50 protein-coding genes and 1 tRNA gene (1 of these 51 running past the window's edge) are annotated in these 57,671 nt (G+C 62.4%); 37 read left to right on the top strand and 14 right to left on the bottom strand.

Annotated elements, in window-relative coordinates:
* Positions 1-34: 34 nt before the first annotated feature.
* The 8 genes from E4631_RS15910 to trmB all read left to right on the top strand — a co-directional run bounded on the left by E4631_RS15910 (position 35) and on the right by trmB (position 11,491).
* Complete coding sequence (locus E4631_RS15910) at positions 35-3,262, top strand: tetratricopeptide repeat protein (RefSeq protein WP_133656314.1); 3,228 nt, start codon at positions 35-37, stop codon at positions 3,260-3,262.
* A gap of 35 nt (positions 3,263-3,297) precedes the next feature.
* Positions 3,298-5,076 carry a hypothetical protein gene (locus E4631_RS15905; protein ID WP_133656315.1) on the top strand — a complete coding sequence of 593 codons (1,779 nt, stop codon included), beginning with the start codon at positions 3,298-3,300 and terminating at the stop codon, positions 5,074-5,076.
* 120 nt (positions 5,077-5,196) lie between these two features.
* On the top strand, positions 5,197-6,858 hold the full coding sequence (locus E4631_RS15900) for an SPOR domain-containing protein (RefSeq protein ID WP_133656316.1): 1,662 nt from the start codon (positions 5,197-5,199) through the stop codon (positions 6,856-6,858).
* Positions 6,859-6,925: 67 nt separating this feature from the next.
* Entirely contained in the window at positions 6,926-7,633 is a 708-nt protein-coding gene (locus tag E4631_RS15895) for a MotA/TolQ/ExbB proton channel family protein (protein ID WP_133656317.1), read from the top strand.
* A 75-nt stretch (positions 7,634-7,708) separates the two neighbouring features.
* Entirely contained in the window at positions 7,709-8,119 is a 411-nt protein-coding gene (locus E4631_RS15890; RefSeq protein ID WP_133656318.1) for a biopolymer transporter ExbD, read from the top strand.
* Positions 8,120-8,302: 183 nt separating this feature from the next.
* On the top strand, positions 8,303-9,214 hold the full coding sequence (locus E4631_RS15885) for a hypothetical protein (protein ID WP_133656319.1): 912 nt from the start codon (positions 8,303-8,305) through the stop codon (positions 9,212-9,214).
* 114 nt (positions 9,215-9,328) lie between these two features.
* A complete protein-coding gene (locus tag E4631_RS15880; RefSeq protein ID WP_133656320.1) occupies positions 9,329-10,669 on the top strand; it encodes a folylpolyglutamate synthase/dihydrofolate synthase family protein in 1,341 nt (446 codons plus the stop codon).
* Between the two features lie 159 nt (positions 10,670-10,828).
* Positions 10,829-11,491: a tRNA (guanosine(46)-N7)-methyltransferase TrmB gene (gene trmB, locus E4631_RS15875; RefSeq protein ID WP_133656321.1), complete on the top strand. Its 663-nt coding sequence runs from the start codon at positions 10,829-10,831 to the stop codon at positions 11,489-11,491.
* Between the two features lie 44 nt (positions 11,492-11,535).
* On the opposite strand, the gene E4631_RS15870 is transcribed toward trmB, so the two are convergent.
* Positions 11,536-12,396, bottom strand: a complete 861-nt coding sequence (locus tag E4631_RS15870; RefSeq protein ID WP_133656322.1) for a redoxin domain-containing protein — start codon at positions 12,394-12,396, stop codon at positions 11,536-11,538.
* Positions 12,397-12,723: 327 nt separating this feature from the next.
* The gene (locus E4631_RS25955; protein WP_166647987.1) at positions 12,724-13,350 is read right to left on the bottom strand and encodes a hypothetical protein; all 627 of its coding nucleotides are present in this window, start codon (positions 13,348-13,350) and stop codon (positions 12,724-12,726) included.
* A 153-nt stretch (positions 13,351-13,503) separates the two neighbouring features.
* Between E4631_RS25955 and mnmA the strand changes: the two genes are divergently transcribed.
* The 18 genes from mnmA to hisIE all read left to right on the top strand — a co-directional run bounded on the left by mnmA (position 13,504) and on the right by hisIE (position 32,830).
* Complete coding sequence (gene mnmA / locus E4631_RS15860; RefSeq protein ID WP_133656323.1) at positions 13,504-14,661, top strand: tRNA 2-thiouridine(34) synthase MnmA; 1,158 nt, start codon at positions 13,504-13,506, stop codon at positions 14,659-14,661.
* A 95-nt stretch (positions 14,662-14,756) separates the two neighbouring features.
* A complete protein-coding gene (locus E4631_RS15855; RefSeq protein WP_133656324.1) occupies positions 14,757-15,533 on the top strand; it encodes a hypothetical protein in 777 nt (258 codons plus the stop codon).
* Positions 15,534-15,660: 127 nt separating this feature from the next.
* Positions 15,661-17,355, top strand: coding sequence for a S8 family serine peptidase (locus tag E4631_RS15850; protein WP_133656325.1), 1,695 nt, complete (start codon positions 15,661-15,663; stop codon positions 17,353-17,355).
* Positions 17,356-17,458: 103 nt separating this feature from the next.
* A complete protein-coding gene (locus E4631_RS15845) occupies positions 17,459-17,773 on the top strand; it encodes a hypothetical protein (protein ID WP_133656326.1) in 315 nt (104 codons plus the stop codon).
* Positions 17,774-17,952: 179 nt separating this feature from the next.
* Positions 17,953-18,705: a ribulose-phosphate 3-epimerase gene (gene rpe, locus E4631_RS15840; RefSeq protein WP_240734965.1), complete on the top strand. Its 753-nt coding sequence runs from the start codon at positions 17,953-17,955 to the stop codon at positions 18,703-18,705.
* Between the two features lie 89 nt (positions 18,706-18,794).
* Positions 18,795-21,302, top strand: a complete 2,508-nt coding sequence (locus E4631_RS15835) for a carboxypeptidase regulatory-like domain-containing protein (RefSeq protein ID WP_240734963.1) — start codon at positions 18,795-18,797, stop codon at positions 21,300-21,302.
* Positions 21,303-21,834: 532 nt separating this feature from the next.
* Complete coding sequence (locus E4631_RS15830) at positions 21,835-22,563, top strand: alpha/beta fold hydrolase (RefSeq protein ID WP_133656328.1); 729 nt, start codon at positions 21,835-21,837, stop codon at positions 22,561-22,563.
* A 571-nt stretch (positions 22,564-23,134) separates the two neighbouring features.
* Complete coding sequence (gene hisG, locus E4631_RS15825; protein ID WP_133656329.1) at positions 23,135-23,986, top strand: ATP phosphoribosyltransferase; 852 nt, start codon at positions 23,135-23,137, stop codon at positions 23,984-23,986.
* Between the two features lie 134 nt (positions 23,987-24,120).
* Complete coding sequence (gene hisD / locus E4631_RS15820; RefSeq protein ID WP_133656330.1) at positions 24,121-25,428, top strand: histidinol dehydrogenase; 1,308 nt, start codon at positions 24,121-24,123, stop codon at positions 25,426-25,428.
* A 112-nt stretch (positions 25,429-25,540) separates the two neighbouring features.
* Positions 25,541-26,602, top strand: a complete 1,062-nt coding sequence (gene hisC, locus E4631_RS15815) for a histidinol-phosphate transaminase (protein WP_133656331.1) — start codon at positions 25,541-25,543, stop codon at positions 26,600-26,602.
* Positions 26,603-26,781: 179 nt separating this feature from the next.
* Complete coding sequence (gene hisB / locus E4631_RS15810; RefSeq protein ID WP_133656332.1) at positions 26,782-27,882, top strand: bifunctional histidinol-phosphatase/imidazoleglycerol-phosphate dehydratase HisB; 1,101 nt, start codon at positions 26,782-26,784, stop codon at positions 27,880-27,882.
* A gap of 60 nt (positions 27,883-27,942) precedes the next feature.
* A complete protein-coding gene (gene hisH, locus E4631_RS15805) occupies positions 27,943-28,593 on the top strand; it encodes an imidazole glycerol phosphate synthase subunit HisH (RefSeq protein ID WP_133656333.1) in 651 nt (216 codons plus the stop codon).
* 57 nt (positions 28,594-28,650) lie between these two features.
* Positions 28,651-29,379, top strand: coding sequence for a HisA/HisF-related TIM barrel protein (locus E4631_RS15800; RefSeq protein WP_133656334.1), 729 nt, complete (start codon positions 28,651-28,653; stop codon positions 29,377-29,379).
* Positions 29,380-29,390: 11 nt separating this feature from the next.
* A complete protein-coding gene (locus E4631_RS15795; protein WP_133656335.1) occupies positions 29,391-30,041 on the top strand; it encodes a hypothetical protein in 651 nt (216 codons plus the stop codon).
* A gap of 27 nt (positions 30,042-30,068) precedes the next feature.
* Entirely contained in the window at positions 30,069-30,791 is a 723-nt protein-coding gene (locus E4631_RS15790; protein ID WP_133656336.1) for an HAD family hydrolase, read from the top strand.
* Positions 30,792-30,840: 49 nt separating this feature from the next.
* Entirely contained in the window at positions 30,841-31,626 is a 786-nt protein-coding gene (gene hisF / locus E4631_RS15785; RefSeq protein ID WP_133656337.1) for an imidazole glycerol phosphate synthase subunit HisF, read from the top strand.
* Between the two features lie 34 nt (positions 31,627-31,660).
* Positions 31,661-32,068, top strand: a complete 408-nt coding sequence (locus E4631_RS15780; RefSeq protein ID WP_133656338.1) for a VOC family protein — start codon at positions 31,661-31,663, stop codon at positions 32,066-32,068.
* Between the two features lie 72 nt (positions 32,069-32,140).
* The gene (gene hisIE, locus E4631_RS15775; protein WP_133656339.1) at positions 32,141-32,830 is read left to right on the top strand and encodes a bifunctional phosphoribosyl-AMP cyclohydrolase/phosphoribosyl-ATP diphosphatase HisIE; all 690 of its coding nucleotides are present in this window, start codon (positions 32,141-32,143) and stop codon (positions 32,828-32,830) included.
* 162 nt (positions 32,831-32,992) lie between these two features.
* On the opposite strand, the gene E4631_RS15770 is transcribed toward hisIE, so the two are convergent.
* The 5 genes from E4631_RS15770 to E4631_RS15750 form a co-directional block, all read right to left on the bottom strand.
* Entirely contained in the window at positions 32,993-34,030 is a 1,038-nt protein-coding gene (locus E4631_RS15770; RefSeq protein WP_133656340.1) for a hypothetical protein, read from the bottom strand.
* A gap of 909 nt (positions 34,031-34,939) precedes the next feature.
* Entirely contained in the window at positions 34,940-36,136 is a 1,197-nt protein-coding gene (locus tag E4631_RS15765; RefSeq protein ID WP_133656341.1) for a lipopolysaccharide assembly protein LapB, read from the bottom strand.
* Positions 36,137-36,358: 222 nt separating this feature from the next.
* Positions 36,359-38,956: a DNA gyrase subunit A gene (gene gyrA / locus E4631_RS15760; RefSeq protein ID WP_133656342.1), complete on the bottom strand. Its 2,598-nt coding sequence runs from the start codon at positions 38,954-38,956 to the stop codon at positions 36,359-36,361.
* 264 nt (positions 38,957-39,220) lie between these two features.
* Positions 39,221-39,484, bottom strand: coding sequence for a hypothetical protein (locus E4631_RS15755; RefSeq protein ID WP_133656343.1), 264 nt, complete (start codon positions 39,482-39,484; stop codon positions 39,221-39,223).
* 83 nt (positions 39,485-39,567) lie between these two features.
* Positions 39,568-40,218: an HD domain-containing protein gene (locus tag E4631_RS15750; protein ID WP_133656344.1), complete on the bottom strand. Its 651-nt coding sequence runs from the start codon at positions 40,216-40,218 to the stop codon at positions 39,568-39,570.
* Positions 40,219-40,357: 139 nt separating this feature from the next.
* Between E4631_RS15750 and E4631_RS15745 the strand changes: the two genes are divergently transcribed.
* From E4631_RS15745 to E4631_RS15735, 3 genes are all read left to right on the top strand, one after another.
* Entirely contained in the window at positions 40,358-41,353 is a 996-nt protein-coding gene (locus tag E4631_RS15745; protein WP_133656345.1) for an NAD(P)H-dependent glycerol-3-phosphate dehydrogenase, read from the top strand.
* Positions 41,354-41,383: 30 nt separating this feature from the next.
* Positions 41,384-41,782 carry a DUF4259 domain-containing protein gene (locus tag E4631_RS15740; protein ID WP_133656346.1) on the top strand — a complete coding sequence of 133 codons (399 nt, stop codon included), beginning with the start codon at positions 41,384-41,386 and terminating at the stop codon, positions 41,780-41,782.
* 383 nt (positions 41,783-42,165) lie between these two features.
* On the top strand, positions 42,166-42,594 hold the full coding sequence (locus E4631_RS15735) for an EamA family transporter (protein WP_133656347.1): 429 nt from the start codon (positions 42,166-42,168) through the stop codon (positions 42,592-42,594).
* 25 nt (positions 42,595-42,619) lie between these two features.
* On the opposite strand, the gene E4631_RS15730 is transcribed toward E4631_RS15735, so the two are convergent.
* The 5 genes from E4631_RS15730 to E4631_RS15710 all read right to left on the bottom strand — a co-directional run bounded on the left by E4631_RS15730 (position 42,620) and on the right by E4631_RS15710 (position 49,173).
* On the bottom strand, positions 42,620-44,434 hold the full coding sequence (locus E4631_RS15730; protein ID WP_133656348.1) for a hypothetical protein: 1,815 nt from the start codon (positions 44,432-44,434) through the stop codon (positions 42,620-42,622).
* 5 nt (positions 44,435-44,439) lie between these two features.
* Positions 44,440-45,009, bottom strand: a complete 570-nt coding sequence (locus tag E4631_RS15725; protein ID WP_240734961.1) for a Maf family nucleotide pyrophosphatase — start codon at positions 45,007-45,009, stop codon at positions 44,440-44,442.
* A 44-nt stretch (positions 45,010-45,053) separates the two neighbouring features.
* Positions 45,054-46,385 carry a DUF1015 domain-containing protein gene (locus E4631_RS15720; RefSeq protein ID WP_133656350.1) on the bottom strand — a complete coding sequence of 444 codons (1,332 nt, stop codon included), beginning with the start codon at positions 46,383-46,385 and terminating at the stop codon, positions 45,054-45,056.
* Between the two features lie 101 nt (positions 46,386-46,486).
* On the bottom strand, positions 46,487-47,146 hold the full coding sequence (gene pdxH, locus E4631_RS15715) for a pyridoxamine 5'-phosphate oxidase (RefSeq protein WP_133656351.1): 660 nt from the start codon (positions 47,144-47,146) through the stop codon (positions 46,487-46,489).
* Positions 47,147-47,226: 80 nt separating this feature from the next.
* Positions 47,227-49,173: a hypothetical protein gene (locus E4631_RS15710; protein WP_133656352.1), complete on the bottom strand. Its 1,947-nt coding sequence runs from the start codon at positions 49,171-49,173 to the stop codon at positions 47,227-47,229.
* 134 nt (positions 49,174-49,307) lie between these two features.
* Here E4631_RS15710 and E4631_RS15705 point away from each other — a divergent pair, with 134 nt between their 5' ends.
* The 4 genes from E4631_RS15705 to E4631_RS15690 all read left to right on the top strand — a co-directional run bounded on the left by E4631_RS15705 (position 49,308) and on the right by E4631_RS15690 (position 53,999).
* On the top strand, positions 49,308-49,859 hold the full coding sequence (locus tag E4631_RS15705) for a YqgE/AlgH family protein (RefSeq protein WP_133656353.1): 552 nt from the start codon (positions 49,308-49,310) through the stop codon (positions 49,857-49,859).
* 90 nt (positions 49,860-49,949) lie between these two features.
* Positions 49,950-52,364, top strand: coding sequence for a DUF349 domain-containing protein (locus tag E4631_RS15700; protein ID WP_133656354.1), 2,415 nt, complete (start codon positions 49,950-49,952; stop codon positions 52,362-52,364).
* Between the two features lie 109 nt (positions 52,365-52,473).
* Positions 52,474-52,546, top strand: a tRNA-Thr gene (locus E4631_RS15695).
* Between the two features lie 151 nt (positions 52,547-52,697).
* Positions 52,698-53,999: a tyrosine-type recombinase/integrase gene (locus E4631_RS15690; protein ID WP_133656355.1), complete on the top strand. Its 1,302-nt coding sequence runs from the start codon at positions 52,698-52,700 to the stop codon at positions 53,997-53,999.
* A gap of 45 nt (positions 54,000-54,044) precedes the next feature.
* On the opposite strand, the gene E4631_RS15685 is transcribed toward E4631_RS15690, so the two are convergent.
* The gene (locus E4631_RS15685; protein ID WP_133656356.1) at positions 54,045-54,239 is read right to left on the bottom strand and encodes a hypothetical protein; all 195 of its coding nucleotides are present in this window, start codon (positions 54,237-54,239) and stop codon (positions 54,045-54,047) included.
* Positions 54,240-54,314: 75 nt separating this feature from the next.
* Here E4631_RS15685 and E4631_RS15680 point away from each other — a divergent pair, with 75 nt between their 5' ends.
* The 3 genes from E4631_RS15680 (at position 54,315) to E4631_RS15670 (ending at position 56,624) form a co-directional block, all read left to right on the top strand.
* Positions 54,315-55,013, top strand: a complete 699-nt coding sequence (locus tag E4631_RS15680; protein ID WP_240734959.1) for a thermonuclease family protein — start codon at positions 54,315-54,317, stop codon at positions 55,011-55,013.
* Positions 55,014-55,070: 57 nt separating this feature from the next.
* Positions 55,071-55,970 (top strand): DUF6266 family protein, encoded by a 900-nt coding sequence (locus E4631_RS15675; protein ID WP_133656357.1) that lies wholly within the window; start codon positions 55,071-55,073, stop codon positions 55,968-55,970.
* Between the two features lie 84 nt (positions 55,971-56,054).
* Positions 56,055-56,624, top strand: coding sequence for a hypothetical protein (locus E4631_RS15670; protein ID WP_133656358.1), 570 nt, complete (start codon positions 56,055-56,057; stop codon positions 56,622-56,624).
* 179 nt (positions 56,625-56,803) lie between these two features.
* Here E4631_RS15670 and E4631_RS15665 read toward each other — a convergent pair whose 3' ends face one another.
* Entirely contained in the window at positions 56,804-57,058 is a 255-nt protein-coding gene (locus E4631_RS15665) for a hypothetical protein (protein ID WP_133656359.1), read from the bottom strand.
* Between the two features lie 61 nt (positions 57,059-57,119).
* Between E4631_RS15665 and E4631_RS15660 the strand changes: the two genes are divergently transcribed.
* A protein-coding gene (locus tag E4631_RS15660; RefSeq protein WP_133656360.1) for a DNA/RNA non-specific endonuclease crosses the window boundary here: on the top strand, positions 57,120-57,671 show its 5' portion. The gene runs 300 nt beyond the window's last position; 552 of the gene's 852 nt are visible here — the first part of the coding sequence; its start codon is at positions 57,120-57,122; its stop codon lies off the right edge, out of view.

Here is a 57,671-nt window from a genome sequence, read left to right as displayed (position 1 = left end):
ACTGGCCCGCCCGCCCACCGAACCGCTGCCCTCCATGAAGCTACCCCCCCGGCTCACGCTGGCCGCCGCCCTGCTGGGCCCGGCCGCCGCCGCGCCCCAGCTTGCCCACGCCCAGCTCACCCAAACCAACACCGCCGCCGACCGCTACTACCAGGAAGGCCTCGACCTGTTTGACAAAAAGCAGTACGGTGCGGCCCAGCAGGCCCTGCAGCGCTACATGCAGACTGCCCCGCCCCGCGTGGGCGAGCAGAGCGGGCCGGCCGCCATCACGGGCCGGCAGGAGCGCCTGGCCGATGCCGAGTATTACTACGCCGTGAGCGGCCTCTACCTGCTGCACCCCGATGCCGAGGGGCTCATCCTGGATTTTGCCGAGCGCCACCCGGCCCACCCGCGGGCGGCCGTGGCGTATTTTGAGCTGGCTAAGTTTTACTTCGACCGCCAGAACTACGCCCAGGCCAGCACCTACTTTCAAAAGGTAGCCCCCGCCAACCTGAGTGCGAGCCAGCGGGCCGAGTCCGATTTCAAGCTGGGCTACAGCCATTTTCAGCTCAAGGAATACGAGCCGGCCCGCATCTTATTTGACCGCAACAAGAAGGAAAACAGCCAGTACCGCTACGCCAGCTCGTACTACGCCGGCTACCTGGCCTACCGCGCCGGCGACTACGCCGCCGCCCGCCAGGACCTGACCTTGGCCGCCGAAAACGACGCCTACCGGGGGGTAGTGCCGGCCGTGATGACCCAGATTTACTACAAGGAGGGCAACTACGACGGCCTCATCGCCTACGCCACCAAGGCCCTGCAGCAAACCCCGCCGCCCCAGAGCGCCGACGAGATTCAGCTGCTGACCGGCGACGCCTACTACCAGAAGCAGGACTACAAGCAGGCCGGCACCTACTTCGACCAGTACGCCGCCGCCCACAAGGGCAAGATTGAGCCCAGCCTGCAGTATAAAATCGGCTTTGCCAACTACAAGCAGGGCGACTACGCCAACGCCATCACCAACCTGCGCAACGTGGCCACCCGCCGCGACTCGCTGGGTCAGAATGCCGCCTACCACCTCGGCCTGAGCTACCTGCAGGCCGGCCAGAAGCCCCAGGCGCTGGCCGCCTTCGACGCCGCTCGCCAGAGCACGATTGAGAAAAACCTGTCGGAAAACGCCACGCTCAAGTACGCCCAGGTGCAGTCTGAGCTGGGTAATTTGCCCGAGGTAATCAGCGCCCTGCGCGACTTCCGCCGCAAGTATCCGCGCTCGAAAAGCCAGCCCGTGGTGGACCAGCTGCTCAGCGACGGCTTCCTGTCGAGCACCGACTACCAGCAGGCGCTCACCTACCTCGACGGCCTCGGCGACGACCGCGGCAACACCCTCAACGGCACTTACCAGCGCGTGGCCTACGCCCAGGCCGCCACGCTCTATAACGACGGCCAGTACAGCCAGGCCCTGCCGCTGTTGGATAAGTCGTTGAAATACCCGCAGGACGATGGCCTGCGCGCCGCCGCCCAGGTGCTGCGCGGCGAAATCTACTCCGTGGGCCAGCAGTATCCCGAGGCTATCACGGCCTACGCCGCCGCCGCGCGCTCGGCCCGGCAAGGGGGGGTAAGCGACGAGGAAACGCAGTACGTGCAGCTCGCCCGCTACGGCCTGGGCTACGCTTATTATAATACCAAGCAGTACAGCAAGGCCCAGCCGCAGTTTCAGGCTTACTTGAATGATGCGGCCGCCAAGCCCTCAGAACCAAATTACTACGATGCTATCCTGCGCCTCGGCGATACGTACTACGTGGCCAAGGACTACAACTCGGCCCTGGCGCAGTACGACAAGGTGATTCAGGCCAACGCGCCCGACAAGGACTACGCCTACTACCAGAAGGGCGTGACGCTGGGCCTGCTCGGCCGCCAGGACGAGGCCAACCAGACGCTGGCCGCCCTGCTCCAGAGCAACCCCAACTCGCGCTACGCCGAGCAAGCCGTGTTCCAGCAGGCGCAGCTGGCTTTTCAGGCCGGCGATTACCAGCCGGCCGTGGATAGCTACACCCGCCTCATCCAGAACCGGCCCACCTCCAGCCTGCTGCCCGACGCCTACCAGCGCCGCGGCGTGGCCTACGCCAACCTGGAGCAGCAGGACAAAGCCGTACTCGATTTCCAGAAAGTGCTGGCCGACTACCCCCGCAGCCCCGCCGCGCAGCGGGCGCTCTACGGCTTGCAGGAAAGCCTGGCCGCCCTGGGGCGCAACGAGGAGTTTGACCAGGCGCTGGCCGGGTTCAAGGCCCAGAACCCGAACAGCAAGGCTACCGAGAGCGTCGAGTTTGAGGCGGCTAAGTCGTTGTACCTGGCCGAGAAATACGCCCAGGCGCTGCCCCGCGTGCAGGCCTACCTGCAGCAATACCCCGACAATGCCCTGGCCCCGGACGCTCGCTTCATCCTGGCCGACTCGTACTTGCGCACCGGCGACAAAACCAAGTCCCTACCCCTGCTCAAAGCCGTGGTGGCCGAGAACAAGAGCGAGTTCGTGAACCGCGCCGTGGGCCGGGTCGCCGACCTGGAGCTGGAAAACAAGAACTACCCCGAGGCCGCCAAGTACTACGACCGCCTGCGCCAGGCCTCCAGCAACCGCCGCGAGGTAGCCACCGCCACCCTGGGCCTGCTCAAGGCTTATTATGACGGCGGCGACTACGCCAAGGCCCGCGCCACTGCCACCGACCTCAGCACCCTGGCCGGCGCCACCGCCAACGCCACCAACACCGCGCTGCTCTACCAGGGCAAGGCCGACTTCCAGCTCGGTAACCTCGACCAGGCCGCTACCGAGCTGGCCGCTACCGTGGCCGCCGCCCCCAGCGACGTGAACGGCGCCGAGGCCCAGTACACGCTGGCCGAAGTCCTCTTCAAGCAGAAGAAATACGACGAAGCCATCACCGAAGCCTTCAAGGTCAACTCCAACTACAGCGCCTATGAGCAGTGGCAGGGCCGGGCCTTTTTACTGCTCGCCGACGTGTACACGGCCCAGCGCGACATCTTCCAGGCCCGCGCTACGCTGAACTCGATTATCGACAATAAATTCCCGGTAGCCGAGGTAGTGGAGGGAGCCCGCCAGCGCCTCAAAGCCCTGCCCGCCAACGACGACGCGCCCGCTCCGGCCGCCGAAACGCCGGTTAAAACCAAGCCGGCCACCGCTCCCAAGCCGGCCCCCACGGCGCCGGCCAAAGCCGCGCCCGCCAAGCCTACCCCCGCCAAAACGCCCGTGCGCAAGCCGGCCGCTCGTCCCTAATGCGCTTAGTAGCCCGCTGGCATAAAACTTTTTTAATGAATCGTTTACAGGTGATAAAATCAAGCTTTACTACTGCTGCCGGGCGGCCCCTGCTGCTGGCCGCCAGCCTGAGCGGCGCGCTGGCTTTGGGCGCGCAGGCGCAGGGCCAGCCCGGCAAGGGCAAGGCGCGCGGTACCATACAGGATGCCGAGATTGAGATTGTGAAGGACCGGGTGAACACGCTGCCCGAGGCCACCCGCAACTTCGAGAAAATCCGGCTGGCGCCCCCGCCCAAGCCTACCCGCCAGGTTACCTATACCTACCCCGATTTCCGGCTGCCCGTTACCCGCCTCAACCCCTCGGTGCAGGTGCTCACCGTGGCCCAGGAGGAGCTGGAGCCGCTCACCGGCAACTACCTCAAGCTGGGCTTCGGCAATTACGGCAGCGTGTACGGCCGCGCTCACCTGCACTCGGTGCGCAACGAGCAGTATAGCTACGGCCTCGACGTGCGCCACAACAGCTCGCGCACCGGCCCCGTCGATGGCCGCAACTCGGGCGCCAGCCAAACCAGCGCGGCGCTCACCGGCGAGTATTACCTGGGCGCCACCGCCCTCGGCGCCAGCCTCGACTACGCCTACGACCGCTACAATTTCTACGGCTACGATGCCAGCAAGCTGGCTGCCACGCCCGAAAGCGACGTCCTCAAGCAGACCTTCAACCGCTTCGGCGTGCGGGCCTACGCCCGCAACCGCGCCCCCGATGCCACCTTGACCTATGAGGTAGGGGTAGGGTACCGCCGCTTCAGCGACTACTACAACGTGAGCGAAAACAACCTGCTGGTTGACGCCAAGGCCGGCTACGCGCTGGGCGAAACCAGCCGCATCACGGTCGATGCGCAGGGCTCGTTCATCTCCGATAAGCAGCCGGGCGCCACTGGCCAGCTCGGCGAGCTGACCCGCACCCGCAACTTCTTCCAGGCCACGCCGGCCTACGTGCTCACCGGCAAAACCGGCCTCACGCTCACGCTGGGCGCCACGCTGGGCTATTCGAGCGACGTGCTCAATGGCTCGGGCAAGGGCGCCATTAACCCCGCCGTGCGGCTGGGCTACGCCGTGGTACCCGAGAAATTTGTGGTGTACGGCGGCCTGGGCGGCGCCATTCAGCGCGTCACGCGCTACGACCTGAGCCAGGAAAACCCCTGGCTGGCCCCAGGCCAAACGGTGCTCGATACCCACGCCGGCCCCACCGTGTATGGCGGCTTCACTTCAGCGCCAGTGAGCGGCCTGGAGCTGGCCGCCCGCGCCACCTTCGGCCGCGCCCGCAATTTGTATTTTTACCGCAACTCGCTGGCCGACACCAGCAAGTTTGACCTCGCCTACGACAGCACCACCATCAACGTGGTGAACGTGCACGCTGAGGCCCTGTACAGCGCCTCAGAGAAAGTGCGGGTTGGCTTCAAGGCAGATTATAATCACTACGGCGTCAAGTCGTTGGCGCAGGCCTACGGCCGCCCGGCGTTTCTGGGCACGCTCTACGGCACGTATAATGTGTTCGATAAGCTGCTGCTGGGCGCCAACTTTTACTACTACTCGGCCAATTATGGCGTAGGGTATGCGCAGGGGATATCACTGCCTGTGCCGCCGCCGTCCACTGCGGTTACGGACCGCCAGACCAACTCCGTCATAGACCTCAGTCTGCGGGCCGACTACCGCCTTACCCCAAAATTCAGCATCTTTGCGATGGGGAACAACCTCACCAACCGTCATTACCAGCGCTACCTGAATTATCAAAGCCAGGGAATCAATGTTATCGGCGGGTTAACTTACTCATTCTAAGCTAGTGGGAGAGTAGCCTGCAAGGTTGAGTAAGCGAAGGATGAAGAAATTGGCTTTTTCCTTCCCTAACTTTAGCCTCGTAACTACTTAACTGCCTGCCCGCCAAACTATCTCTACGCGATGAATCTAGCTGACCACCTACGCCCTTTGCTCCGCGACCACGATTGCGTGATAATCCCGGATTTCGGAGGCTTGGTAGCCGCGTATGTGCCCGCCAGGGTGCAGCCAGGGGGTAGGCACCACTTGAGTCCGCCTACCCGGCAGGTAGCTTTCAACCAGGCGCTTACGCGCAACGACGGCCTGCTCGTCGATGCGCTGTGCCAGCACCTAGGCCTGCCCGCCGCCGAGGCCCGCGAGGCCCTGCGCCAAGCAGTAGCTGCCCTCTACCGCGACCTCCAAAACCAGCAGCGTACGGAGCTGCCCGGCATCGGTGTATTTCGCCAGCAGGCCGGCCGGGGCTTGCAGTTTGAGTACACCGGCGCCAACGACCTGCTGCCCGCCGTTTTTGGCCTACCCGAGCTCACGGTACTCCCCGTATCGGTTATCGACGCCCGGCTGGCCCGCGAGCAGCAGGCGCAGTTGGTGCCGCGCCTGCGCTCGGCGGGGCGCGGCCTGCGGCTGCGGCGCGTGGTGCCGGGGGCGGCCATTGGCCTGCTGGCCGGCCTGGCCGTAGCCGGCCTGTATCTGTTTAACCTGCACCCGAACATCCTGCCCACCACCTGGCAAAGCCACGTGCCGCACTGGGAGCAGAGCAGTCGCTCGGCAGCCCCGCAGCAGGCCGCGCTGGCCCAGCCCAGCTTCACGCGGCCCACCACGGAGACCATGGTACTTCCGGCTGACGTGAAAGAGCCCGAAATAGCGTCGGCCGCCGTAGCTGCTACCCCCGTAGCGCCAGCGGGTGCCCCAGCCGAGGCAGTAGTGCTTGCCGCCAAAGCCCAGCCTCTCGCATCGCCAGCCGAGGCTCCGGCCCCGGCCGACCTGTCTACCATAACGCCCGCATCCGTAGCCCTCGCAGCTACAGCTGCGCAAACGGCCCCTCCCCAAACCGTTGACCCCGTGGATGTGATGCTGACTCAGCGTGCCTCCCTGCCCAGCCCAATTGCCCCACGGGCACGGGGCCGGGCGCGCAAGCTGCCTGCCGCCGCCGCTATCGCGGTTGCCAATGAAAGCAACATCGCCCGGCCCATTCCGATGGCGATGCGCAAAGCGGGCACGGCCACGATGATTACCACGTCCTACGCGGCGGCCCGCAATGCGGCCCCACTGCCCGCCCCCAGCCCCGCCGCGCCCGTAGCTACTACGCCAGCGGCTGCGGTAGTTGCTGCCCCCAAAGCAGTCGTGGCCAAAGTAGTAGCTCCGGCTAAGGCAAAGTGGGTAGCCCCGGCTAAATCACCGGCCCGCGCTGCCTGGCCCGTGGCTGCTAAAGCCAAACCCGCAGCACCCATCGTGGCTAAAGCCAAAGCCAAATTGCTGGTACCAGTTGCCGCTAAAAAAGTGGTGGCCCCAGCCGCGCCAGCTACTGCTGGGGCAATTAATGCCCGCACTGGTCGTTACTACGTAGTAGTGGCCGCCTATGATTCTCGGGCGCGGGCCGAGCAGGGGCGTCGCAACCTGCTCCACGCCGGCCACGCCAACGCCAAGATTATCATGCCCTACCCCGGCACCCGCCACTACCGCCTGTCGGCCGCCGATTATGCCGACCGCCCCGCGGCCCAAATGGCTGCCAATCAGCTGCGCAAAAACCCGCGCGTTGATAATGGCTTGGCGGTTTTTCCTTACTAGCTCTGCTGCCTATCCCTTTAGTAGGGTAGTAGTTTCCTCGCTTCTTTCGTTCTCCTTCTCCCGCTGAATGTTCGTTTTCCTGCTGCAAGCCGGCCCCGCCGTTACGGCGATAGCCACTGACACGGCCGCCGCCCACGCCAACGCAATAGCCAACGCCGCGCCCGGCCTTTCACTTATCGACCTGATTTTGAAAGGTGGCTGGATAATGCTCCCCATCTTTCTACTGCTCATCGTCTCGATTTACATCATCGCCGAGCGCTACCTCACCATCCGCAGCGCGGGCGGTAACCCCGAAAGCTTCATGACCGGCATCCGGGCGCTCATGGTGAAGGGTGACTTGCAGGGCGCCAAGCTCTACTGCGCCCAAAATCCCTCGCCGCTGGCCCGCATGGTGGAGAAGGGCCTGCGCCGCATCGGCCTGCCCATCACCGAAATCGAGGCCAGCGTCGAAAACGTGGGTAAGATTGAGATTGCCCGCCTCGAAAAAAACATCAGCATCCTGGGCATCATCGCGGGCATTGCGCCCATGCTAGGCTTCGTGGGCACGATTATCGGCGTTATCAAAATCTTCTACGCCATCTCCAGCAGCGGCGAATTCGGTATTACCCAGATTGCCGGCGGCCTCTATACCAAGATGGTAACCTCGGCGGCCGGCCTCATCGTAGGCATCATCGCCCACATCGGCTACCACTGGCTCAGCATCTTGGTCGAGCGTATGGTCTTCCGCATGGAAAACTCGGCCATTGAATTCATGGATATCCTCCAGGATAATTAGTGAATTGGTGAACTAGTGAGCTGGTGAGTTTTCACCAGTTTAGCTCACTAGTTCACCACTCACCATTTCACCGCAATGAATCTCTCCCGCCGCCGTCACGCTTCTTCGCACGTCGAGACCAGCTCGATGAATGACATCATGTTCTTCCTGATGTTGTTCTTCCTGATTGTGTCTACGATGGTGAACCCCAACGTTATTAAACTCTTGCTGCCCAATGCAAAGAGCAGCAAGCAGGTGATGAAGCAGCCCATCACCGTGAGTATCAACGCGGCGGGCGAGTACTTCGTAAATAAAAAGCCTGTCACGGCCGCTACCCTGGAGCCCGAGCTGCGGGCGCTGCTGCCCGCCGGCACTACCCCCGAAAACCAACCCACCGTGGTGCTCCGTGTCGATTCGGGCCTGAACGTGCAGAAGCTGGTAGACGTGCTGGAAATCGGCAACCGCCTCAAGATGAAGATGGTAATGGCTACGCAGTCGCAGAAATAATTGCAAGTGAATCATTAAAAAGAACGTCATGCCCATCTGGCGTCCGCTTGTCGAAGCATCTCTACCGCGCAGGTAATTCTGATAGCAGGAGTTAGCTATGCGGTAGAGATGCTTCGACAAGCGGACGCCAGATGGGCATGACGTTCCTTTAACTCCTAACTCGCAACGCTTAACTCAAAAACCATGGCCCTCGACTATCCCGAAGAGCACCGGCGCGAAGCCCTAGCCATTACGGCGGCCATTGTGCTACTACTGGCGCTCGTGTGTTTTTTTCTGAAATTCAACGGCCCTAACCCGCCCCTGACCGCCCTGGGCGGCGACGGTGTGGAGCTGAACTACGGCCTCGACGAAGCCGGCTCGGGCGATATTCAGACGATGGCTACCGCCAACGCCTCGCAAAATCGCGAGGATTCGCGCCCGCCCGCTGCCCGCCAGCCGCAGCCCACGCCCCAGCCGCGCACCGCGCCTACCCCCGCGCCCCAGCCCGAAGCCCAGGCCAAGGTAATTACCAGCGACGCGGAAGACGCCGGTGCTACCGCCCCGCCCGTGACCAAGCCCACCCCCAAAGTAGTGGAGCCCGTGCGCGAAACGCCTACCCCCCCCAAGCCCCGCGAACAGCCCCGCACGCTCTACACGCCCAAGGGCAGCGCCACCGGCGTGGCCGGCGGCAATGGCACCAATGGCACTAGCAGCGCGCCCACTGGCAACAGCAACGGCGACCACCCCGGCGCCGTGGGCGACCAGGGCGACCCCCGCGGCTCGCTCAATGCCAAGGCCCTCTACGGTGAGCCGGGCAGCGGCGGCAGCGGCGCGCGCCCCGGCAGTGGCGGCGGGGGCGGCCTCGAAATGAGCGGCTGGCGCTTCGACAACACACCCGTAGTAGAGGCGCTGGACGACAACCCCGGCGTGATTCGCTTCAAGCTTAAAATCTCCGATGATGGGGAGGTGGAGTCCGTCAGCAAGGTGTCGGGCAACGTGTCGCCAGCCCAGGAAAAGCTCTGCCGCGACAAATTGCTCAACGCCAATTTCGTGAAGACCAACGCCGGCGCGGGCGGCGCCACGGGCTTCTATACCTTCCGCTTCACCGTGAAGTAGCAGTTAATTATCAATCATCAGTTACCAATTATCATTTGTTGGTTATCAAGCAAGTGCTGGTTTTTAGGGCGGTAGCGAATTGATAATTGTTGATTGATAACTGATAATTGAAAAATGAACTATCCCGAAACGCTTGCCTGGCTCTACGCACAACTACCCATGTATCAGCGGGTAGGGGCGGCGGGCTTCAAGAAAGGCTTGGGAAATACGGAGGCCCTGGCCGAGGCCTTGGGTCACCCCGAAACCCAGTTTCGGAGCGTGCACGTGGCGGGCACCAACGGCAAGGGCTCCAGTTCGCACCTGCTGGCGGCGGTGCTGCAAAGCGCGGGCTACAAGGTGGGGCTCTATACCTCGCCCCACCTGCGCGAGTTTACCGAGCGCATCCGGGTGAACGGGCAGGAACTGGCGCCTGACTACCTGGTGCGCTGGGTGGCCGAGCAGCAAGACCTGTTTGCTACGATTGAGCCCTCGTTTTTTGAGATGTGCGTGGCGCTGGCTTTCGACTACTTCGCCGCCGAGCAGGTCGATGTGGCCGTGGTGGAAGTGGGCCTGGGCGGCCGCCTCGACTCGACCAACATCATCACGCCGCTCGTCTCGCTCATCACCAACATCAGCTACGACCACCAGGCCATGCTGGGCGACACGCTACCCGAAATCGCGGGCGAAAAAGCGGGTATTATCAAGCCCGGCCGACCAGTAATCGTTAGCCAAAGCCAAGCCGAAGTAGCCGAGGTTTTCGAGCGCAAAGCGGCGCGGGAAGGCAGCCCGCTGCTCTTCGCCGATTCTCGCTACACAGCGCTTCCTACCCCCCCCGCCAGCTCTGATGCCGCCGAGGGGGGTAGGGCGGGGGTGCAGCTGCTCGACGTGCTGCGCCACGGCCAGCTTTACTTAGAAAACCTGGCGCTGGGCCTGCTCGGCGACTACCAGCGCCTGAACCTGCCCGGCGTGCTGGCCACCCTGGATGAGCTGCGCACCCAGGGTTTCGACATCCCCGAAAGCGCCGTGCGCCAGGGCTTGCGCGAGGTAACGCGCCTTACCGGCCTGCGCGGGCGCTGGAGCATTATCGGGCAGCACCCGCTGGTGATTGCCGACACGGGCCACAACGAGGCGGGCCTGCGCCTGGTGCTGGCCCAGCTGGCGCGGGTGCCGCATCAGCACCTGCACTTCGTGCTGGGGGTAGTAAATGACAAGGACGTGACCAAGGTGCTGGCCCTGCTGCCGCGCACGGCCACGTATTATTTTTGCCAGGCGGGCATTCCGCGGGCGTTGCCGGCGGCCGAGCTGGCGGCCCAGGCCACGGCGGCCGGCCTCATAGGGCAGGCCTACGGGCCGGTAGCTGCCGCCGTGGCCGCCGCCCGCGCCGCCGCCGGCTCCGCCGACGTGGTGTTTATCGGTGGCAGCACTTTCGTGGTGGCCGAGGTAGCTGAGCTGTATGAGCCAGCGAGTGGGGGGTAGGCCGAAAGCCCGGCCGGGCGTAGTTTTGCGCCCCTTTTCGCCACGGCGGAGAAACGGTTAGCAACCCGGCCAGTCCTGGCTGCTAACTGCTCATTGCTAACTGCTCATTGCTAACTGCTCATTGCTAACTGCTCATTGCTAACTGCTCATTGAATTAAAGTGCCTCGTATCAAACTCCAGCGCTTCGCCGACAATGCCACCCGCCCCGACATCGTGGAGCCGGGCAAACCCAGCTTTGGCCACTTAGCGGGGCATTGGCAGGGCGATTTCTTCCATAACAACCACCCGCTGGTGCTCGAAGTGGGCTGCGGCAAGGGCGAATACACCGTGGGCCTGGCCCAGCAACACCCCGACCAAAACTTTCTGGGCCTCGACATCAAGGGCGAGCGCATCTGGCGGGGAAGCACCCGCGCCGAGGCCCTGGGCCTCACCAACGTGGGCTTTGTGCGCCTCATGGCCCACCAGCTCACCGAGCATTTCGGGCCCGGCGAGCTGAGCGAAATCTGGATAACCTTTCCCGACCCACGGCCCCGCGACCGCGACATCAAGCGCCGGCTCACCTCGCCGCGCTTCCTCAACATGTACCAGACGTTGCTGGCCGCCGGGGGGGTAGCCCAGCTCAAAACCGACAGCGAAGGCCTGTTTGACTACACCCTGGAAACGCTGGCCAGCCGGCCTGGCGCCAAAATAGAGGTAATGACCCGCGACCTTTACGCCGAAACTGACCCGGCCTTTGCCGCCGCCCAGGCCATCCAGACGCACTTCGAGGGCAAGTACCGCGCCGTGGGCGTGCCCATCAAGTTCGTGCGGTTTTCGCTCTAAAGCCCGTGCTTCCTGGTTGTTGAGTAAACCAGGGCGTCGAAAGATTACTTCATGTCGCGCAGGATATCCTTGGCATTCAGTACGTGGCTGGTGGCTTCGTTAAGGGAGTTGAACACGTAGCGGACGCGGCCCTCGCCGTCGAGTACGTAGGTGACGCGGCCCGGAAGGAGGCCCAGCACGGCCCGAGGCACGGCGTATTGCTTGCGCAGCTGGCCGTTGGCGTCGCTCAGCAGGGGGAAGGGCAGCTGGTACTTTTGGGTGAACTGCTGGTGCGACTGCTCATCGTCGGAGCTGATGCCGATAACCTCCGCCCCGAGGTCGGTAAAATCCTGGTACTGGTCGCGAAACGAGCAGGCCTCCTTGGTGCAGCCCGAGGAGCCATCCTTCGGATAAAAATATAGTATCACCGGGTGGCCCCGGTGTTCGCTGAGCTTAAAAATGCTGCCCGTAGTGGTGGGCAGGGCAAAATCGGGGGCCAGGTCGCCGGTTTGCAGGGCGTGCGTCGCGCCCTTGGCCGCCTTGGTGGTGTAGGTCGAAACCGGGTGCAGGTTCACGGTGAGCGCCGGCTGATTGGGCGTGAGCTTGATGGTTTGGTCGGCGTAGCCAGCGTAGCCCGCTACCAGGGTATTAGTGGTTTTGGCGGGCAGGTCGAGCGTAAAGTGGCCGTTTTCATCGGTGCTTACCGTGGTGGTAGCCGCCCCCTTCACGGCGAGCGTAGCGCCCGGTAGCGGGCGGCCCTGGGGGTTGAATACGCAGCCCGTGAGGTGGTATACGGTGGGAGCGGCCAGGGCCGGCGGGGGCAGTTGCATAGCCAGGAGGGAGGTAGTCTTACCTGGCTTAGTGGTTTGGGCCTGCCCGGCCAGGGTAGCCACGCAGGGCAGCAGCAGCGTAAATAAATAGCGCATAATATAGCGCAAGCTTGCCAGCGGGAAGGTGACCTTATCGGCAAGAAGGCGGCCGACCTACGGCTGGCGTTCCGCAGGCGGTTTGTCCCTACCCCCCGCAAATGGCCCTGCGCTCTCCCAATGAGGCCTAGCGCAGGGTGAAACGAGTGAAAGCCTATTTGAAAGAATGCGTATTTCAACTAGGTAGGAATCGCCTACCCGGGTCTGCTGGGTCGGGGCAATCGAAAAATAGCAGGGCTTACCTGGGAAATTTTACCCAAATCTAAGCGCAGCATCCAAAATAAGTAACTGATAATCAGAAATTAGGGATAGCTGGCGGTGGCTTTTCTACGCCTCCTCCAGCGCCTCAAATACGGCTTCCAGCTCGGTGAAATCGCGCAGGCCGGGCTTGATTTCGTCGCCCCCGGCCAGGATGAGGCCGGCCGGGTGCACCTGCTGGGCCAGGTCGGCCGCCTCGGTAGGGTCGGTGGGGCCAGCCAGCCACAGCGGCGCCTGGCGCGCCAGACCATGCCAGTAGGTATAGTCGGCGGGGTAGGGCTCGGGAGAAGTAGTAAACAGGGCAAAGCCTTGTGGAAATGCCGCCGTGAGGTCGGCAACAGCATCTGCATAGTGGGCCTGGTCGATAACCACGGCCTGGGGCACCTCCACCAGCGCGGGCACGGCCAGGCCCTGGGGCCAGGCCTGGCGGGCGCGGTCGAGGCGCAGTAGCACGCCCGTCAGGCCGCATTCTTCCACCAGGCGGTTGATTTCGGGTCCGGCCACGTAGCCAAACTCCCCGATGATATCGACGCCGGCCACCCAGCCGGCCAGCTCGCGGGCCGTGGCGGCATCTACGGCGCCCGGTAGGTTGGCATCGAGCGTGAAAATGAGGCCCTGGGCCCCCATGCCGGCGCAGTAGCGGGCGTCGGAAAGGTTATTGATGCCGCGCACGAGCACGGGAAGAGCGAGAGACATTTAACAGTTATCAGTTAGCAATGAATAGTGAGCAGTGAGCTACTGGCCCGTAAAGGTCGCCCCGCAAGTGTTCACTGCTCACTATTCACTGTTCACTATCTTTGCAGCGGCGCCAGCCGGAACATTCATCTCCCTGGGTGGTGTGCCACTACAATGAACCCTACCCCAACTAAGGGCCGCGTACTCGTGGCCATGAGTGGCGGCATCGACTCGTCGGTGGCCGCCGTGCTACTGCACGAAGCCGGCTACGAAGTCGTCGGCATGACGATGAAAACCTGGGACTACGCCACGGCCGGCGGTTCCAAAAAAGAAACCGGCTGCTGCTCGCTCGACAGCATCAACGACGCCCGCGACATTGCCGTGCGCCTGGGTTTTCCGCACTATATTATTGATATTCGGGAAGAATTCGGCGATTTTGTCATCGACAATTTCACCGAAGAATACCTGGCCGGCCGTACGCCCAACCCCTGCGTACTCTGCAACACCCACATCAAGTGGGATGCCCTGCTGCGCCGCGCCGACCAGCTCGGCTGCGAATACATCGCCACCGGCCACTACGCCCAAATTCGCCAGGATGCCGACTCCGGCCGCTTCGTGGTGAGCAAAGGACTCGATGAAAACAAGGACCAGAGCTATGCCCTGTGGGGCGTGACGCAGCAGAGCCTGAGCCGCACGCTCTTCCCGTTGGGGGCCATGCGCAAAACCGAGATTTACGACGAGGCGCGCCGCCGGGGCTTCACCGCCCTGGTGAACAAGCCCGAGAGCTACGAAATCTGCTTCATTCCCGATAACGACTACCGCGGCTTCCTGCGCCGCCGCGTGCCGGGCCTGGAGGCGCGCGTGGCCGGCGGCCGCTTCGTGGACAAAGACGGCCATGACTTGGGCGCGCACGAGGGCTACCCCTTCTACACCATCGGGCAGCGCAAGGGGCTAGGCATCGCGCTGGGTTTTCCGGCCTACGTTACGAATATTCGGCCCGACACCAACGAAGTGGTGTTGGGAAATTACGACGAGCTGGCCAGCACCCGCACTACCGTGCACAAGCTCAATATGGGTAAGCTGGCCGACCTCGCCGGCCGTGGCCTGGTGCCAGCCGTGGTGAAGGTACGCTACCACCACGCCGGCTCGCCGGCCTTCCTGGAGCAGGTAGACGATACGGTTAACATCTACTTTACCGAGCCGGTGCACGCCATCACGCCGGGCCAGGCGGCCGTGTTCTACGACGGCGACGACGTGCTGGGTGGCGGTTGGATTACGCGCCACGTCATCGGCGAAGTGCCGGAGCCGGCCCTGGCCACGGCGGCGGTGTAAGCCCGCATACCTGGTAATTATCCCTGACCGTTAGTACCTTGCTGGCAGCCGCGCCGCGCTGCCGGCAAGGTATTTTTTTGGCTGGTTTTTCTTGTATGAATCTACGTTTTCGCTCCGCTAAGCTGGTAAAAGACTACCGTGCGCTCACCGTCGCCGCGGGTCTGGGGCTGTTGTTTTTGGCGGGCTGCCGCCACGATTCGGTGGTGCCGGTGCCGCTCACCGATTATTATCCGGTGGCCGTGGGCACCTACCGCACCTACGCCGTGGCCGATTCTACCTGGAAAAGCAGGGTAGTAACGGTGAGTAACTACCAATTTAGAGAGCGCGTGACGGAGCAGTATGCCGACGCTGCGGGCCAGCCGACCTACCGCCTGGTGCGCTCCAAGCGCGCGAATGCTGCTGCCGCATGGGTCGACGACAGCGTGCTGGTAGTGCAGGTGCTGCCCCAGGCCGTGGTGCAAACCGCCAGTAACCTGCGCACGGTGGAGTTGATTTATCCGCCCAAGGCTAATAAAGGGTGGAATAAAAACGCCTTCAATGCCTCACCCGATACCATTACCAACCTTTCCCGCTATTATACCAGCAACGTAGGAGCTTCGTACACCACTGCCCCCGCCGGTGGCCAGGCCGCCAAAACCTACCCCACGACGGTAGCAACGTATGATATTTTGTCGGCCACTGATAATGATGGCCGGCTGCGTCAGGGTGGTTACCAGCAAGTATATGCGCTGGGGGTAGGCCGGATAGTGCGGCGGCGCTACAGCTACTATACCAATATTACCAATTCTGATGGTTCCCAAACGATAACGCCCGGCATCATTCAGATGGGAGCTTCCCGCCGCGAAACGCTCATCGAAACGGGCACGATTTAGCCACTGTCTTTGTACGGAGGTACGTTGCGGGTCGGCCCACGCCTACTGAAGCCTGGCTGTCGTTCGCGGCTGAGTAGGGGGGGTAGGGAGGCTCCGCCGCCCGTTTTCGCTGGCCATACTTTATAGCATGAAATTACCATTTTGGCCCGCGGCGGCGCTGCTGGCTTTGCTGCTGGCAGCCGCGCCTGCGGCCCAGGCCCAAACGGCCACTGTGCATCGCTACTTCGTTTTTTTTAAGGATAAGGCCGGCACGCCCTACACCGTGAGCCAGCCGCAGCAGTTTCTGTCGGCGCGGGCCCTGGCCCGGCGCACGCGCCAGGGCATTGCGGTGCGCGCCCGCGACCTGCCCGTGAGCCCTGCTTACCTAGCCCAGGTGCGCGCCGTGAGCGGCAGCCCGCAAGTGCTCCAAACCTCGCGCTGGCTCAACGGTGCGGTGCTGGCCTGCGACTCGCTCACCCTGGCACGGGTGCAGCAGCTGCCCGCCGTGGCCAGCGCTCAGCTGCTGAGCCTGGTGCCGCCTCAGGCCCCGGCGGCGGCCGGCGCGGTGGCTACCGTGGCTACGCCGCCTACCCCCCTCACGCCCCGCGCTACCTACGGCCCGGCCTACGCGCAGGCGCAGCTCATCGGGGCCGTGGCGATGCACGATGCCGGCTACCGCGGCGAGGGCATGCAGATTGCCGTGTTCGACGCCGGCTTTCCGGGGGCCGACCGGCTCGCGGCGCTGCAAGCTGTGCAGCAGCAGGGCCGCGTGGCCAGCACCCGCAACTTCGTGGATGGCGGCCGCAGCGTGTACCTGCGCAACAGCCACGGCACGGCCTGCCTGGGTCTCATCGGCGGCGAGCTACCGGGCTACTACGTGGGCACGGCCCCGCGCGCCACTTTCCACCTCTGCATTACGGAGGATGTGAGCAGTGAGTCGCCGATGGAAGAGGCCAACTGGCTGGCCGCCGCCGAATACGCCGACTCGGTGGGAGTAGACGTTATCAGCTCGTCATTGGGATACAACACGTTCGATGATATGGCGCTGTCGCACACCTACGCTGACCTCAACGGACGCACGGCCATCAGCAGCCGGGCCGCACTCGGTGCCGCCCGCGCGGGCATGGTAGTGGTGAACTCGGCCGGCAACGACGGCAACAACAGCTGGCACTTCATCGGCGTGCCGGCCGATGCTGATAGCATTATCTCGGTCGGGGCCGTCGATTCGCTGCGCAACCACGCCGGCTTCAGCTCCTACGGCCCCACCGCCGACGGCCGCATCAAGCCTACGCTCGATGCGATGGGGGTAGCCTCGGCCGTGCTCACGCCGGCCGGCACCGTACTGCGCGGCAGCGGCACCTCCTACGCCTGCCCCGAGCTGGCGGGCCTCGTGGCCGGCTTCTGGCAGGCCAACCCCACGCTAAGCGCCCAGCAGGTTATCGCTGCGCTCAAAAATGGCGCTTCCCAGGCCCAAAACCCGGATAACACGCTGGGCTACGGCATCGTCAATTTTGCCGCGGCGTATAACCTGCTGCACCCCGGCATGCTGCTGGCCGCCACGCCGGCAAGCGCGGCCGGCGCGGAGCTGGCCATCTTTCCCAACCCTAGCCACCTCGACGAGCTAATGCTGGCCCTACCCCCCCGCCTGCGCGGACAGGCGCTACGCGTGCGCCTGCTCGATGCGCGCGGCGCCACCCTCAGTGAGCAGCTGGTGCCCGCTGGTGCGGCGTCCTCGGTAAGCTTGCGCCTACCCGCTGCGCGCCTGGCGCCCGGTACCTACCTGTGCCGCGTGCAGCCCGTGGCCGGAGGCACGGTGCAAACCGTGCGCTTCGTGCGGCAATAGTTTTTGCTAAAAATTTTGGTTAAATCTGGCTAATAAAATTGGCTGTTTGGTGCCGTCGTTGTACCTTTAATTCGTCAAACAGACGCTTTTCTTTATGTTACAGATGATGACCACCAAGCGCATTGGGCGCCGCCAGTTTCACTTCACGGTGCAGGGTAGCAACCTGCACGAAACTGTGGCCGAGTATGACCGCCTCAGCTTTCCCGACGTGGCTGCCTGCGGCTTGTGCGGCTCCGATAACCTCGACCTGACCAGCCGCGTAGCCCAGGGCAAGTTCAAGTACACCTCCGTCAAGTGCCTCTCGTGTCGCGGCGACCTCACGTTTGGCAAGAACAAAGACGATGACCAAAGTTATTTTTTGCGTCGCAAAGACACGGGCGAGCTGGATTGGCGGCCCTACGAGAAAAAAGCCGACTAGCTGAGCCCAAGTAGAAATGGTAAAAATGCCAGTAAATAACCCAAAAACTGGCCTATTTATTGTATTATTGCTCCCGTCCTTATCCGTACTAGTTCGGGTAAGGGCGGGCGATGATGATTTCTACTACCGATGACGTACTGGAATGGAACCCGAAGGCCTGGCTTCGTACTTTTGCCAAGATGAGTTCTTCGATGCCTACTTCCTATTCGGCGGCCGGGGCGGCCCGCCACGAGCCCCTGTTGGCGCCTTCCCTGCTGGCCAGCGACCTGGCCAATATACAAGCAACGGCCGAGTTGCTTTCGACGGCCGAAGCAGACTGGCTGCATTTTGATGTAATGGATGGGCGATTCGTGCCCAATATCTCTTTCGGGCTGCCCGTGCTGGAGGCCCTGCGCCCCCATGCCCGGCAGCCCATTGATGTGCACCTCATGATTGAGGAGCCCGAACACTACCTCACGGCCTTCCGCGAAGCGGGCGCCACTAATATTACGGTGCACTACGAGGCATGCCGGCACCTGCACCGGGTAGTGGAGCAAATTCGCAGCCTGGGCTGCACGGCGGGGGTAGCCCTCAACCCAGCCACCCCGATATGCCTGCTGCAGGATATCATTACCGAGCTCGATGTGGTGCTGGTGATGTCAGTCAACCCCGGCTTTGGCGGGCAGTCCTTTATTCCGCACACCCTGCAGAAAGTGGCCGACCTGAAAGCCATGCTGGTCGACACGGGCTCGGCGGCCCTGATTGAGGTCGATGGGGGCGTGACCCAGGCCAACGCCGGCCCGCTGGTGGAAGCCGGGGCCGACGTGCTGGTGGCCGGCAGCTTCGTGTTTAAGTCGCCCGGTGGGCCGGTAGCCGCCCTGGCTGGCCTGCGCTCGCAGCTGCGCGGCCAGGGGCAGGAGAAAGATAAAAAGGCCAAAAATAGCCGCGGCTGAATACTGCAGCCGCGCCCCGATGAGTTGAAAAGCTACGCCCCGCCGCGCCGGTGGCGTAGCTTTAACTTTCGTTTCCGCCGCCTTTGCCTTTGAAGCCTCTACCGCTACTCCTTGTATTAAGCTTATTGCCGCTGGCTGGGTCCGTAGTGGCCCAATCGGTGCCGGGCCCGCCGGCTGCCGCCGCGCTGCCCGCCGTGCTCACCGGTACCGTGCGCGATGCCCAGGGGCAGCCCCTGGAGCTGGTGGTGGTGAGCCTGGAAGGCCAGCCCGGTGGCGCCACCACTACCGCGCAGGGCACCTTTGCGCTGCGCCTACCCCCCCCTTTGCGACCCAATGCTACCGTGACGCTGGTGGCCCGCCGCCTGGGCTACCAGCCCTTGCGCCAGGCAGTGCCGCTACCCGCCACCGGGCCGCTCAGCCTGGTTTTACAAGTTGATAACCAGGCGCTGGGTGGCGTAACCGTGCGGGGCCGCGCTGCCGGGGCCGACCAGCGCGAGCAGGCCAGCCTCATTCAGCTCGATCCGCAAACGGCCAAGGTTATCCCGTCGCCCTTCGGTGATTTCAACGCCATCTTGAAGACGCTGCCGGGGGTAGTCAGCAACAACGAGCTTACCAGCACTTACAACGTGCGCGGCGGCAACTACGACGAAAACCTGCTCTACGTCAACGGCTTCGAGGTGTACCGGCCGTTCCTGGTCACGCAGGCGCAGCAGGAGGGCCTGAGCTTTATCAACCCCGATTTGGTGCAGAAGGTCGATTTCAGCACCGGCGGCTGGCAGCCTAAGTACGGCGACAAGCTCTCGTCGGTGCTCGATATTCAGTATAAGGAGCCGGCCAAGTTCGCGGCTTCGGCCACGGCCAGCCTGGTAGGTGGCGCGGCCCACGTGGAGGCGCGCTCGGCGAATGAGCGGGTGAGCTACCTGGCCGGCGTGCGCTACAAGAACGCGCAGTACGTCTTCAACGCCCTCAAGCAGAACCAGGGCCAGTACAACCCGACCTTCTACGATGGCCAGGCCTACGTGAATATCGGGCTGGGTAGAAAGGGCAGCGACCTGCAAAAAACCAGCCTGGGCATCCTGGGCGTGGTGGCCCACAATGACTACCGCTTCGTGCCGGTGAGCGGGCAGGTAACGTTTTCGACGGCAACCAACCAGTTTTCGCGGGTCAATATCTACTACGATGGCCGCGAGCGCATGCAGTACGACACGTACCAGGCCGGGCTCGACCTGCGGCACAACTTTCACCCCGGCCTGCAAATCGACTTATTGGCGTCGGCGCTGAGCACCCGCGAGTTTGAGTTTCGCGACGTGGAGGCGGCTTACACCTTTGCCGACGTCAACCGCGACCCCACCAGCCCCGACTTCAACCAGCCAGTGCGCCAGCGCAGTATCGGCTCCAGCTTCAAGCACGCCCGCAACGACCTCACGGCCCGCGTATTCACGGCCGAATTGCGCGGGCGCTGGAACCCCGGCGGCGACCCGCTGGGCCCGCACCAGGTGCGCTGGGGCGTGAAGATGGGTCGCGAAAGTATTCACGACCAGCTCGATGAGTACAGTTTCGCTGACTCGGCTGACTACGTTCCCGATGCCCGCCGCACCCGCCTCACCGCCGACCTAAACCTGCTCACTACCCGCACCCAGGGCTACGTGCAGCACACCTGGCAAATCGACAGCCTCACGACCCTCACCTACGGCCTGCGCGGCCATTACTGGACGGAAAATAAGCAGTTTGTGCTCAGCCCGCGGGCGCAGTTTGCCACCCGCAGCCGCCGCCACCCCGAGCGCGTGTGGAAGGCTGCCGCGGGCCTCTACGCCCAGCCGCCCTTCTACCGCGAGCTGCGCGACATGCGCGGCCAGCTCAACCCCGAGCTGCGCGCCCAGAAGTCATTGCACTTCGTGGTGGGCCGCGAAATTCAGGTGCACCTGATGAACCGGCCTTTCCGGCTCAACACCGAGGCGTATTATAAATACCTGACCGACGTCATCCCTTACGAGGTCGATAACGTGCGCCTGCGCTACTACGCCACCAACAGTGCCACGGCCTACGCCGCCGGCTTCGAAACGCGCCTGAGCGGCGAGTTTGTGAAAGGGGTGGAGTCGTGGCTGAGCATTGGCTTGCTCACGACCCAGGAAAAGGGCGATACCACTGCCACCTATGACACCAGCGGCAAGCGCACCGGCTTCGAAACGCTGGGCTACGTTCGCCGCCCGCAGGACCAGCGCGTCACGGCCAGCATCTTCTTCCAGGACCACCTGCCCGATAACCCCTCGGTGCGCGGCTACGTGAACCTGGTCTTTGGCACCGGCCTGCCCTTCAGCCCGCCCGGCCTACCCCAGTACCGCGGCGCAGGCGCGCTCACCACGGCCTACCAGCGCGTGGACATCGGTTTCTCCAAAGTTGTGAGCCTGCGCGCTACCCCCAAGCCGCATCTCTACTCGCTCGAAAGCCTGTGGCTGAGCCTGGAGATTCTCAACATTCTGGGAGCCAATAACGTGGCCAGCTACAGCTACTTGCAGGACGTGAACGGCCGCACCTACGCCGTGCCCAGCTACCTCTCGCAGCGCGTGGTGAATCTGCGTGCCATCGCGCGGTTTTGAGTAATCATTTACTAAAAATTTTAGTAAATGATGCTAAAAAAATGCGTTCTCTACTGCCAGCCCATACCTTTACGCCAAGCGCGTTGGGTTATGCCCCACGACCAAAACGGGTTTCCTGAAAAGACGAAACCCCAGCTGCGTAGGAACAGCCGGGGTTTCTGAAGTGTGGGGTTATGGTACAACCTCTACTTCATCTGGAAACATGGATAGGGAAAACGCGAACAAACTACTCCAAAAGTGGTGCAAGCCGGTTTTGTTGGAAGTCTTGAAAGGTGCGGCGAAAGCTATTGGCTTTTACCTCATCGCTCATTTCCTCCGGTAGTTGAGAAGGGTGTCGGCTGGGAGGCTGGCACCCTTTTTTGATACGGCAAATATAACTCCGATAACGTAAAGCCCAGCGGGTTAGTTTTTGCCCGACCTGCTGCTGGCTAAAGCAGAGTAGCTGCTACCTTACGCCATACGTAGGTAGGCCCGGCCCGTTCGCCTACCCCGTGCCGCCCATCGCCGGCCTCGGCCCGTCCGCCTTTTTTGTATGACCCGCCTGCTGCTGCTCCACGGCTACACCGAAGACCGCACCATTTTTGACCCGCTGCTGCCGTTGCTACCCCCCTTCGCCGAGGTCATCTCCCTGGACCTGGAAGAGGAGTTTGCCCACTGGCAGCCCCGTGGAAAAGTCAACGTGCAGACGCTGGCTCGGCACTTGGCCGGGCGCTACCACGTGGGGCCCGCCGACGTGCTCATCGGCCACTCGATGGGTGGGTGGATTGCGGCCCACCTCAAGGAGCTGACCGGGGCCATCACCATTCTGCTCAGCGCATTTACCGACCAGGCCAAGATTGTATCGCGCATCCGCAGCCCGCGGCTGCTGGGCCTGGTAACCCAGTCGGGGCTGATGCAGAGCGCCTTCCTGCTGAAGCGCTTCAAGCGCCGGTACCGGCACGACGAGTCGCGGGCACTGCACGCGGCGCTCGTCGATGGCATGGTTCGCTACCAGTGGCGCTACGTGCAGCAGCAGCTATACGTGCTGTTTGCGCAGGTGCCGCCGCTCACCGTACCGCCCGATTTGCGCCTCCACGCCCGCCGCGACAACGTCATTCGCCTGCCCGATGAGGACTATGTAGAACTGCCCGGCGACCACTTCGCCCACTATTTCTACCCCCAGCTGGCGGCCGAGGCCATCCAGGCTTTTCTGCAGAGGCAAAGAGGCTGGCCTGGTTCTGCCCGGGCTCTCAGCGCGCAGCAGGGGGTAGGCGGCGACTAATGAGTCATCTAAAAATGCGTAGGGAGTCTGGAGTGGGAAGCTGCTGATAATAAAGCATGAAGTCCTTCTTCCACATCAACTCACGACGCCAAGGGTACGATGCCACGAGCAGCTGCCAGCGGCATTGTAGCCCGTGATACCGCTACCCGGCAGAAGGTTACACAAGCCCGCCAGCTGGAAAAATAAAACCTTGGCACTCCTTAAGCAGTAATTAAGCCTCGCTGCCTACCTTTGCCCCACGATGACCCCCGTTTGCTGCCTCACGTCTGCCTATAGCTCCGCGCTCCCGGCCCCTGCTGGGGACCTGGCCGCTGCCTGGCGGGCTCCGCAGCCGGCTGGTGCCGCTCCGCAGCACCACCATCACCATCTGTAGGGGACCGGGCAACCGGGCTGGTTGCTACCCTGTAGCTATTCACCAGCCGCTCGCGTCTCCGCCACCGCCCCGCCTTCGGGCCGGGAAACACCTTCTCCTCGTTTGGGTTTTACCAGGGTGCCGCTGGCCCATCTGCCGCCGGAGTGCCTTTTAGTTACGCTAGCTGCCCCGTTGCGGGTGGCTCGCCTTTTTATTCTCATGCTGCGTATTGCCATTCAAAAGTCCGGCCGCCTTTCGGAGGACTCCCTCAAGCTCATCCGCGAGTGCGGCATCAGCTTCGTCTCGTCATCCTATAAGCTGAAGGTCGAGGCCAGCAACTTCCCGCTCGAAATCCTCTACCTGCGCGACGACGATATTCCTGGCTACGTGCAGGACGGCGTGGCCGACCTGGGCATTGTGGGCCAGAACGTGTTGGTGGAAGCCGGCTGCGCCGCCCTCGAAGTCGAAGCCCTGGGCTTCAGCAAGTGCCGTCTGAGCCTAGCCGTGCCCCGCGGGGCCGACTACAACTCGGTGGCCGACCTGCAGGGCAAGAGTATTGCCACCTCGTACCCCACTATACTCGGCGACTACCTGGCCGGCGAGGGCGTGCGGGCCAACCTGCACACCATCTCGGGCTCGGTGGAGATTGCGCCCAGCATTGGCCTGGCCGAGGCTATCTGCGACATCGTGAGCAGTGGCTCGACCTTGCTCGGCAACGGCCTGCGCGAAGTCGAAACCATCTTCCGCTCGGAGGCCGTGCTTATCGCCGCCCCCAACCTGAGCCCTGAAAAGCAGGAGCTGCTCAACCAGCTGCGCTTCCGCATGCAGGCCGTGCGCCGCGCCCAGCGCTCGAAGTACATCGTGCTCAACGCCCCCGTGGCCGCTCTCGACGCGGTGAAGGCCTTGCTGCCCGGCATCAAGTCGCCCACTGTTACGCCGCTGGCCGAAGAAGGCTGGGTATCGGTGCAGTCGGTGGTAGAGGAAGACAAGTTCTGGCACATTGCCGGCGAGCTGCAGGCCATTGGCGCCGAAGGCATTTTGGTGCTGCCCATTGAGAAGCGGGTAGGGTAATTTTTTGAGCTGTTAGCTTAATAGCTACTAGCTGTTAGCTTTTTCTTGTTCCTGGGGAAAGCAACTAGCAGTAGGTAATCTTTGCTCAGAGAAAAGCTAACAGCTAGTAGCTATAAGCTAACAGCTAAAGAAACATGCAGATTTTTCACAACCCCGCCCGTGCCCAGTGGCCGGTGCTTCAGCAGCGCCCGCTGGCGGGCAGCAACGCTGCCATTCTGGCCCGCGCCGGGGAGATTTTTGACGACGTAGCCCGCCGCGGCGACGAGGCCCTGCGCGACTACGCCGCCCAGCTCGACGGCGTGCCCGCGCTAGCCAACCTGCGCGTGAGCGCCGAGGAGCTCGCTGAAGGAGCCGCCCAGGTACACGCCGAGCTGCAAGCTGCCATCCGCCAAGCCATTAAGAATATCACCACTTTCCACGCTGCCCAGCAGCCACCGGCCGTGGAAGCGGAGGTCGAAACTATGCCCGGCGTGCATTGCTGGCGCCGCAGCGTAGCCGTGCCGCGGGTGGGCCTCTACGTGCCGGGCGGCTCGGCGCCGCTCTTTTCTACCTTATTAATGCTGGGCATTCCGGCCAAGCTGGCGGGCTGCCGCGAAATTGTGCTGTGCACGCCGCCCGGCCGGGGCGATGGCCGCATTGCGCCGGCTATTCTCTTCGCCGCCCAGGAGTTGGGGTTGACTACCATCATCAAAGCCGGCGGGGCGCAGGCCGTGGCCGCGCTCACCGTGGGCACCGCCTCGGTGCCGGCCGTGGATAAGATTTTCGGCCCCGGCAACCGCTACGTGACCGCCGCCAAGCAGCTGGCCGCCCAGCGTGGGGTAGCGATTGATATGCCCGCCGGCCCCAGCGAAGTATTGGTTATCGCCGATGCCAGCGCCAACCCCGCCTTTGTGGCTGCCGACCTGCTTTCGCAAGCCGAGCACGGCCCCGACTCGCAGGTGGTGCTGCTCACTGATTCGGAAGCCTTATTAAACGGCGTAGTAACGGAGCTGGAGCGCCAGCTGCCGCTATTGCCCCGCGCCGAAATTGCCCGCCAGGCCCTCACCGAAAGCCGCGGCCTGCTGCTGCCCGGTATGGCCGCCATGCTGGAGTTCTGCAACCAGTACGCCCCGGAGCACCTCATCTTGGCCGTGGCCGCCCCCGAGGCGCTGGCCGCCGCTATCTACAATGCGGGCTCCGTGTTCATGGGCCACCTCACGCCCGAGGCGGTGGGCGACTATGCCTCCGGTACCAACCACACCCTGCCCACGGGTGGCTACGCCCGCGCCTACAGTGGGGTGTCGCTGGATTCGTTCTACAAGAAAATCACCTTCCAGCAGCTCGCCCCCGCCGGCCTGCTCGCCCTGGCCCCGGTAGTAGAACCCATGGCCCGGGCCGAGGGGCTACACGCCCACGCCCACGCCGTGGCCCTGCGCCGAGAGCATTTAACTACTACCAACTAGAACGTCATGCAGACCGCAGGGAAGCATCTCGCGTGGGATAGTAACCTCAATCGCTCAACGAAGCGAGCGAAATGCTTCCCTGCGGTCTGCATGACTAACGATTTTAACTAGTATGTCCTTTAACTTAGAATCCCTTATTCGCCCCAATATCCGGGCCATGAAGCCGTACTCGTCGGCCCGCGACGAGTTTACGGGCGAGGCGCAGGTGATGCTCGACGCCAACGAGAACAGCCTCGGTAGCGCCGGCCCGACCCAGTTCAACCGCTACCCCGACCCGCAGCAGCGTGCCGTGAAGGCTGAGTTGGCGCAGTTGAAGGGGGTAGGGGCCGACCAGATTTTCTTGGGCAACGGCTCCGACGAGGCCATCGACCTGTTGGTGCGCCTCACCTGCATGCCCGGCGGCCAGGACAGCATTTTGCTGCTACCCCCCACCTACGGCATGTACGAGGTGGCTGCCAACCTCAACGACGTGCGTATCGAGCGCCTGCCGCTCACGGCCGATTTCCAGCTTTCGCCCGAGCTCGTGGCCGGCGTGCTGGTCTCCTCGGCCAAGCTGGTGTTCCTGTGCTCGCCCAACAACCCTACCGGCAACCTGCTCCACGCCGCGGCCATCGAGGAAATTCTGCGCGGCTTCCCCGGCCTGGTGGTGGTAGACGAGGCCTACGCCGACTTCGCCGCCGCCCCCAGCTGGACCACCCGCCTGGCCGAGTTTCCTAATTTGGTAGTGCTCCAGACCTTCTCCAAGGCCTGGGGCCTGGCCGGCCTGCGCCTGGGCATGGCCTTCGCCTCGCCGGCCATCATCGGCTACCTCAACAAAATCAAACCTCCTTATAATATATCGGAGGCCACCCAGCAGCATGCGCTGGCGGCCCTGGCGGCGGCTCCGCACTTCGAGAGCTTGCGTCAACAACTGCTCACCGGCCGCGCCTGGCTGGCCGAGCGCCTGCCCGCGCTGCCCCTCGTGGCCGAGGTGTTCCCCTCCGATGCCAACTTCCTGCTGGTCCGTTTTCACCCCGACGCCACCGCCGTGTATGAGTACCTGCTGAGCCGCGGCATCGTGGTGCGCAACCGTACTACCCAGCCCGGCTGCGCCGGTACGCTCCGCCTCACGGTGGGCTCGCCGGAGGAAAATGAAAAGCTGCTGGCGGCGCTGGCAGAATTCGCAGCCGCGTAATTCGCTAGCCCAAATTTAACCCGCTCACCCAGCCGCCCGTCGAAGCCACCCGCCGCTGGCCAACTACCAATCCGGAGCTTCCCCTGGGAGAGGCTTATAAATTCCGTATCCGGGCACCAGTGCCTAGTCAGCTGCGCAGCAGCGTATCTGCGAAATCCGTTTAATCTGTTTAATCTGCGATGAAAGTTTTATTTATCGACCGCGACGGCACCATCCTCATTGAGCCGCCGACCGACTACCAGATTGATGCCTGGCATAAATTTGACTTCGTGCCCGGTGCCATCACGGCCCTGGCCCAGCTGGCCCGCGACGGCGAGTACGAGCTGGTCTTGGTGACCAACCAGGACGGCCTCGGCACCGAGAGCTATCCCGAGGACACCTTCTGGCCCTACCAGCAAAAAATGCTGGATGTATTGAAAGGGGAGGGGATCGAGTTCAGCGAGATTCTGATTGACCGCAGCTTTGCCCACGACCCGGCCCCGACGCGCAAGCCCGGCACCGCCCTGCTCACCCGCTACCTCGACCCGGCCAACGGCTACGACCTGGCGCACTCCTACGTCATCGGCGACCGGCTGACCGATGTGCAGCTGGCCGAGAACCTGGGCTGCCGCGCTATCCTGCTGCACGCCGAGGCCGACGAGCGTGCCGCGCTCAGCACCACCGACTGGGCCGCCGTATATGAGCACCTGCGCCGCCCGCCGCGCAAGGCGCACATTATGCGCAACACCAATGAAACGCGCATCGAAGTTATTCTCAACCTCGATGGCACCGGCCACACCGACTGCAAAACCGGCCTGGGTTTCTACGACCACATGCTTGACCAATTGGGTAAGCACAGCGGCTGCGACCTCTACGTGCGCACCCACGGCGACCTGCACATTGATGAGCACCACACCGTGGAAGACACGGCCATTGCCATTGGCGCGGCCTACGACGAGGCCATCGGCGACAAGCGCGGGGTGAACCGCTACGGCTTTTTGCTGCCCATGGACGACGCGCTGGCCCAGGCGGCCATCGACTTTTCGGGTCGGCCCTGGCTGGTGTGGGCCGCCGACTTTAGGCGCGAGCGGGTGGGTGACGTACCCACCGAGCTGTTTTACCATTTCTTTAAAAGCTTCTCCGACGCGGCCCGCTGCAACCTCAACATCAAGTGCGAGGGCGATAATGAGCACCACAAAATCGAGGCAATCTTCAAGGCCGTGGCTAAGTCCATCAAGATGGCGTTGGTGCGTGACCCGACCGGGCAACACGTGATTCCGAGCACGAAGGGAATTCTATAAACCATACTTTATCATTTGGGTAAATATCGTGAAAGTTCTTTATTAACCAAATGTTTTATCATGAACATCGCTGTTATCGATTACCAGGGCGGCAACGTGCAGTCCGTGCTGTTTGCCTTGGAGCGCCTGGGCATGAACGCTACGCTCACCTCGGACCCCGAGGTTATTCGCCGGGCCGACCGGGTGCTGTTTCCGGGCGAGGGCGAGGCCAGCTCGGCCATGCGGGCGCTGCGCGCCGCCGGCCTCGATAAGGTCCTGCCCACCCTCACGCAGCCTTTCCTGGGTATTTGCCTGGGTATGCAGTTGCTGGGTCGCCACAGCGAGGAGGGCCCCGCCGGGGGCACCGAGCTGCTGGGCATGTTGCCCTTCGACGTGGTGCGCTTTACGCCGCCCGATGCCGCCCACAAAGTACCCCATATGGGTTGGAATAACCTCCACGACCTGCAAACGCCGCTGTTTGAAAACCTGGGTGGTGGCGGGGCGGGGCCACCGGCCGCCGTGCCTACGGCGGCCGACTACGTGTACTTCGTGCACAGCTTCTACGCACCGGTAGGCGACTATACCATTGCCCAGGCCAGCTACCCGGCCGGGGCGCCGTTCAGCGCCGGCGTACGCTACCGCAACTTCTACGGCGTGCAGTTTCACGTGGAGAAAAGCGGGCCCGCAGGCGAGCAGATTCTGAAGAACTTCCTGGTCGCCGACCTTACCTAGTTTTTTTAACAAATGGTGTAAGATTGGCCTACGAGTCGTAACTTATATATTACCCAAATGAAGATAATTCCCGCCATCGACCTCATTAATGGTTCGTGCGTGCGCCTGACGGGCGGCGACTTTGCCCGCCAGACCACCTACGCCGCCGACCCGCTGGCCCAGGCCCAGTACTTCGAGCAGCTCGGGGCTACCCACCTGCACCTGGTAGACCTCGACGGGGCCCGCGCCCGCGAGCCCCGCCAGCTGCCGGTGCTGGAGCGCATTGTCCGCCACACGAAGCTGCACATCGACTTCGGTGGGGGCATTCAGACTACGGCCTCAGCCGAGGCGGCGTTTGCGGCCGGGGCGGCGCAGCTCACGGCCGGTAGCATTGCGGCCCGCGAGCCCGAGCTGGTGGGGGAGTGGTTGGCCCGGTTCGGGGCGGAGCGCATCATCATCGGGGCCGATTTCAAGGACGACTTTATCGCCGTAAGCGCCTGGACTGAGCAGAGCACTCAGCGCCTGCCCGATTTTATTGGGGCTTATCTGGCGGCCGGAGCCACAACTTTCATCTGCACCGACGTGAGCCGCGATGGCCAGCTGCAAGGCCCCGCTACCGACACGTACGCCGCCTTGCGGCGGCAGTTTCCGGCGGCGCAGTTCGTGGCCAGCGGCGGCGTCACTACTGTGGCCGACGTAGTGGCGATGCGCGAACTGGGGATGGCGGGCGCCATCATTGGCAAGGCTATTTACGAAGGCACGATTACGGAGGCGGAACTGCGTGCCGAGCTGGCGTTGGTACAATAAATAGCAAGTGGATGAGCTGGACCTGGAACGCTTTGCTGGCTAAGTGGCTGCCCAGCCAGGAGCGGCGGCAGTTGGCCACGCTCTTTCCTGGGGTGGTGGCCAGCGACGTCCAGGCCGCGCTGAATCTGCTGTTGGACCTGTCGGGTCAACTGGCAGCCGGTGGCACACAGCTGTCGGCGGATGCCCGCTTGATTATCTGGCAGGGGGTGCCCTTAGCACTGCCTTACCGGCTGTATGTTCGGGAGCCGCTTGCTGGGAACCTCCAAGAGCTGAGTAACCGGCAGCGGCAGTTGGTACATTGTCTGTATCTACGCCACCACGACGGCTATGTGCGGCAGCGGCACCTGGAAGCCTTGTTTACCCTCAGCGATGGTGCACCAGAGGCCTTCACGACACCTTTCACGTTTAGCTTGCTTGGGGAGTACGTGCAGGAAATTCTGCAGGTGCTGGAGCAGTGCCTGACGCCCATGCTGCTGGCCAGCTACGTACAGCTCATTGCCGAGAACCCCTTATACTGGCAGCAGACCCGGGGGCGGGTGGCCAGCTATTGGGATGTGTACTACCGCATCCGGAAGCGAGGCGCCCCGCGATTCCGGCACTACGTGGGTGCCCGGATTCTAGCCAGACTCGACCACGCCTGCCAGGTGGCTCGCTTAAGCTAACCAGCCGTTTCGTTGTTATACCCCGCTATGTTCCCAGCTACTCCGGTTACGACCGTTCTCTTCGACCTCGACGACACGCTTTTCGACCACATGGCTACGGCGCGGGCGGCCCTGGCCGCCACGGCGGCTAATAGGCCCACCTTGCAGCAGGTGCCGGTAGAAGACCTCTACCAGCGCTATAGCGAACTGTTGGAAGAGCTGCACCCGCAGGTCATGACCGGGCGTATATCGTATCTGGAGGCGCGGCAGCTGCGCTTCCAGCAGTTGCTGGCGCCCTATGAGCCGGCTACCGCGGGGGCGGCCGCTACGCAGGTAGCCGAGCAGCACTACACCCACTACCAGCAGTTGCGGCAGCCCGTGGCGGGGGCGTTGGCGCTGCTGCAACGCCTGAAGCCCACTTACCAGATTGGCATCGTGACCAATAACCGCACGGCCGAGCAGGAAGAAAAGCTGCGCCACCTGGGGATGCGGGGGCTTGTTGATGCACTGATAACCTCGGAGGGGGTAGGGGTGCTCAAGCCGGACCCCGCCATCTACGAAGTGGCCCTGCGGCGCCTGGGGGCCAGCCCGGCCCAAACCGTGATGGTGGGCGACAACTGGCAGGCCGATGTGCTCGGGGCGTTGGCCGTGGGCATCCGGCCCGTGTGGCTGAACCGTACCGGGGCCGCCCGGCCACTACCCCACGTGGCCGAGCTAACCAGCCTGGAGCCGCTAGAAGAAGTTTATACTACCCTGGTGGCTGTGGCTTAGCTGCTGCGCAGTGGTCCCGCTTTACCTCTCCATTTCGCACCTTATTCGTATGCTTACCAAACGCCTCATTGCCTGCCTCGACGTGCAGAACGGCCGCACCGTGAAGGGCACCAACTTCGTAAATCTGCGCGACGCCGGCGACCCCGTGGCCCTGGCCGCGCGCTACGCTCAGGAGGGCATCGACGAGCTGGTGCTGCTCGATATCACGGCCACCGTGGAGAAGCGCCGCACCCTCATCGAGCTGGTGCGCAACGTGGCCCGCGAGGTCAATATTCCCTTCACCGTGGGCGGGGGCATCGGGGCGGTGGCCGATGTGGAGGCCCTGCTGCTGAGTGGGGCCGACAAGGTCAGCCTCAACTCCTCGGTGCTGCGCGAGCCCGGCCTCATCGACGAGCTGGCCCGGCGCTTTGGCTCGCAGGCCATCGTGGTGGCCGTAGATGCCCGCCAGACCACCGAAGCGCCCGCCACGGCGGCCGACGAAGCCTGGGAGGTGTTCACCCACGGCGGCCGCCACCCCGCCGGCCGTGAGGCCCTGGCCTGGTGCCGCGAGGCCGCCGAGCGCGGCGCGGGCGAAATTCTGCTCACCAGTATGAGCCACGACGGCACCCGCGACGGCTACGCCCTGGGCCTCACGCGGGGTGTGGCGGCGGGGGTAGGCATCCCGGTTATCGCCTCGGGCGGGGCCGGGGTGGCCGCGCACTTCCGCGATGTGCTGCTGCCCGGCGGGGCCGAGGCCGCGCTGGCGGCCAGCGTTTTTCACTTTGGTGACCTCTCGGTGGCCGGCCTCAAAAATTACCTCCTGACCGAGGGCGTGGCCATGCGCCCGGTGGGGTAGGGGAATTTTTCCACCGCACTTTACTCTTTAATTTATGCAGCAGCAGGTAGCCCACGTGGCTCTGGTCGTGCGCGACTACGACGAGGCCCTTCACTTTTATACCCAGCAGCTGGGCTTCCGGCTGGTGGCCGATACGCCCCTGGCCGACGGTAAGCGTTGGGTATTGGTGGCCCCGCCAGGCGCCGGGGGGGGGAGTGCTCTGCTGCTGGCCCAGGCCGACGGCCCCGAGCAGCTGCGCTACGTGGGCAACCAGACCGGCGGCCGGGTATTCTTATTTCTGACAACCGACGATTTCTGGCGCGACTACCACCGGCTGCTGGCGCAGGGCGTGCAGTTTCAGGAAACGCCCCGTGAGGAAGTTTACGCCACGGTGGCCGTCTTTGCCGACCTCTACGGCAACCTTTGGGACTTGCTGCAACCCAAGCTCATGCCCACTGCCTGAGCCCGCCAAAGCCGGCTGGCTCATCGTTTATTCTCTTACCGGCGGCTTTTGCCCGCCGCTTTGCCTTTCCAAATGAATACGGAGTTAGATTTTCACAAAATGCCCGACCAGCTTATTCCCGCCATTGTGCAGGATGCGGCCACGGGCCAGGTGCTCATGCTGGGCTACTTTAATGCCGAAGCCTGGCAGCGTACCCAGGCCGAGGGCCGGGTCACGTTTTTTTCGCGCTCCAAGCAGCGCCTCTGGACCAAGGGCGAAACCAGTGGCAACTTCCTGCAGGTAGTAAGCCTGCACCTCGACTGCGACCAGGACACGGTATTAGTGCTGGCTCGCCCCGATGGCCCCACCTGCCACCGGGGCACCACCAGCTGCTTCGAGGCCTTACCCATCAGTGGGGAGGAGGTAGGGGCCACCAGTGCTGCCGCGTTGCCTACCCCCCCGGTTGGTTTCCTGGCCGAGCTAGACCGTCTTATCGAGCGTCGGCACCAGTTTCCGCAGGAAGAGCCGGGCTCTTATACCGTTCGCCTGTTTGAAAAGGGCTTGGTCCGGATTGCGCAAAAAGTAGGGGAGGAGGCCGTCGAAACCGTTATCGATGCGATGGCGGGCAACCGCGTTGGCCTGGCCGGTGAGGCGGCCGATTTAGTCTACCACTTGCTGGTCTTGCTACGGGTCAGTGGTTCCTCGCTCGACGAGATGTTGGCCGTGCTACGCCAGCGCCACCAAACTATCGGGGCCGGGCAGCGCCGGCCGTTGCCCGAGTAGCAGCCACTTGCCGCTACATTATCCAACGTAGTAAAAAACGCTAAGCGGTCTGGCCAATTCAGTTTGGCCGGGCCGCTTAGCGTTTAGGCGAATACTTGGCTAAACGCTATTCTATTTAACATAATTAATAGATAGAGAGTGAGCCTGCTGCTGCTCAGTAAGTTATTTTCTAAGCTGCCGTTCTATTTTATCCAGTAACGCGCGAATGAGGCTCAGGTCTTCTATTTCTGTCACATCGAGTTGTGTATTAATACCAGGGCCGGTCAGCTCTACACGAAAAAGAATCTGGTTGGCCGGGGGAGTGATAGAGACAATGGGTAATGGTGCCCGCTGCGTGGTGGCAGCCTGTGTTGGCGTAGGACTAGTTGTAGCGGGTGGCGTGGACCCGGGAGTAGGAGGTGCTTGGTAGGGGGAGTTTGGTGGGGCAGTCGGCGTAGAAGGAAGGGCGCGCGCGTCGGTGCCAGTGAAGCCAAAGAGATTGGCGATGGCATCGGTCGTAGTCGCCGGGGCCGGCCGGGGCCTCGGGATGGGCCTTTCCGGCCGCGAGGGGGTTTCAGCAGCGTCTGTAGAAACTGGTGATTCCTCTTCTTCTGTCAGTTCTTCTTCTTCGTCGCTGTCCGTAACTGGGGTATTGGTGGTGGCTCTGGCGGGGGGCATTTGCCGGAATACATTAGGTGACGGGATGGGGTTGGCTAGCTCGCGTCGGGGGGCTTGTTGGGCCGCCAACTGGTCGATATCAGCTATCACGTTGTTTTCGTCGAGCAGGTTTACCATGCGGGCCCCGTCTACGAAGGCTTTGGAGACGCCCTGCGCGTTTATCTCCTCTACGTCGAACTCGCGTATTAGTAAGACGTCGAGCATGGCAACTGGTAGCTCACGGGAGCGAAACTTGCGGCAGAGCTGCGTAAACAGGGGTGGAGTCAGAAAAGCTTCCCGGTGAAACAGCAGTTCCTCCTGCTTGTCGTAAGCATGCTTAATGCGGCGAAACAGCGTAGTGGTGGTCAGCACTTCCCGCTTGCTGGTGAGTAGCCCAAACTTCACGGCAGAGCCTACAATGGCTTTAAAAGAGCCGCTTACCTTGCGGTTTAGCTTCCGGGCGCAGGTTTCCAATGCGCACTTTCCCCCAGTATCATCTACTACTTCGGCTACTTCCCAGGCACCACTGTAGCTGGTTCGGGGGTAATCAATCAACTTAGGCATAAGGAGATGGTAATTAAGTCTAAGTACAAAGGTAAGGCAAGTATAAATATAAACAATAAAGTATAAAAAAGTACAAATTAAAATGTTTATTTTGTACTTTTTTATACTTTATAGTATTATTGTATAAGCCTCATTGCTATGCTTGGTGACTTAAATTTTATACCAATCCATTAATAGCCGCTTAGTAGGGGAGAGTCAGACCTTACTTAAAACACATTTCAGACTACTACTGAGTTACTGTTGAAGCTTTAAGTGACCAGCGTATAAGTCTCCCCCAAATAGACCTTAGGTAAATCCTTTGTTATTAAGAGCGCAACTAAACGGCAGACAAACGACTGCCTGGGTGTCTAGGGCACTTGCTGCGCGCTGCTCACCCTGACAAAAAATTTACGTGCATTTTAACTAATAACAGCAAATTTTCTTGACACTATTTATTGCAACAGCAGCCTAATGTTAGTCACAGCCAAGTAAAGTCAAAAAAGATACTGGGAGGCAAAAATGAGATAAGCACTGCTGAGTAAAACAGTTTCTTGGCTACAGCACTCCAGGCAGTTTTTAGCTGCCATCTAATAAGCGATACAAGTTTGGTGAGCACTCCTGCTTTTTCGATTACCAATACATACCGAGTGACTGTTCCCTTAGTCGCCTTCCTAAACCTAATTAATCAAGTTAAACTAGCGGGGTCAAATCAGGCGCATACAATGGCAAAGTGCCTACGAATAGCTTGCTTAGGTGCTTAGGATTAAGCTGACTTATTTGTCTTATAATTTATATTATGTTAAACAGAGTTTTGAAATCATCCTTCCACCTCTCTTAAATACGTTGCCTACCCTCCCCCACAAACTAAAAAAGCCACCCCAGCCACGTAAGGCGGGGTAGCTTTTTATTGGCTGCGTTTTCTTGAAACGACTACTTCTTCAGCGCTTGCAGCCGGTCTTCCATGCGCTTGGAGTCGGCATTGCGGCCCAAGCGGAAGTATACTTTTTGCAGCGCGCTGAGGCTACCGGCATCATTGGGCTGGATTTCCAGTGCCTTCTCGAAATACGGTACGGATGATTCAAAATACTTCTTGCCCTGAACCTCCAGCGGCTTGCCTTTCGTCTGATACGTTTTCAGGTCCAGCTTGCTGGCCTTCGTGTAAAGGTTGGCGGCCTGGTTGAAGTTGTAGATGCCCATGTTGAACTGCGCATCAAAGTTGTTCGGGTCCAGCTCAATTGCCTTCTTATAGTCGGCCTGCGCGAGGTCGTTTTTCTTCTGCGTGTCGTAGAGCGAGCCTCGAACGGCATATAGGTTGGCGTTGGTGGGGTCAGCCGCGATGGTTTTGTTGATTTTCTCCAACGCCGCCTCGCTGTTGCCGCCGGTCATAGAGGCGTTGAGGTCTTCGATGAGGAAGGTCTTGTTATTAGGATACGCCACCAGGGCTTCCTTCAGGACTTTCTGTGCCTCGGCTGGGTTGTTTTCCTGCCGCGCGATTTGCAGCAAACGCGTGTAGACCGATACCGGCGCGGGCTTGGTCTTGTACACATCCATGCCCAGCAGCTGGTTGTAGCTGCTTTTGGCACCCGCGAAATCCTGCTTGGCTTCCATGGCGTAGGCCCCGTACAGGACGGCCGTTGTGTCGGTCGGATTCAACTGCGAAGCCAACTTGTAGCTGGCAATGGCCTTGTCGTAGTTCTTGTCGTTGTAGTTTTTAACGCCTTCGTTAAAAGCCATTCCGTACAGGTTCTGGAGGCGTGCGGGCACCTGCTTGCCGAACTCACCGGCTGGGCCATCGAGCTGTAACGCCTTGTTGTAAGACTCGGTGGCTTTCTGCAGGGGCTCACCGGGCTGCATGTCTTTGGTGTATTTGGCAAACAGCGCCTGGGTATTGGGGTCCAGCAGCTGGTTGTAGATTTCGCCGCGCGTAAACCAGGTTTTGGCTTTGTCCTTGGTTTTGTCGTTGGCGATGGCCTCGTTGATGCTGGTCAGGGCCTTGTCCATTTGGCCAGCTTTTTGGCTGAGAATGGCGTTGGTAACCGCCGAATTCTGGGCCAGGGCCGGCGTGGCCAGGCCAACGGTAGCCGTGAGAGCAGCGGCAACGGCTAGCTTCAGAAAGGAGTTGCTCATGGTGAAATGGGAGGGAAAGAAGAAAAATGTTGACGGGACAAAGCTACGCCCGCCCGGCAAATAGTTAGGAGAGTGAACGAGAAAGGCAGCACGCCCATTTTCATCTTTACGATGGGATGCGGGGGCTGGTTGGGCTGGCGCAGGGGGGTAGGGCCCACGGAGTCGACCTAAAAAAGGGGATAGCCCGACCAACGGACTACCCCCTCTCCTACTAGTAATTGCCTATTCCTGGTCGTCGGCAGCGTCCTCTTCCGACTGGTCGAGGTCGTCGTCCTCCGCATCGAGCAAGGCCAACTCGTCCTCTGGCTCGGCATCGGTAACGATAAAGCCTACCCCCTCGGTAGCGAGCGGGTCCAGCTCTACCTCATCGACCTCCGCAGCGGCTACTTTGGCCACCGACGAAATCTCGTCATTGGCCGCCACCTTAAACAGGCGTACGCCCTGAGTAGCGCGACCGATAGTACGCAGCTCACTCATACTCAGGCGAATGGTGAGGCCCGAACGGTTGATAATCATCAAATCGTCGGCATCGTTCACCGCCTGGATGCTTACTAGCTTACCGGTTTTCTCGGTCAGGTTCATGGCGCGCACGCCCTTACCGCCGCGCTTGGTAACGCGGTACTCCTCCAGCGCCGAACGCTTGCCGTAGCCGTTTTCACTCACCACCAGCAATTCCTGGCTGACATCGGCGATGCACACCATGCCCACGACCTTATCACTGGCATCTTCCTCGTTCAGACGAATGCCGCGTACCCCGGCCGCCATACGGCCCATGGGCCGCGCATTGTCGGCGGGAAAGCGAACAGCCCGGCCCGAACGCGAAGCCAGCAGGACTTGTGAATTGCCGGAGAGCAACTGCACGTCGAGCAGGCGGTCGCCCTCGTTGATGGTAATGGCGTTGATACCGGCGGCGCGGGGGCGCGAATAGGCCTCCAGCGGCGTCTTTTTCACCGTGCCCTGCGCGGTGCAGAACATGAGGAAGGTATTTTCCAGGTAGTCGGGCGAGCGCAGGTTACGCACGTTGAGCACCGAGCGCACCGAATCTTCCTTGGGCTTGTCGATGAGGTTTTGCAGCGGCGTGCCCTTGCTGGTTTTGGCGGTTTCGGGTACTTCATAAACCCGCAGCCAGAACATGCGGCCCTGCTCGGTGAAGATGAGCAGGTACTCGTGGGTGGTGGCCACGAACAGGTGCTCCGTGAAGTCGTCCTGCTTGGAGCCGGCGCCGCGGGCGCCTACCCCCCCCCTGCCCTGGGTACGGTACTCATCGAGGCTGGTGCGCTTGATGTAGCCCTCGCGGCTCACGGTGATGACCATGGCCTCGTCGGCAATCATGTCCTCCATCGAGAAGTCGCCACCCACCTGGTTGATGCTCGTGCGGCGGGCATCGCCGTAGCGCTCGCGCATCTCCAATAGCTCAGTCTTAATGAGGGCACGCTGCTCCTCGGGCGAAGCCAGGATGGCGCTCAGGCGGTCCACGAGGCGCATCAGCTCCTCAAACTCGGCTACGAGCTTGTCGCGCTCCAAGCCGGTGAGGCGCTGCAAACGCATGTCGAGGATGGCACGGGCCTGCACCTCACTCAGGGCAAAACGCTCGATAAGACCCATGCGGGCTACCTCAGGGTCGCGCGACTCGCGGATGAGCTTAATCACCTCGTCCAAGTGGTCGAGGGCGATGAGCAAGCCTTCCAGAATGTGGGCCCGCTTTTTCGCCTCCGCCAGCTCGAAGCGCGTGCGGCGCACGATAACTTCCTCGCGGTGCTCCACGAAGTACACGATGAGGTCGCGCAGGTTCAGCGTCATCGGGCGGCCTTTCACCAGAGCCACGTTGTTGACGCCGAACGAGCTTTGCAACTGCGTGTACTTGAACAAGTTGTTGAGCACCACCGTATTCAGGGCGTCGCGCTTGAGCTCGTACACCACGCGCATGCCATCGCGGTCGCTTTCGTCGCGCAGAGCGGCAATGCCCTCGATTTTCTTGTCGTTGATGAGCGCGGCCGTCTTCTCAATCATCGAGGCCTTATTCACCTGGTAGGGAATCTCGGTCACGATAATCTGCTCCTTGCCGTTGGGCAGGATTTCGAAGTGCGTCTTGGCCCGCATCACGATGCGGCCGCGGCCGGTTTCGAAGGCCTGCTTCACGCCCTCGTAGCCGTAGATGATGCCGCCCGTGGGGAAGTCGGGCGCCGTGATGTGCTCCATCAGCTCCGGGATGGTAATGTCCGGGTTAGCTAGGTAGGCGATAATGCCGTTCACGACCTCCGTCATGTTGTGGGGCGCCATGTTGGTGGCCATGCCCACGGCAATGCCGCTGGTGCCGTTTACCAGCAGGTTCGGGAACTTGGCGGGCAGCACGCTGGGCTCTTCGAGCGAGTCGTCGAAGTTGGGCTGGAAGTCTACCGTGTCCTTGTCCAGGTCACCTAATAATTCATCAGCGATGCGCTTGAGGCGGGCCTCGGTATAACGCATGGCGGCCGGCGAGTCGCCGTCCACGGAGCCGAAGTTACCCTGGCCATCCACGAGGGGGTAGCGCAGGCTCCAGTCCTGGGCCATGCGCACCATGGTGTCGTACACCGAGCTGTCGCCGTGCGGGTGGTACTTACCCAGCACCTCACCCACGATACGGGCCGATTTCTTGTGCCCTTTAGTGTACGAAACGCCCAGCTCGCTCATGCCATAGAGCACGCGCCGGTGCACGGGCTTGAGGCCGTCGCGCACGTCGGGCAGCGCCCGCGAGATGATTACCGACATCGAGTAGTCGATGTAGGCCCCGCGCATCTCGTCTTCGATGTTAATCGGGATTATTTTTTCGCCTTCGGCCATTCTAGGGGTTAGCTGTTAGCTCTCAGCTACTAGCTGTTAGCTATTGTTCGAGGAAAAGCGCGGCCCGGCGGCGAGCCCCCATACGGAAGTATTCGCCAGCCGCCACCGCTGCTTATATGTGTGCGCAAGTTACGCTCAAAAAGCCGGTTTTCCTAGCTTCTACGGCACTCTGCACGCCCACTCGCCCTACCCCCGACGGGCGACCTTGCCGCCGACCTACCCCCATTAAAAAGCGAAATATCGAATTTTGCGGCCGAGGCCAGCTTATTTCAGCGTCTTGCTGTGGTCGCTCTGCTTGCGCTTGCTGTCACCGTCGTGCTGGTTGCGGTACTTCTCGCCCACGGCCGGGTACTGCATCTTCCAGATGGGCCGGGCGCGGTACTTCACGCCTTCGTGGTAGTGGGCTTTGCGCGCGTGGCACGAGTCGATGGGGCAGGTGCGGCAGCCGGCCAGCGTGAGGCCTGCCAGCAGCACCAGCAACCCGTAAATCCGGCTCCGGCCAGCCGTTGAAAATACACTCCTGTTCATAAGATAAAGGTAACGGGCGGGCCCTACCCCACCCTGTCATGAGCAATTGCCTGGGGCAGCAGGCGGAACCCCGCCCTACCCCCCTACTGCACGTCCAGGCTGTCCCACTCGCGCAGAAACTGGGCCACGAATTGCTCCATAAACTGGTGGCGCTCTTCGGCCAGGGCGCGGGCGGCGGGCGTGTGCAGACGGTCCTTGAGGTGCAAGAGCTTCTCGTAGAAGTGGTTGAGCGTGGGCGCGGTGCTCTGCTTATACTGTTCAAAATCGGCGTGCGACACGGGCGGCGTGGCCGGGTCGTGCATCGGCCGGCCCTTGTGGCCGCCGTAGGCAAAGGCCCTACCTACCCCAATGGCCCCGATGGCATCGAGCCGGTCGGCGTCCTGCACCACGGCCGCCTCGGGGCTGCTCACGGGCGTTTCCACGCCCAGGCCCTTGAAGCTGACTTCGCGAATAACCTGCTCGACGCGGGCCACCGTGGCCTCGGGCACCTGCTGGCTCAAGAGCCAAGCGCGGGCGGCGCGGGGGCCAGCCTCGTAGTCGCCGCCGTGAAACTTCCAGTCGGCAATGTCGTGCAGCAGGGCGGCCAGCTCGGCTACTTCCAGGTCGGTGCCGGGGGTTTGGGCGGCCAGCGCCCGCGCCACCAGCCACACCCGCCGGATGTGGGGCCAGTCGTGGCCCGAGCCTTCTTCTTTGAATTTTTCTTCAATAAAGGCGGCAGTTTTTTCAATTATCATGTGCCAAGTAGCAAGTATCAGCTCAATTAAGGACCGGTACTAGCGGCCCATCCGGCAAAGATGCGGCTCCTGGCGCTAGTTTGCGCCCTGAATTCCCTCCTGACCTGTTTGATGGGCCGTCTTTCCCCGGCCCTCCCCTATGGAAAAAATTGCCATGCTTGGCGGCGGCTCCTGGGCCACCGCGCTTACCAAAATCCTCTCCGAAAACGGCGCCCGCGTGGACTGGTGGCTGCGCTCGAAAGACGACGTGCAGCACCTGCTGCGCACCGGCCACAACCCGCGCTACCTCTCGGCCGTGCAGTTCGACCGCAACCTGGTCTTCCCCACCACCGACCTCACTGATGCCGTGCTGGAGGCCGACTGGCTGGTACTAGCCGTGCCAGCGGCCTTCGTGCAGCCCGTGCTCGACAAGCTGGGCCGCGACGCGCTGCGCCACAAAAAAGGGGTTATCTCGGCCATTAAGGGCATGATTCCGGGTAAGAATATCCTGGTCACGGACTACGTGCAGGAGCGCTTCCGGCTGCCCGCCGCCCAGCTCGGCGTGATTGCCGGGCCCTGCCACGCCGAGGAAGTGGCCCTCGAAAAGCAGAGCTACCTCACCATCGGCGCGCCCGACGTGAGCGGCCTGGGCGTGGCCTTTTGCCAGCTGCTGCGCAACCGCTACGTGAGCGCCCACCCCGCGGCCGACCTCGACGGTATCGAGTACTGCGCCGTGATGAAAAACATCATCGCCCTCACCGGCGGCATTGCGCATGGCCTGGGCTACGGCGACAACTTTCTGGCCGTGCTGGTGAGCAACGCGGTGCAGGAAATCCGGCGCTTTTTGCAGGCCATCTCGCCCCAGCCGCGCGACCTCTCGGCCTCGGCCTACCTCGGTGACTTGCTGGTGACGGCCTACTCACAGTTTTCGCGCAACCGCACCTTTGGCAGCATGGTGGGCCGCGGCTACTCCGTAAAGTCAGCTCAGCTCGAGATGAACATGGTGGCCGAGGGCTACTACGCCGTTAAGAGCATCCACGAATTGAACCGCAAGCTCAAGGTGAATATGCCCATTACCACGGCAGCTTATAATATTCTGTATGAGCGCATTGCCCCGGCCGTGGAGTTAGAAATTTTGAAGGAGAAACTGCGGTAATTTATTTTTTATTTATACTTTCCAATATCTATGGGAACTTGGGGAAACCGAAATTTTGAAAATGATTCAGCGATGGATTTTGTGGCTGATTTTATCGACAATCCCTCTTTAGAGAGCTTAGAAGAACCGCTGACCACCGTTATGAGTCTGAGCGAGGAGGAAGAATACATTGAGGTCGATGAAGCCGGGGCAGCATTGGCCGCTGCCGAGATTGTAGCGGCAATACTTGCTAAACCGTCGGTTGATTTCCCTAGTACACTACGCGCCGCTATTGCCCCCCTACATAGTAGTGTATCACTCCAAAAACTAGCCCGTAAAGCTGTAAAACAGATATTAAAAGAATCTGAATTACAAGAGCTATTTGCTGAAAGTGGCGAGCCTAGTGATTGGCAGGATGTTCAGAAGGATTTAATAGAGCGGTTGAAATAACCCCAAAACCAACTACCGTCTCAACCCGTTATATTTGCATCAGTTACGAAGAAAATAAGGGGCCGGGCGCACGGCCCAGCCCCTTACCCAACTACCGGAGGATGTAGGTGAGTACCAGCGCGGCCAAAGCCTTTGCTAGTCCACCGGCAAACCCCACCAATGCCGCCGTACCGATGGCATCGAGTAGTTTCTTCGCGTTGTCCCGTTTCATTGGTGATGAAGTGAAGGGTTCCAACAAACCCCCGCTTCTGAAACCCCGACTGTTAGCGCAGCCGGGGTTTCTCTTTTTCAAGAGCTACCGTAGGCCGGGGGACATACCCAACGCGCATGGAACAAAGGTAGCCGGCCGCATCTTTGTGGCCCTATCCCTACCCCCTGCTATTATGCTGAACTGGCTCCCGCTTGCCCTGCTCACCGCCCTGTGCCTGGCGAGCTACAATTTCTTTATCAAGCTCGCCGCCGATTCCCTACCCCCCGCCGTGGGCGCGGTGGTGCTGCAGCTGGTAGCCGCCGGGCTGGGCGCGGCGTGGCTGCTGCGCCTCAAGCTGCTGGGGCAGCCGCTGGCCGTGTCGGGCCGCGGGCTGGCGCTGGCGGCGCTGGCGGGCCTGAGCGTGGGGCTGGCCGAGATTCTGACCTTTGTGGTGTTCAAGCGCGGGGTGCCGGCCTCGGTGGGCACACCCGTCATTGTGGGCGGCTCGGTGCTGCTGGCGGCGCTGCTGGGCTTAGTGGTGCTGCGCGAAAGCCTCTCGCTGACGCAACTGGGCGGGCTGGCGCTGGTAGTGGCAGGCATTGGGCTGCTGGCGCGGGGGTAGGGCGACGGCTTTTGGGAAGCAAGCTTTAGCGGAACTCGTAGATACTTAGCAGGTCGTTCCGAAAAAGCGGGGAGCTGACCGGTAGGGAGGTGTCGTCGGTCACGGGCTCGCCCGTGCGGCCTACGTAGTAGCGGTACTGCACCCCGGAATGGGGGTAGGTGTCAATCTGCCAGGACTGGTTGGGCCGCGTTGTGTGCAGGTAAAACCGTAGCAACAGCTGGTTTACGGGGCGCGGGGCCAGCACCGGCCCCATTGGGTGGGCCGCGAGCCAGGCCGCCCCTGGGGCCCCCAGGGGCCACCCGATGGTGCGGCGCCAGCTTATTTCGCGGTGCCCCGTCAGGGCCAGCTGGCTGCCTACAAACAGCCCGAGTCCCACTAGCACACCCCAGTGCCAGCGTCGCCGTGTGGGGAGCGCTGCTGACCGCTGCCAGAGATACCGCAGCACCAACGCGCCGAGCACGAATAAAAACTGCTCTTTGTAGAGCAGGGCCCGCTCGGGGGGAGCCGTGCGCTGCCCGACAACCAGCAGGTAGGGAAACAGCGCCAGCCAGACGCTCACCCCGCCCAGCTGCCGCACCGCCAGTTGCTGGCGGGCGGGTAGGCGGCCCGTCCATGCCCGATAGGCCAACCAGCCAAACGCGGCCAGCACCAGCCCACCCAGCCCTACCCCTACTGCGTGGTGGGGCTGCCGCACCGTCGCTACCGCATCGACCCAAAATTCGGCACTGGTCAGCGACTCCACGAATTGATTGTGAAACAGCGACTGCGGCCCCGAAAACCACAGCAAGGGAGTATAAAGCAGCGCTGTGCCGACTAGCGTCAGAGCGGCCGCAGTGGCCAGCCCAGCCAGCCAGCGCCACGCACGCTGCCCCAGAGCTAGCACGCCCAGCCAGGCATAGGCCGACGCCAGAAAGTAGCCGTGGGTAGGCACCGCAAATAAGCCGGCGGCCCCACTGGCAACCAGCACCACCCAGGCCACGCGCTGGCCCCGGCCCATGCCCGCCAGCAGGGCTCGCTGCAGCACCAGCACGGCGCCGAAGCCCACCGCGCACAGGCCAATCAGCAGCCAGTAGCCCCGCCCAATGAGCGCGTAGTAGAGGCCGTCCACCGTTAGCCCAAAGCAGACCACCGACAGCAGGGCCACCCCAAAGCCACCGCGACGCAGCAGCACCAGGAACCAGCCGGCCGTGGCTGCCGTGCTGGCCAGCAGCACCGGCAGGCGCATACTCCACCAAAAGACGGGATGCATCTGATAGAAAGCCCAGGCCAGGGTGTTGGCCAGCACGTGGTTGTTGGGCACGGGGTAAAAAGCCGTGACGACCAGCAGGCGGGCCCGCACAAACAACTCGTAAGAAGTTGCGTCGTCGTAGGCCTGCGCCACCAGGCTACCGCCTACGCGCAATGCCGTCAGGGCGGCCAGCGCCCCCCAGGCCAACCGGCGCTGCCCCGGCGCCAACCCCTGCCAGCTGGCTCCCAGGCGGTGGAGCAAGCCGGTCGTTTCCCGGCCCAGGGCCCGCAGGTGTTGGCGGCCCGGCGGCGCAACCCCCAGCGCCGCGGCCAGCAGCACGGCCCCGCCGGCTACCCCCCCTAGCAGCGCCCGCAGCGCCTGAAAGCCGGCCTGGGTATAGGGCTGGGGCACCCACCGCTCGGTATAGGCCCGCGCGTGCCAGTCGCTGCCGGCGCGCAGGGCAGCCAGCTCGGGCCAGCTTACGGTACTCAGCACCGCCAGCGCATACGCGGCGCAGGCGGCGATAAGCAGCAGCCCCGCCAGCGCCGCAAACCACCCGCCGGGAAGTGCGGCCGGCTTGGTGGGCCGGGGCCTGACTACTGGTGCCCGCATATTTTTTAAGCTAAAAAACCCTGCACGGCCGGCCACACCAGGTGGGTAGGCAGGCCCATCACGTTGAAATAAGAACCTTCCAGGCGCGCAATACCCACCAGGCCCAGCCAATCCTGCGCCCCGTAGGCACCGGCTTTGTCGAAGGGCTTATACTGGGCCACGTAGTGCGCAATCTCGGCGGCGGTCAGGGGCTGAAAGTAGACCGTGGTTTCATCCGAAAACACGACCGGCGGGCGGCCATCGCCGGGCAGCAGGCACACGCCGGTATACACCTGGTGGGTGCGGCCCTGCAGGCGGCCCAGCATGAAGCGGGCCTCGGCCGCATCGGCGGGCTTGTTGAGCACCTGCTCGTCGAGGCACACGATGGTGTCGGCGGTGAGCAGCAGCTCATCGGGGGCCAGGTCGGGGCGGTAGGCTTCGGCCTTGTGGCGGGCCAGGTATTCGGCTACTTCGGCCCGGCGCAGGTGGGGCGGAAAACTTTCGTCTACCTCCCGCAGGCGGATTTCGTAGGCAAGGCCCAGCTCCGTCAGCAATTGACGGCGGCGGGGCGAGCCGGAAGCTAAAATAAGACGCACGGAAAGCGAATAAATGAAAGGTTAAAAGTTGATTTCGCCGCCGCTCAGGGGTTGAAAACGGCGTCAAATACCGTCGGCGGCTCGTCGTGCACGCTGCTGAAGAGCAGGCCGGCCAGCACCTTGGGGTAGAAGAAGGTGGACTTGGCCGGCATCACGGCGCCCGAGTGGCACACAGCCTCGACCTGGGCCATCGTGACCTCGTTGGTGAGAAAGGCGGCGCGGGCCTCGCCGCGGTCTACCTGTTGCAGGCACTCGGCCAGGCCGCGCACGTAGGCCACGCCGGGCCAGCGGCGCTGGGCTTCGGGACCCACGATACCAAGCACTTTTTCGAGCACGAAATAGTGCAGCACCGTCAGGTCGAGGTCCTTCACCTCGGGCGTCGTGTCCCAGTCGAGTTGGGCGTGCACCTCGGGGCGCAGGCGCAGCTTATAAGCCGCCCCGCCGGGCAGGTACAGCCCAAAGGCCCAGCGCTTGCCGGCCATCAGCTCGGGCAAATCCTGCGCCTCCACCTGGGGGCGCACCGTGAAGTAGACGGCCAGCCGGGCCAGCAGCTCGGCATCAGTCAGGCCGCCGGGCAGCTCGCGCAGCACCCGGTGGGTAGGCAGGATGCGCACGTCGTCGCTGGCGGCGTTGGTGAGGTACATGAGGTGGTAGTGCCAGGGCTCGCGGCCAGTGCTACCGGCCAGGCCGGCGGCCCGCGCGCGGGCCTGGCGGTAGGCCACCGAGGCTTCGTAGCGGTGGTGGCCATCGGCCAGAATGACCTGCCGGCCGGCCAGCACCCGCTGAAAGTGTTGGATGGCCCCGGCATCCTGAATCACGGCCAGCACGTCGCGCGCGCCCTGGTAGTCTTCCTCCGTCTGGCAGAGCGGGTCCTGAATGGCCTCATCCATGAGCTGCTCCAGCTCCAGGGCCTCGTCGCGGTACAGACCGTGGGTGGCGCTGGTTTGCAGCTGCAGGGCAGCCAGCAGCTCGGCCCGGTCGCTCACGGCGGCGGGCAGCGTGTTTTCGTGGCGCAGCACTACGTTCTCAGCCCAGTCGTAGGCCCGAATGTGGCACATGAAGCCCTTGCGGCAGCGCTCGCGCGCCTCGCCCGGCAGCCGGAAGTACTGGTAGTACACGTAGATGCCCGGCAGGCCATCCTGCCGCAGCACGCCCTCAGCCTGCCACCGGGCCAGGCGGCGCGCGGCGGCCTCAGCGGGGGGTAGGGCGCCCTCGGCGCGGGGCACCGAGAGGTGAATCGAGTTGAGCGGATTTTGGTAGAGCGCCTCGCGCTGGCGCGGGCTCACCACGTCAAAAAGCGGCGACACGACTTCGTCAATCTCAGCGCTCAGGACGGGGTTGTAGCGCCAGCCCCGCACGGGTTGTATTTCAGCCAAGCGGTAAATGGGTAAATGGGTAAATGAGTAGGTCACGGTAAGTGAATAACTGAGTAAGTGAGCAACTGGACTAAGCCCTACTCAGTTACTCACTTACCGTATTACGGGGCCAGGCGGCTAATTTTCCAGTCGCTACCCCCCTCCGTGCGCTCGTACACCAGGCGGTCGTGGAGGCGGCTGGGGCGGCCCTGCCAGAATTCGAGGCGCGTGGGGCGCAGCACGTAGCCGCCCCAGTGCGGGGGCCGGGGCAGCGGATTCTGGCCCTGGAAGCGGGCTTCGACCTCGTGCTCGCGGGCTTCGAGCTGCTCGCGACTGCCAATGACCTCGCTCTGGGGCGAGGCCCAGGCGCCCACCTGGCTGCCACGCGGCCGGCTCTGGAAATACTCGGTTGAAACGTTTTCGGGAGCTTTTTCTACTACCCCCTCTACCCGCACCTGGCGCTCGAGGCCGGGCCAGAAAAAATTGAGCGCCGCTAGCGGCTGGCCGGCCAGCTCGTGGCCCTTGCGCGAGTCGTAGTTGGTGAAGAAGAGAAAGCCCGCATCGTCGGGCAGGCCCTTAAGCAGCACCACGCGCTGGCTGGGCTGGCCAGTGGCGGCATCTACGGTGGCCAGGGTGAGGGCGGCGGGCTCGGGCAGCTGGGCGGCCACGGCTTCGTCGAGCCACTGCCGGAACTGGGCCACGGCTTGGGGCTGCACATCGGCTTCGAGCAGCGTGCGCTGGGAGTAGCTCTGGCGCAGGTCGGCGAGTTCGGCGTCGGTCATATTTTCTTAGGTATTTAGGTTAAAAAGTCGGCGTTGGGAGCGGGGAGCGAAGACTGCCGCAGCGTCTTCCCCTAGCGCCCCTATTTCTTCGGCTGCCACTCGTAGAGCGAATAAGGACCCTGATGCGCGAGGCGGCGCATGTGCTGCTCCCGAATAAAGTCGGGGCCCCGGTTGAAAAGGGCCAATACTTCGGGGCGGTCCTTCAGCTCGTCGCGGTACATGTTGTTGGTGCCGTTGTAGTAAGTCGTGTCCAGGTATACCAGAATGGGGCGATTGTCGAGGCGCTGGAGCAATGCCTGGTCGGGGCCGCCGGGCTGGAACATCCGCATCAGCTCGCGGGCCTGGTAGGACGGCGTGCGGGTGGCCTTGTGCGCCATCAGAGGCAGGCCCGTAACCATGCCCAACTGGTAGGTCTGGTTGCAGTGCGGGTCGTCGGGGTCCACGTTATAGTAGATTTCCCCTTCCTTCCCCTCGCTGCCCGAGTGGTAGAAGGGCAGCGGCAGCAGGGCCTGGTAGCGGCCGGGCTCGTTCCAGCCTACCAGGGCGCGTACAGCCTCGGTAGCCGGCGGGGCCAGCAGATTGGGGCGCTGCGTAATGGTGGCGTAGAAGTGCGTAGCGTGGAGCGCATCAGCTACGGCCAGGCCGGCCAGCCCTACCCACAGGCCTTGCAGCCAGCGCCGGGGCCGGGCCTGAGCCAGCCGCCAGGCATCGCCCACGTACCAGGCAAAGCCCAGCACCACCGCCCACCAAAAAGGCCAGATAAAGCGCCCCAGGGCCCGAAACTGCGTGATGCGGTCGGTGACCTTGTGCACCCACAAAAAGGGGTTTAAGTAGTTATGCAGCGAATAATTACCGTTATCTACGTCGATTGACTCGCCTAGCGCGGCCAGGGCCAGGGGCACGGCCGCCGCCAGCAGCAGGCTCAGAAAGGCGCGGTTGGCATTGGTGGGGCCGGGCAGCGGGGGCAGCAGGCCGGGGTCGGGCAGGCCCTGGCGGTGCTGGTAGCGGGCCACCAGCGCCAACACACCCACCGCCACCAGTCCGTAGAGCACAAAGGCTCCCAGGTAAGCCGTTGACTCATAAGGCACTTCGTTCGTGCGCTCCAGAAAAAAGCGAATCTTGTAAAAGTCGCCGCCCCGAAAGAGCGCCCCGAATTGAAATTTCCACTCTATCCAGTCATAGCCCCCGCTGCCGGCAGGCCGGTCGCCGTGGCGCTTATCCAGCACCTGCAACACGCCAAAGGTGAGCACTACCGCGCTACCCAGCAGCGCGGCGGCCCGCCCGGCCAGCCCCCGCCAGGGGCGCCGCGCCAGGGCTTCGCGGCCAATCCAGCACAAGAAGAAGAAGCCCAGCCAGCCGCCCACAACGCCCAGGTAATAGAAGTGTACCCAGGCCTCGGCCACCAGCGCCGCGCCCAGGCCCAGCCACCAGCGCCCGGTGGGCCGCCCCGCCCGCCAGGCCCCGTATAGCCCTTGCAGCAGCCACAGCGGCAGGAGCATGGCGGGCGTATACGAAAGAGCCAGGTGGCCCACTTTCAGGCGGAAAGCTTGCGGGCTGAGCCAGGGCAGCGCCACGCTCAGCACCAGCGTCAGCCAGCCCGGCACGGCCAGCCGCCGCAAGATGCTCACCAGCAGCAGGGTACTGAGTACCAGCCCCAGCAACATAAACACGTCGAACAAATAGATACCGTAGGGGGCCAGCGCCGGCACCAGCCGTACCAGCACGTGCAGCGGCACGCTCACTAGCGGCGCAATATCAGTGTAGAAGATGTACTCGCCAAACGGGTAGTTTTGCCCGTGCTCCAGCAACCCCTCGCGCAGTGGCTGGCGCAAAAAAGTGGCCAGCGAGTAGTAGCTCTTGATGCCATCGTAGTGGTCTACAATGAGGTACTGCCCGGGGTGCAGCAGCAGCTTGTCGTAGGTGAGCAGCAGCAGTAGCAGTTGCGCCACGCCCCCGGCCAGCAGCAGGCGGGCCGACCGGTAGTGCGTGCGTGCGCGCGCCAGCACTTCAGAAACAGAAAAAATCATGCGCTAAGAAATAATCACTACGCGGAAGCAAACAGCCGCTACTTCTGGTTGGGCAAAGGTAGGCGGCATCATCCGGCCCGCCCTTGCCTACGTACTGCTGTTTTCCTGCCTGTTCCTCCTCTGGTCGCCTTCTTATGAAACCCGGTACGCTCCTTATTTCGCAGCCCTTTTTGGGCGACCCTAACTTTGAGCGCAGCGTGGTGCTGCTGTGCCGGCACAGCCCGCAGGAGGGCGCCTTTGGGCTGGTGCTCACGCGCCCTACCCCCCTGCTGCTGGGCGATGTGCTGGCCCTACCCCCCACGGCGGGCCGGCCGGTGGCCCGGCTGCCGCTGTTTACGGGCGGGCCGGTGCAGCCCGATACGCTGCATTTTGTGCACCAGCGGGCCGAGCTGCCCGGCGCCAGCGCCCTGGGCCAGGGCGTGTTTTGGGGCGGCGACTTTGACCAGTTTCTGGCGGGCCTCGATGCCGAAGCCGGGCCCGTGGTGCGGCTGTTTGTGGGCTATTCGGGCTGGTCGGCGGGGCAGCTGGAAGAAGAAATCGGGCGCGGCTCCTGGATTCGGCAGCCCGCCTCTGCCGGGAAAGTGTTTACTTTGGAGTCTGATGCGTTCTGGCGCACGATTCTGCGCGAAAAAGGGGGTCGCTACCGCGCCCTTGCTAACTATCCGCTGGACCCGCGCCTGAACTAATTTTTTTTCTGACCTCCGTTCCGGCCGCCTACCCCCTCCTCTTTTTCCCAACCCCACCTGGCCCCGGCCGCCGGTTATTTGCTTCGCTTTATGTTGCCCGAAGAAACCCCTACCCCCGCCTTCACTTCGCCCGCCCACCAAGAGGGTGACACCCCGGCTCCGGCCGCCGACCGCCTCAGCATTGTGGAAGCCCGCCTGGCCGAAATTCGCGCCCAGCAGTCGGCCGGCACCGCCGAGCCCACGCCCGCGGCCCCGGCCCTGAGCGATACCCCGCCCGCCGCGGCCGTGCCCCCCGGCGGGGGTGCCACTCAGACGGAGGCTGACCCGCTGCTCTCGGAGCCCGGCCTGGCCGAAGCCCTGGAAGATGCCCCCGCTGCGCCCAGCCTGGCGGCCGCCGGGGCCGCTCCGGCCCCGCCTACCCCCACTGCCAGCCCCGACCCGGCCACCCCCGAGGCCGTTGCCGCCACCGAAACGGCCCAGCACGTGTCCGCCGAAGTAGCGGCCGAGCACCTCTCGGCTCCACAGGCGCGGGCCGTCGAGCATTACGGTGACGCCATGACGCCCGCCGCCCTCGATGCGGAGGCTGACCCTACCCCCCCGGCACTCGGCGAAGAGGCCCCGGTAGCCCAGCTCGCTTCGGCTGAGGACCTGGAGAATGCCCCCGGCGGGGTGGCTACCCTGCCCACGTCGGCCACCGATACCGCCGCTACGGCTCACCAGGCCGAAATCGACCACCAGCACGAAGCTGCCGGCGAGGAAAGCGACGACTACGTGCCCGAAACGCCGGCCCCCGACTTTGCCGAACTCGACCTCGAAAGCCAGGCCGCCCACCTCATCGACCTGCTGCGCCGGCCCGATGCGCGCCGCAACCGCCAGCAGATTTTTGAGCTCAGCCGCCAGTACGAGGCCAACGTGGCCGCCGCCCGCGCCGCCTCGCGCCAGAAGCTGGCCGAAGACGCCAACGCGCCCCAGGAGTTCAGCTTCCAGCCCCCGGCCAGCCAGACTGAGCTGAATAAGGCCTTGCAGGAGTTCCGCGAAGGCCGCGCCCGCGATGCCAAGGCCGAAGACCAGAACCGCGGCCAGAACCTGGCCCGCAAGCAGGAGCTGCTCGGCCAGCTGCGCCAGCTCGTGGAAAGCGCCGAAACCAAGGACAGCTCGCAAAAGCTCAAGCAATTGCAGGCCGACTGGAAAGCCACCGGCCCCGTGCCCCAGACCGATAGCCAGGAAACCTGGAATACCTACCACGGCCTGCTCGACCGCTACTATGCCAACCAGGGCCGCTTTTATGAGCTTAAAGAACTGGACCGCCGCCGCAACCAGGAAGCCAAGGAAGCCCTCGTGGCCCGCGCCGAAGCCCTGAAAGATGCCCCCGGCATCAACAAAGCGCTGGATGAGCTCAAGAAATTACACGACGACTGGAAGCACATCGGGCCCGTGCCCGGCGAGCAACGCGAGCCGCTGTGGCAGCGCTTCCTGGCCGCCTCGGAGGCCGTGCACTTGCGCCGCAAAGAGTTTGTGGACGTGCGCTCGGCCCAGGAGCAGCAAAACCTGACCGTGAAGCAAGCTCTGCTGGAGCGCGTGCTGCCCTTCGCCGACTTCACTACGGAGCGCGTGAACGAGTGGCGCTCGCGCACCGACGAGCTGCAGGAGATTAAGAAGGAGTGGGAAGCCGCCGGCCCCGTGCCCCGCGCCCAGGCCGACCAGCTCAACAAGCAGTACTGGAACGCCTACAAGGCTTTCTTCAACCGTAAAAACGAGTTCTTCAAGAGCCTCGACTCGGAGAAAAACGCCAACCTGCAGGCCAAGTACGCCCTCATCGAGCAGGCCGAAGCCGCCCAGCAAAGCGCCGATTTTGACGAGGCCCGCAGTGTTATCATTCGGGTGCAGAAGGAGTGGAAAGACGTGGGCCGCGTGCCCGAGAAGCAGGCCGATAAAATCTGGAAGCGCTTCCGCGCCGCCTGCGACAGCGTGTTTGAGCGCCCCAAGCAGGAAACCCGCCAGCGCGAGGAGCGCCAGTCGGCCGCCAGCGCCGAGCAGGTTACCCGCTTGGATAAAGTTGGCCAGCAGGTAGCGGCCCTCTCGGCCAGCACCCCCGGCACGCTGGAAGATTTCCGCGCCATTATTGCTGACTGGCAGGAGCTTGACACCACTACCGGCGGTACCTCAGACCGTGGCGAGGAGCAGTTTACCACTCTCATGGGTAAGTACCTGGACCAGACGGCCGGCATTACCCCAACCGAAAAGGAAGACCTGCTTTTCCAATTGGAGATTGCCCGTCTCAAGGCCCGGCCCCAGGCCCAGCAGGCTTTTACTCGCAAGGAAACTGGCCTGCGCCGTCAAATTCAGGAGTTGGAAAACGACGTGGCTACCCTGCAAACCAACCTTGACTTCTTCGCTCGCTCCAAAAATGCCGACCAGCTACGCCAGGAGTACCAGGGCCGCATGGAGGAAGCCCGCACGCGCATCGAAAAATTGAAAAAACAACTCAAGCAACTACGGAGCTAACCCCTTAGCACCTACCTAAAAAGGGACGCGCCAGCCGGTGCGTCCCTTTTTTATTATCCGGCAAAGTTGACCGGTTGCACTTTGCGGCTTACTTTTGCCCTACGATTAAGCCTCCTTAGCTCAGTTGGTAGAGCTTCTGACTTGTAATCAGAGGGTCGTTGGTTCGAGTCCGACAGGAGGCTCAGTTATATACACTCGGAGCGCCCGGAAAACAGCTTCTCGCATAGCAGAGGCGGTTTTCCGGGTTTTTTGCGTTCAGGCCAATCGGTAGTCTGCTACGCGAAACGGGGGGTTTGCTACACGAGCGGCGCCCCTCATTACGCTCCTCATTTTATGACAACCCAATTTGTGCTTCGCACCGACCTGCTCAATAAGGCTGGCCGCTGCCCGGTTCAACTGGTGGTGTACTTCGACGGTGCCCGCCTCAAATTTGCCACCGGCGAAAAATGCAAGCCCGCTGACTGGAACGCTGACCGGCAACAGTTTCGGCGTTCCTATGCGCTGGCGGAGGAAGCCAACCAGTTGCTGACCCGACTTACGACCGATGTGCTGACGTGGTGGCGCCAGCTGCGGGCGGCGGGCGATGCTCCTACCCTTGCTGGTTTGCGTAGTGCGCTACGGCCGGCCCCCGCGCCGGAAGTGGTAGTGGTCGAAAAGCAGTCGGTGGGCGTGTGGTACGAGCAGTACCGCACCGCGCTACGGGCCCGCGGCTATGCCAAAGAAACGTTACGCCAGCATGTGGTGGCCCGCAACTGGCTAGTCGGCTTTGAGCAGCACAGCGGCGCTGTATTGGACCCCACCACTTACGACCTGGCCCGCCACGATGAACTGCTGGGCTACCTGCGCGAAGTGCGCGGGTTAGCGCCAAACACTATGTACACGGCGGTGAAAGACCTAAAATCCTTCCTGCGCTTCCTACGCGATGAGCGGGGAGTAGCCGTAAGCGTCGAGCTGTGCAAGCTAGTGGCTAAGCCGGCTGACTCGCCAAAGCTCTACCTGTCGGCCGCCGACTTGGAGCTGGTAGCTACAGCGATGCTGCCGGCCAACTTGGTGCCGGTGCGCGACGTGTTCTTGTTCTGCTGCTACACCGGGCTGCGCTACTCCGACGTGTCGGCTTTGCATCCGGGCAACGTTCGGGAGTGGCAGGGGGGTAAGGTTTTGCAGCTAGTACAGAGCAAAACGCGGGCTGGTGTGAGTATTTACCTCACGACAGCAGCCTCAGCTATTCTGGATAAGTATGCCGGCGAGCGGGCCCGGCTCCTACCCGTACAGGCTAACCAGGTGGTGAACCGATACCTCAAGCGCGTGGCCAAGCTAGCTGGGCTTACCTCGCCGGTAGACTTGGTGAGTACGGGCGGTGGGGGCTTGCTGCGCTCGGCGGTGCCGCAATGGGAACTAGTGACGATGCACACGGCTCGGCACACGTTTGCGACCCAAAGCCTGCTACGTGGAATGCCTGTGGAGGTACTGCAAAAGGTGCTAGGGCACAAGAAAATACAGACTACCTTGATTTATGCCAAGATTATCGAGGATTTTCAGCACCAAACTATGCGGCGGGTGTGGGAAGGGCTACCAGTCAGTGATGCCGGCGCGGCAGCCGGGTCAGTGTGCGCAGTGGTACCGGGTGCCGCCTAGCTGACCAGCCCCGCCGCGGTCGGCGGGGCTGGCCATCGGTGGGCATTAGTGGGTGCCCAGAGCGGCGCTTACTTCCTGCTCGGCCAGGCCGGTGTACTGGCAGAACTCGCGCACCGATACGTAGGCGCGGGCTTCCTTTCCCAGACGAGCGCGAATCCGCTGTAGAAGGCGCTTGCTGGCCTCATAGCCGTTGCCGGTGAGCTGGGCAGCCTCTTTAGGGTAGATAACGACCTGGGGCATAAAAATGGGTTACTTTGGGGTATAGTTGGGCAGCCGAATATACAACGCAAAGAAGGGGCCAGTAGGTTTGCTGGCATGATGCGGCTAAGCGAATTTTTGCGAGTGCTGGTGCACGTAGTGGTGGCGCTGATGGGGGTAGGCGTGGTGGCTGCTGGGCTGGGCCCGGTGGCCTGCCACCGGGCTTCAGCAGCTTTAGGGCTGACGGGGCCAGCTGATACCATTCGGGCCTTCAAGCTGTGGCGCATCGTGCAGGAGAATCCTAAGCCGGTGGTGCTGCCGGCGCTGAGCTACGGGCGGCCAACTTGGCAGCTGGCTACGGTGGTGCGGGTAGTGGATGCGGACACCTACGAGGTGCAGGTGGGCAGGGCCACGGCGCGGGTGCGGCTGCTGCAGGTGGATGCGCCCGAGCATGACCAACCCTTTGGCGCGCAGGCTACCGACTCGGTGCGGGCGCTGGTGCTGGGCAAGTACGTGCAGCTGCTCAGCGGGGGCGCGGATGGGTACGGCCGGACGCTGGCCCGCGTGAAGCTGCGGCCAGTGGCCTTCTCGACGCCGCCGGGGGTATCGTTGGATTCGCTGCTGGTAGCGCGGGGCTGGGCGTGGGCCTACGCGCCGAGCGGGCAGCTGGTGGCGCTGGCTAGCCAGCAGCAGCGGGCGGCGGCGGCCGGCCGGGGGCTGTGGAAATGTGGAACGACGCGGGTAGTGCGGCCGGGTATCTGGCGGGCCTACAACGCGCAAGAAAAAGCGACTGCCTGGGCGGGCTGCTCCTGGTAAGTTGACTAGCAAAGTCAGCCAGCAACTTGTTTATCAAACTTTTAGTAATCTTTATTTATGGCTCGTATTCGTTCCATGCTCGGCACCATTGAGGGTAGCGCGGGCGGCCTCACCTTCAGCAGCACGGCGGGTGTCAACCTGCTGCGCCAGAAGGTGGGCAGCAACAACAGCAAGTCGCCGCTGCAGGTGCAGCAGCGCACTAAATTTGCAGAAATCGGCCGCTTGGCCAAGGCCATTGGTTCCTTGCTACTGGCCGGCTACAAGCGGGTAGGCTTTCAAAGTGGCTACAACCAGTTTGTGGGCCAAAACATCGCCTTCACGTCGCTGGACCAGAACGGCATGGCCATCATCGACTACTCGCGGCTGAGCGTATCGACGGGTAGCGTGGCGCCGCTGTTGGGCCTGACGATGGCGAACTCGGCGACGGGCAAAACCATCAGCTGGACCGACAACAGCGACGGCAACCAGGCGCTGGCCTCGGATAAGGTGTACGTAGCTATTGTGCGTACCGCAACGATGGAAGTAGCCGAATCGCTGGGCAGCGTCACCCGCGCCGCTGGCTCGGTGCAGGTGACGGCCTCGTACCTGGCGGGTGTGGCGGCCGGCGAGCTAGCAGTCTACGCCTTTGCTCGCCGGGCGGACAACACCGATGCCAGCCCTACGGCCAGCATAGCTACGGCTCCGGCTGGTGGTGGCTCAGCCCAGAGCTTCGGCACGAACATTTCTGGTCCTTCGGGCACAGCAGCTGGCACGACGCTCACCGCCTCGGCTGGTGACCGCCTCAGCTTTAACGAGCTGACTACCGGCAGCAGCGGGCCCTACAACATGACTATCAGCGTGGGCGGCCAGCAGGTGGCCAGCGTGGATACCTATGACCGCTACGCGGGCCGTCCATTCAGCTTCACGCACGCCGGCGTGGCCCACACGGGCGCGTTCGCCGCAGTAGTGAACTTCTAAGCTTGACGGCTTGGAAATAAAGTGGCCGGCCCTGGTGTACTACTGGGGCCGGCCTTATTTTTTTAACCCTATAATCTTTTGAAAATGAGTAGTATCGATAAAAAGCTCCTAGGATTTATTTTCAATGCTTCGGCCCTGAATCTGGCTACTGCGCCCTTTAAGAATAATCTTAACATTGTCTACGGTTTCAATGCTGGGGGCACTGGTTACACCTCGTTTAAGCCCAGCAGCAACTTCAATTCGTTGACCCAGCTGGTGCAGGATGGCGTGTACATCGTGGACGCGGCCACGCCGGGTTTTGAGCTGCCGGGGGCAATGCAGACGCTGGCGGGTTTGGGTAGCAGCGCGGCGTCGCCGCTGACGGTAGATAATTTCAGCGCGGTGGGGCGAACGTATCAGAATGGGCAAAAAGTGATTGAAATTGATTTCGGTGTAGCCAGTACTGACCCGGCCGATTTTGCGGTGGTGATGGCTGTGTGGAATGAAACGACTGGATTCCTACAGGGGGTAGCAGACATGGGCGGGGTTAACTCGTCAGCAACTACGGGTATCTCGGTAGGAAGCCTGGGCTCTACGTTGACGGACACGTACCGCGTGCACGTACTTTCAAATCAGGGCCACCTCTTTAGCACGACGTTCGTGCCAGGCTCTTAGCTTGTAGGCGGCGTCAAAGCAAAAGCCGGCTCCCTGGATGGGAGTCGGCTTTTTTGGGTTTTAGCGGGAAGGGGCTGATACGGTGCTGGATAGGAGCTGAACCGAAGGAGGACCGAAGGAATGAAGTCGGTTTGCCTTTATTTTAATATAATACTTTGGCGGGGTATTGGTCCTGATACTTAGAATTTTGGTAGCTGCACACCGTGCCCATAATCTTCCAAGGGAACTGAGCTACTGAAGCTGCGCAGCACTACGGCACGTTGCTCGTATTCCTCATACCCCACCTCGACAAACAAGCCGCGCCCCTCATTAGGCAAGTGGTAAAGATTCACACCGCCCTCAGTCTCCCAGCGCTGAGCTAGAAAGGTACCATATTTCAGTACCCAATACAGCTGCACCACGGGCGAGAACCGTCGAAATTGGGAGAGCATCATAGCCGGCAAGATAATGGCCAACCTAACGGGCTACCCCATCTTTGTGCCCACAACTCTATCAATGAAACATTTACTATTGCGCCGAGCTGCGCTTGCTACGCTTGTATTGCTGGTTACGGCCTGCTCGAAAACTGAGGATGCTACCCCTACCGTCGATACCAATGACAATATGGCGCTGGGCAACCCGAGCGGCGCTGTAAACAGCACCTCATCGCCAACAAACTACCTGCTGACCAAGCCACAATATACAGTTGGCTACAACCGTGACGCGGGCAAACCTATGTGGGTAAGCTGGCACTTGGGCGCGGCCGACCTGGGCAGCGCACCGCGTCAGGATGATTTTCGAGCCGATATGGACTTGCCTACTGGCTGGTATCAAGTAAAAACGCTGGACTACTCGGGCTCGGGCTTCGACCGCGGCCACAACTGCCCCAGCGCTGACCGCACGGCCACGGTGGCCGATAACTCGGCCACGTTCTTGATGAGCAACATGATGCCCCAAGCTCCGAACAACAATCAACAGACCTGGGGCAACCTAGAAGACTACTGCCGCACGCTGGTGCGGGCTGGCAACGAACTCTACATTATCTGCGGCAGCTATGGCCGGGGCGGC

Origin of the sequence: Hymenobacter sp. UV11 (genome assembly GCF_004684095.1) — a bacterium.
Taxonomy (GTDB): Bacteria; Bacteroidota; Bacteroidia; order Cytophagales; family Hymenobacteraceae; genus Hymenobacter.
The sequence above is the reverse complement of the archived record's forward strand: the minus strand, read 5'-3'. Positions and strand labels throughout refer to the sequence as shown.

Excerpts from the sequence above, each read along its gene's own strand:
- E4631_RS15735 (WP_133656347.1), top strand. The coding sequence starts at position 42,166 with ATGCTGAACTGGCTCCCGCTTGCCCTGCTCACCGCCCTGTGCCTGGCG.
- E4631_RS15670 (WP_133656358.1), top strand. The coding sequence starts at position 56,055 with ATGAGTAGTATCGATAAAAAGCTCCTAGGATTTATTTTCAATGCTTCG.
- E4631_RS15705 (WP_133656353.1), top strand. The coding sequence starts at position 49,308 with ATGAAACCCGGTACGCTCCTTATTTCGCAGCCCTTTTTGGGCGACCCT.
- E4631_RS15675 (WP_133656357.1), top strand. The coding sequence starts at position 55,071 with ATGGCTCGTATTCGTTCCATGCTCGGCACCATTGAGGGTAGCGCGGGC.
- E4631_RS15905 (WP_133656315.1), top strand. The coding sequence starts at position 3,298 with ATGAATCGTTTACAGGTGATAAAATCAAGCTTTACTACTGCTGCCGGG.
- hisD (WP_133656330.1), top strand. The coding sequence starts at position 24,121 with ATGCAGATTTTTCACAACCCCGCCCGTGCCCAGTGGCCGGTGCTTCAG.
- E4631_RS15900 (WP_133656316.1), top strand. The coding sequence starts at position 5,197 with ATGAATCTAGCTGACCACCTACGCCCTTTGCTCCGCGACCACGATTGC.
- E4631_RS15800 (WP_133656334.1), top strand. The coding sequence starts at position 28,651 with ATGAAGATAATTCCCGCCATCGACCTCATTAATGGTTCGTGCGTGCGC.
- E4631_RS15780 (WP_133656338.1), top strand. The coding sequence starts at position 31,661 with ATGCAGCAGCAGGTAGCCCACGTGGCTCTGGTCGTGCGCGACTACGAC.
- E4631_RS15755 (WP_133656343.1), bottom strand. The coding sequence starts at position 39,484 with ATGAACAGGAGTGTATTTTCAACGGCTGGCCGGAGCCGGATTTACGGG.
- hisC (WP_133656331.1), top strand. The coding sequence starts at position 25,541 with ATGTCCTTTAACTTAGAATCCCTTATTCGCCCCAATATCCGGGCCATG.
- E4631_RS15870 (WP_133656322.1), bottom strand. The coding sequence starts at position 12,396 with ATGCGCTATTTATTTACGCTGCTGCTGCCCTGCGTGGCTACCCTGGCC.
- E4631_RS15880 (WP_133656320.1), top strand. The coding sequence starts at position 9,329 with ATGAACTATCCCGAAACGCTTGCCTGGCTCTACGCACAACTACCCATG.
- E4631_RS15855 (WP_133656324.1), top strand. The coding sequence starts at position 14,757 with ATGAATCTACGTTTTCGCTCCGCTAAGCTGGTAAAAGACTACCGTGCG.
- E4631_RS15740 (WP_133656346.1), top strand. The coding sequence starts at position 41,384 with ATGGGAACTTGGGGAAACCGAAATTTTGAAAATGATTCAGCGATGGAT.
- E4631_RS15730 (WP_133656348.1), bottom strand. The coding sequence starts at position 44,434 with ATGCGGGCACCAGTAGTCAGGCCCCGGCCCACCAAGCCGGCCGCACTT.
- E4631_RS15890 (WP_133656318.1), top strand. The coding sequence starts at position 7,709 with ATGAATCTCTCCCGCCGCCGTCACGCTTCTTCGCACGTCGAGACCAGC.
- E4631_RS15850 (WP_133656325.1), top strand. The coding sequence starts at position 15,661 with ATGAAATTACCATTTTGGCCCGCGGCGGCGCTGCTGGCTTTGCTGCTG.
- E4631_RS15895 (WP_133656317.1), top strand. The coding sequence starts at position 6,926 with ATGTTCGTTTTCCTGCTGCAAGCCGGCCCCGCCGTTACGGCGATAGCC.
- hisF (WP_133656337.1), top strand. The coding sequence starts at position 30,841 with ATGCTTACCAAACGCCTCATTGCCTGCCTCGACGTGCAGAACGGCCGC.
- E4631_RS15845 (WP_133656326.1), top strand. The coding sequence starts at position 17,459 with ATGATGACCACCAAGCGCATTGGGCGCCGCCAGTTTCACTTCACGGTG.
- E4631_RS15790 (WP_133656336.1), top strand. The coding sequence starts at position 30,069 with ATGTTCCCAGCTACTCCGGTTACGACCGTTCTCTTCGACCTCGACGAC.
- E4631_RS15685 (WP_133656356.1), bottom strand. The coding sequence starts at position 54,239 with ATGCCCCAGGTCGTTATCTACCCTAAAGAGGCTGCCCAGCTCACCGGC.
- E4631_RS15665 (WP_133656359.1), bottom strand. The coding sequence starts at position 57,058 with ATGATGCTCTCCCAATTTCGACGGTTCTCGCCCGTGGTGCAGCTGTAT.
- E4631_RS15795 (WP_133656335.1), top strand. The coding sequence starts at position 29,391 with ATGAGCTGGACCTGGAACGCTTTGCTGGCTAAGTGGCTGCCCAGCCAG.
- E4631_RS15750 (WP_133656344.1), bottom strand. The coding sequence starts at position 40,218 with ATGATAATTGAAAAAACTGCCGCCTTTATTGAAGAAAAATTCAAAGAA.
- E4631_RS15910 (WP_133656314.1), top strand. The coding sequence starts at position 35 with ATGAAGCTACCCCCCCGGCTCACGCTGGCCGCCGCCCTGCTGGGCCCG.
- E4631_RS15885 (WP_133656319.1), top strand. The coding sequence starts at position 8,303 with ATGGCCCTCGACTATCCCGAAGAGCACCGGCGCGAAGCCCTAGCCATT.
- E4631_RS15770 (WP_133656340.1), bottom strand. The coding sequence starts at position 34,030 with ATGCCTAAGTTGATTGATTACCCCCGAACCAGCTACAGTGGTGCCTGG.
- hisH (WP_133656333.1), top strand. The coding sequence starts at position 27,943 with ATGAACATCGCTGTTATCGATTACCAGGGCGGCAACGTGCAGTCCGTG.
- E4631_RS15745 (WP_133656345.1), top strand. The coding sequence starts at position 40,358 with ATGGAAAAAATTGCCATGCTTGGCGGCGGCTCCTGGGCCACCGCGCTT.
- E4631_RS15765 (WP_133656341.1), bottom strand. The coding sequence starts at position 36,136 with ATGAGCAACTCCTTTCTGAAGCTAGCCGTTGCCGCTGCTCTCACGGCT.
- rpe (WP_240734965.1), top strand. The coding sequence starts at position 17,953 with ATGAGTTCTTCGATGCCTACTTCCTATTCGGCGGCCGGGGCGGCCCGC.
- mnmA (WP_133656323.1), top strand. The coding sequence starts at position 13,504 with ATGAACCCTACCCCAACTAAGGGCCGCGTACTCGTGGCCATGAGTGGC.
- E4631_RS25955 (WP_166647987.1), bottom strand. The coding sequence starts at position 13,350 with ATGTCTCTCGCTCTTCCCGTGCTCGTGCGCGGCATCAATAACCTTTCC.
- E4631_RS15830 (WP_133656328.1), top strand. The coding sequence starts at position 21,835 with ATGACCCGCCTGCTGCTGCTCCACGGCTACACCGAAGACCGCACCATT.
- hisIE (WP_133656339.1), top strand. The coding sequence starts at position 32,141 with ATGAATACGGAGTTAGATTTTCACAAAATGCCCGACCAGCTTATTCCC.
- E4631_RS15700 (WP_133656354.1), top strand. The coding sequence starts at position 49,950 with ATGTTGCCCGAAGAAACCCCTACCCCCGCCTTCACTTCGCCCGCCCAC.
- gyrA (WP_133656342.1), bottom strand. The coding sequence starts at position 38,956 with ATGGCCGAAGGCGAAAAAATAATCCCGATTAACATCGAAGACGAGATG.
- E4631_RS15690 (WP_133656355.1), top strand. The coding sequence starts at position 52,698 with ATGACAACCCAATTTGTGCTTCGCACCGACCTGCTCAATAAGGCTGGC.
- hisG (WP_133656329.1), top strand. The coding sequence starts at position 23,135 with ATGCTGCGTATTGCCATTCAAAAGTCCGGCCGCCTTTCGGAGGACTCC.
- hisB (WP_133656332.1), top strand. The coding sequence starts at position 26,782 with ATGAAAGTTTTATTTATCGACCGCGACGGCACCATCCTCATTGAGCCG.
- E4631_RS15710 (WP_133656352.1), bottom strand. The coding sequence starts at position 49,173 with ATGATTTTTTCTGTTTCTGAAGTGCTGGCGCGCGCACGCACGCACTAC.
- E4631_RS15680 (WP_240734959.1), top strand. The coding sequence starts at position 54,315 with ATGATGCGGCTAAGCGAATTTTTGCGAGTGCTGGTGCACGTAGTGGTG.
- pdxH (WP_133656351.1), bottom strand. The coding sequence starts at position 47,146 with ATGACCGACGCCGAACTCGCCGACCTGCGCCAGAGCTACTCCCAGCGC.